We start from the raw sequence: 40,582 nt of genomic DNA, 5'->3' as shown, positions 1-40,582 counted from the left end.
TGCTCGCCGACAGCGTCTGGGGCATCGACGCGGCCCTCCCCTCCTACGCCTACGCCCGCGTCGGCTACCACCGCGGCCTCGACCTCCTCCGCGGAGCCGTGCCTGCGGCACGAGCCGGGTCGGGGGGACTACGGGGGCCGTGCCTGCGGCACGAGCCGGGTCGGGGTGGAGGAGCCGGGCCGTGGTTGCGGCACGAGCGTGGTGCGGGTGCTGGAGGGTCGGGCCGCGCCTTCGGCGCGAGCCGCTTCGGGCCCTGGACGTGGGACGTGGTTCGGCGCGAGGCCGGCCTCGGGTGGCGGGTGGTCGAGGCGGCACGCGGGGCCTGCGGCAGGATGGGGGGATGGACGGCGGGGCGGTGGAGCGGCTTCTCGAAGGGCTTCCGGGAGCGGAGGCGGGGTTCCCGTTCGGGGAGGGGATCCGGGTGTGGAAGGTCGCGGGGAAGGTGTTCGCGCTCGAGTCGGAGCGGTTCGGGCGGCCGGTCGTGAGTGTGAAGGCGCTGCCCGAGAACGTGGTGCACCTGGTCGCGGGGGTCGACGGGATCGAGCCCGGCTACCACCTGAACAAGAAGCACTGGGTGACCGTCGACGCCGGCGGGACCGTCGAGCCCGAGCTGGTGCTCGAGCTCATCGAGGAGTCGCACGCGATCGTGGTCGCGAACCTGCCGAAACGGCTCCGCCTCGCCCTCGACGGCACGGCGTCCGGATCGTTGAACGAGGACGTCTGACAGCGGCCGGGACGCGCAGGGCCCGGACGCGCAGACCCCCGAACCGGCCGAGCCCGGACGCGCTGCGCCCGAGGCCCCGACGGAGCACCGGACGCCTGACGGTGCCCGCCTGCGCAGCGCCTGGACGCGCGGGTGCACAGGACCCGCGAGGGGGCGCCGACGCCTGACGGCAGCTGGACGCGCACCGCCCACGACGTCCAGCGCCCGAGGCGTGCGACGACCCTCGGATGCACGGAATCCCCCGCCGCAGCAAGGGATCCCGGAACGTCTCGCGCGCGGAGCGGCTACAGGCCGTAGGAGCGGAGGTACGCGGCGGTGTCGTGCCAGCCCTCGACGGCGAAGCACTCGACGCCCATCGCCTTGACGGGGTAGTCGTTGCCGTCCGGGTCGAGGCGGTCGCCGACGAAGATCATGTCGTCGAGAGGGATGCCCGTCAGCTCGGTGAGCTTGTTCATCCCGTACGCCTTGTCGATGCCCTTGCGGGTGATGTCGACCGACGTCGAGCCGCCGGAGCGGACCTCGAGGTCGGGGAGCACGGCCTGCACGGCCTCACGGAGGGTGTTCTTCTTCTCGCCGTCCGGGTCCCAGGCCTGCTTGACCTCGACGGGCGCGGACTGGCCGAGGGCCGAGAAGGTGATCTGCGAGTCGCGGTCCTCGAGGATCGGGCCCCAGGTCTCGGACTCCCAGTAGCCGAGCTCCTTCGCCTTCTCCTCGACGGCGGCGAGCGCGCGCGACTTCTCGTCCTCGGTGAGGTTCTCGGCGTAGATCTGCGCCCAGTCGCCGTTCTCGTACCGGTAGTACTGCGTGCCGCAGGTGGGCATGAGGTGCAGCTTCGCGAGGACCTCGGGGTCGGCGCCCTCGAGGCGGTCGAGCACCTGCATCCGGAACTGGCCGATCTGGCCGCCCGAGATGATGCACACCTCGGTGGCCTGGAGCAGCTTCACGAAGAGGTCGGCCATCGCCGGGTCGACGGGGGACTTCGAGGCGGCGAGGGTGTCGTCGAGGTCGAAGGCCATCAGGCGGGGCAGGGTGCTCATGGAACTCGTTTCACGGTCTGCGGACGGGGCGGTAACGAGGATACGGGGCGCCGCCGGAACGCGCGCGCGGTCGGCGCGAGCGGGCTCCGAGCGCAGACTGGGGGCATGACCGCCGCCACAGCGCACGACGGAGGACGCCGCTCCCTCCCGCGCACTCTCGCCCGCATCCTCCTGGGCCTGCTGCTCGTCACGGCCGGCACGGCGCACCTGACGGTCGCGCGTCAGGCCTTCCAGGCGCAGGTCCCGCCGTGGCTGCCGGCCGACCCGGACCTGGTGGTCGTCGCGTCGGGCGTCGTCGAGATCGCGCTCGGGCTCGCGCTCGTCGTGCTCGTGCGGTGGCGGGTGATCGTGGGAGTCATAGTGGCCGCGTTCTTCGTCGCGGTCTTCCCGGGGAACATCTCGCAGCTGGTGACGCGGACGCCGGCGTTCGGCCTCGAGACGGACGCGGCGCGCGCGGTGCGGCTCGTCTTCCAGCCCCTGCTGGTGATCTGGGCGCTCTGGTCCACGGGGGCGTTCTCGGCCTGGCGGGCCCGCCGGTCGCGACGCCGCGGGGACTGAGCCGCCGGTCCGCGGCCCGATCATCCTGCGATCCTCCGGAACGACGAACGGCGGTCGGCGGGAGACCCCGCCGACCGCCGCCCGTGCCCTGCTCGGCTAGGCCGCGAGGCGGCGTCGCGCGACGACCAGCGCGAGACCCGACAGCAGCAGCACGAGGGCTCCGCCGATCAGGCCGGCCGCGTCGGCGCCGGTGTTCGCGAGCGAGCCCGGGCCGGAGCCTCCCGCGACGGGGGCCGCCGTGGTGGTGGGGTGCGGCGACGGAGCGGTGGTGGGCTGCTCCGTCGGGGTGCCGGGCTCGGTCGGCGCCGGGGTGACCGGGACCTCGGCGGCGGGCTCCGTCGTCAGCGACCAGTTGGGGTCGTAGAAGTCGGCCTGGTCGATCACGCCGCGGGCGGTCGACCAGTCGATGAGGAGCTGGCGGATCTCGAGACGCTCGTCGTAGACGAGCGGTGCCTGCGCGACGGCCGGGTAGGCGCCTCCGCCGCTCTGGCGGTAGTTGTTGACCGCCATCACGAAGCGCTCGTCGTCGGCGACGGGGGTGCCGTCGGCGTGGGCGAGACCGCGGATCCGCGAGCCGGCGGGCTGGGAGACGTCGATCACGTAGTCCAGGCCCGAGATCGCGTCGTAGTTGTAGTCCGGGATGCCGTCGGGGCGGTCCTCGGTCGTCGCGTTGGTGCCGGTCTCGGGGTCGAACACGGCGCCCTCGGCGGTCTGCACGAAGTAGCGGGCCGAGAACTCGAGGTAGTCGCGCACCTCGGCTCCGGTCAGCTCCACTCCGCGGAGGGTGTTCTCGTAGATGTACAGGCCCGCGATGTCGCGGATGCTGACCTGTCCCTTCGGGAAGACGGCGGTGCGCGAGAACGGCGACGCCTGCGAGATCACCGGCAGGTCGGCCCACTCGGTGCCCTCGAGAGCCGTCTCGACGGTCTCGGCCTGCACGGTGTTGATGAAGTCGATGATCGGGGTGTCCTCGTAGCGCGAGGTCGCGGCCGAGAGCTCCTCGACCGAGTCGGCGACGGGGGTGTTCACGTACTCGATCGTGGCGGCGTGCTGCTCGGCGAGGGCGTCGACCAGTGCGGGCGACTCCTCGGCGATGTCCTTCGCGTAGACGGGCTGCGTGACGGGCGCGTTCCCGGCCGACCAGTCGACCTCGAGGCCGCCCGCGGCGTCCGGCACCAGGTTCAGGGTGACCTCGGTGAGGCCCTGCGCCCAGAACTCGGGCTGGGTGACGAGCACCTGCTCGCCGGCGACGTTGGTGAACAGCGTCTGCGGCAGGTCCTTGTGGCTGTGGCCGGCGACGACCACGTCGATGCCGGGGACCTGCGTCGCGATGTTGTTGACGACGTCCTCGTTGAGGTCGGCGGCGTCGTACTCGGCGTCCGGCACCGTGCCCTGGCCGGTGTGCGCGAGGACGACGACCACGTCGGCCTGCTCCTGCACGATCGGGACCCACTGCTTCGCGGCGGCGACCATGTCCTGGAACTCGAGGACGCCGTCGACGTACTGCTTGTCCCAGACGCGGACGCCGGGGGTGACGAGGCCGAGGACGCCGACGGTGACCGTCTTCCCGTCGATCTCGCGCTCGATCAGCGTGTAGGGGTCGTGGTACGGCTTGCCGGTGGCGACGTCGACGACGTTCGCGCCCAGCAGCGGGGCGTTCAGATCGCCCTCGTAGGCGCCGAGCATGTCGAGCCCGTAGTTGTACTCGTGGTTGCCGACGACCTGCGCGTCGTAGCCGATGGTGTTGAACGCGGTGGCCATCGGGTGCGTCGTCTCGCCGGAGAGGACGCCCGCGGCGCCGTCGCCGAGGCCGTAGTAGTAGGTGAGCGGCGTGCCCTGGATCGCGTCGCCGTTGTCCATGACGAGCACGGACTCCTCGCCCTTCTCGGCGCGGAGGCGGTCGACCTCGGTCGCGACGCGGGTGAGGCCGAGCGCGCCGTCGGCCGGGTACGGCGCGTTCGCGAAGTAGTCCCAGTCGTAGACGTGTCCGTGCGTGTCGGTCGTCGACACCAGGGTGAGCTCGACGCCGTCGTCGAGAGGGGCGGCCGAGGCGATCGGAGCGGCGGTGGCGGTTCCGAGTGCGACGACGGCGAGGAGGCTTGCGGCGCGGAGTCTGCGCATCGTGGTCCTGTTCGCGTGATGAGTGGAGTGTGAACGTCCTCGAATCTATGCGCCGCGTGTGAACTGCGCATGACGGGATCGAGAGCATTGCTCGGCGATGCGTCCGCGGGACCGACGCGGAGCCGAGGGGAGTCCGCGGGGCCGGCCCGCGGCGAAAGAGTCCGCCGGGTCGACCTCGAGCGCAGGAGCCGTCCTCCGGCGCCTCCGCTAGAATCGAGCGGCTGGTCGCGCGGAGGCGGCACGACTGCCGCGCCGCACCCGCCCACCCCCGCCCCTCCCGTCGAGAAGGACACGCCATGCCAGCAATCGTCATCACCGGCGCCCAGTGGGGCGACGAGGGCAAGGGACGCGCCACCGACCTCCTCGGCAGCCGCGTCGACTACGTCGTGAAGTTCAACGGCGGCAACAACGCCGGGCACACGGTCGTGGTGGGCGACGAGAAGTACGCCCTGCACCTGCTCCCCTCCGGCATCCTCACCCCGGGCGTCGTCCCGGTCATCGCGAACGGCGTCGTCGTCGACATCGAGGTGCTGTTCCACGAGCTCGAGGCGCTGAGCGCGCGCGGGGTCGACGTGTCGAAGCTGCTCGTCAGCGCCAACGCACACGTCATCACCAGCTACCACCGCACCCTCGACAAGGTGACGGAGCGCTTCCTCGGCAAGCGCCAGATCGGCACCACCGGCCGCGGCATCGGCCCGGCGTACGCCGACAAGATCAACCGCGTCGGCATCCGCATCCAGGACCTCTTCGACGAGAACATCCTCCGCCAGAAGGTCGAGGGCGCCCTCGACCAGAAGAACCACCTGCTGGTGAAGGTCTACAACCGCCGCGCGATCCTGGTCGAGCAGGTGCTGGAGGACCTGCTGCAGTACACCGAGCGCCTCCGCCCGATGGTCGCCGACACGTCGCTGATCCTCTCGCAGGCGCTCGACGCCGGCAGGACGGTGCTGTTCGAGGCCGGCCAGGCCACGATGCTCGACGTCGACCACGGCACCTACCCGTTCGTCACCTCCTCCAACGCGACCTCGGGAGGAGCGGCCACCGGCTCCGGAGTCGCACCGAACCGCATCGACCGCGTCATCGCGGTCATCAAGGCGTACACGACCCGCGTCGGGGCCGGCCCGTTCCCGACCGAGCTCTTCGACGAGTGGGGCGAGTACCTCCGCCGGCAGGGCTTCGAGTTCGGCACCACGACCGGCCGCCCGCGCCGCTGCGGCTGGTACGACGCCCCGATCGCCCGCTACTCGGCGCGGATCAACGGGGTCACCGACTTCGTCCTCACCAAGCTCGACGTGCTCTCGGGCCTCGAGACCATCCCCGTCTGCGTCGCCTACGACGTCGACGGCGTGCGCCACGACGAGGTCCCGGTCTCGCAGAGCGACTTCCACCACGCGAAGCCGATCTACGAGGAGTTCCCCGGCTGGCAGGAGGACATCTCCGGCTGCCGCGAGTTCTCGGACCTGCCGCAGACCGCGCAGGACTACGTGCGCGCGCTCGAGGCGATGAGCGGCGCCCGGTTCTCGGCGATCGGCGTCGGGCCGGAGCGCGAGCAGGTCGTCGTGCTGCACGACCTCCTCGACTAGAGGCGGTGCAGCCCGCGGTCGATCGCCACGAGGATCGCCCGCTCGACCTCCGTCCACTGCGTGAGCACCTGGGTCGCCGAGAAGCGGAGGGTGACGCAGCCGTCGACCGTGGCGAACAGATCGCGGCGGCGATCGTTCTCGAAGTCGTGCGTCGATCTGCCGTCGAGCTCGACGATCAGGCTCGAGCCGATCAGCAGATCGACGCGCCCGACCCCGGGGATCCGGACCTGGGTCGAGCACTCGACCCCGATCGAATGCAGGCGCCACCGGGCCAGGGTCTCGACGCCGCTGCCCGAGTCGTCGCGGGCGAACGCGAGGAGCGCCTGGAGCCGCTGCGGGCAGGCCGCCCGCAGCTCGGCGAGGTCGTCGGGCCCGAGGAGGCGCTTCTCGAGCGCCGACTCGAGCGCGACCAGCAGGTCCTCGTCGCCGAGGGTGCGACCCAGCTGCAGCAGTGCGTGCGGGACGGACACCCGCAGCGGCTCGTCGTCGGGCCAGGCCGGGTCCCAGTGCAGGCGGACGCCGCGGGGAACGGTGAGCCGACCGGCGTTCGGCCCGACGTGCACGTGCAGCCGAGGCGAGCGCAGAACCCAGAGCCCGTGGGAGCGAGCCGCATCGGTCGCGGCGAGGCGGCCTCCGAGCCGGAAGGCGGTGAGGGCCTCCGGAGGAAGGTTCGGCGAGGCGTACCGGCCGCTCCGGCCACGGACCAAGCGGCCGTCCGCGACCGCTGCCGTGAGGCCGCGAGCAGTCGCGCCGGCGGCGAGCAGGACCGGCCGCGAGGAGACTCCGCCGTGGAGGGACAGCAGGCGATCGAGATCCACACGGCGAGCCTGGCGCCCGACCGCCGTTCGGGGAGGGCCTCCTGCCCGTGCCGGGACGACCGGGCCATCCGATTCGACTGTGGAGGGACGTCGCAAGCCTCGGCGACCGGCGATCGTGTTCACAACTCAGGACGAACGCCCTCGGGCCGAGGGATTCATGCGGATCGGGGCGGGTCCGAACGAATTCCTCCTGAGTTGTGAACACGACCGCTGCCGAGCGCGCCGGATAATCGGCCCATGCAGATCTACGCCGACCTCCCGGCCGTCCGCGCGCGGCAGATCCTGGCCGACGCCCTCGCTCTCGGCGTAGCCGTCGTGGCGATCGCCGCGGGGATCGCGGTCGGCTCGCTGATCGCCGGCCTGGCCGAGATCGGCCGTCGGCTCGAGAGCGCCGGCAGCGGCTTCGGCTCGACCATGAGCGACGCCGGGACCACCCTCGGCGGCATCCCGCTGCTCGGCGACGCCGTGCGCGCGCCCTTCGACGAGGCGAGCGGGGCCGGCTCCGTGCTGGCCGCCGCCGGACGCGACCAGCAGCAGCTCGCGAGCGCCCTGGCCGTGGTCGCCGGGCTCGCCGTCGGGGGCCTCCCGCTCCTGCTCCTGGCCGTGCTCTGGCTCCGGCCCCGGCTCCGCTTCGCCCGCCGGACCGCCGAGCTGCGCGCCCTCGGCTCGACGGGCGGCGGAACCGAGCTGCTGGCCCTGCGCGCGCTCACCCAGGCGTCCCCCCGCGAGGTCCTCGCCGCGCACCCGGACGCCGCCGCGGGCTGGCGGACCGGCGACCCGGCCGTCACCGCCGCGCTGGCGGCCCTCGCCCTCCGCCGGGCGGGGCTCCGGCCCCGCTGACCCCGCAGGACCACTGCGGGTCCGCCGGAGGGATGACGCCGCGAGCCACTGCGGACGACGCCGGCGACACGGGTGCCTCCGTAGCGTCGAGGACATGCAGAACCAGACCTCCTCCGTCGTGGCGCGCGTCGAGGGCGTGCGCAAGCTCTACGGCAGCACGCCGCCCGTCGTCGCCCTCGACGACGTCACCCTCTCGATCGAGCGGGGCGAGTTCACCGCGGTGATGGGCCCCAGCGGATCCGGTAAGTCGACGCTCATGCACGTCCTCGCAGGCCTCGACACCGCCTCCTCCGGCCGCGTGTTCCTCGGGGACGCCGAGATCACCTCGATGAGCGACGCCGAGCTGACCGTGCTCCGCCGCCGCAGCGTCGGCTTCGTCTTCCAGGCCTTCAACCTCGTCCCCACGCTCGACGTGCGCGGAAACATCCGCCTCCCGTTCGAGCTCGACGGCCGCTCCGTGACCGGCGACGAGGAGCAGTGGATCGCCCGGCTGATCGAGTCCCTCGGGCTCCGCGAGCGCCTCACGCACCGGCCCCACGAGCTCTCGGGCGGGCAGCAGCAGCGTGTGGCGATCGCCCGCGCCCTCGCCACCCGGCCGCAGCTGATCTTCGCCGACGAGCCCACCGGCAACCTGGACTCCCGTACCGGTCGTGAGGTCCTCAGCCTGCTCCGCGCCTCCACCCGCGAGTACGGCCAGTCGATCGCGATGGTCACCCACGACCCGATCGCGGCGGCCTACGCCGACCGCATCGTCTTCCTCCGCGACGGGGCCGTCGTCGACGACCGCCGCGGGATGAGCGCCGAGGAGATCTCGCGCGCGATGCTCACGATGGAGGGCGCGGCGTGAGCGGCGTGCGCACGGGCTCGAGCCAGGGCGGGGGCGCCATCGTCACCGTCGCCGCACTCGCCGCGGCGTTCGGCGCCGTGCTGGTGCAGGTCATCGCCGACATGGTCGCGGCCTTCGCGGCAGCGGGCATCGACGGCATCGGCCAGGTCGCCCTCATGCTCGGGATGGTCGGCGCCGTCTTCTTCGGCATCGCGGTGTTCGTGGGCGGGATCGTCACGGCCAACGCGGTCTCGACCGTCATCGCCGGGCGCACCCGCGAGATCGCCCTGCTGCGCCTGCTCGGCGCCTCCGGCCGGTCGCTGCGCAGCGGGATCGTCCGCACGGGCCTCCTGCAGGGGCTCCTCGGAGCGGCGATCGGCCTGGTCGCCGGCGTCGCTCTCGTGGCGCTCGCCGCGGAGCTCGCCATCCGGAGCGGCACCCTGCCCCGCGTCGACTACCCGCTCGTCTCGCCCGGCCTCGTGCTGCCGCTGATCGCCGTGGTCGCCTCGACGGTCATCGCCTCGTGGTCCGGATCGCGCCGCGTGCTCGCGGTCGCGCCGTCGCAGGCCGCCGGATCGTCCGCCGAGCCCCGCTACGAGGAGCTGCGCGGCCGCACCGCCCGCAACGTCACGGCGATCGTCTTCGTCGTGATCGGCGCGCTGCTGCTCGCCGCCGGCGTGGTCCTCGGGCTCGCCAACCCCGGCGGCGTCCTCCTCGGGCTGGTCGGAGGCATGGCGTCCTTCACCGGCGTGATCCTCGGGGCGCCCGTCCTGCTCCCTCCGCTCACGGCCCTCGTGGGCCGCGCCTTCGGCCGGGGCCCCGTCGCCCGCCTGGCGTCCGCCAACGCCGTCCGCAATCCGGCGCGCAGCGCCCGCGCCGTCATCGGACTGGTCATCGGAGTGTCGCTGGTCACGATGTTCGCGGTCGCCGCCGCCACCTTCGGCACGATCATGGAGCGCTCGGGTGAGACGAACCCCGAGGTGATCGCGGCGTTCGAGCAGTTCATCCAGGTGAGCACCGCGGTGATGAGCGTCCTGCTCGGCTTCTCGGTCGTCCTGGCCGCCGTCGGCATGGTCAACACGCTGTCGCTCAGCGTGCTGCAGCGCCGGCGCGAGCTGGGCCTGCTCCGCGCGCTCGGCTTCACCGGCTCGCAGGTGCGGTCGATGGTGGTGCTCGAGGCGGCGCAGATGATCATCGCTGCCGCTGTCCTCGGCATCGTGCTCGGCGTCGTGTACGGCTGGTGCGGCGCGATCTCGGTGTTCGGCTCGCTGCCGGGCATCGGACTGATCCCGCCGACCGTCCCGGTGCCGATCCTGGTGGCGGTGCTCGTGGTCGGCGTCGTGATCACGGTCGTCTCGGCCGTGCTGCCCGCCCGCCGCGCCACGAAGGTGTCGCCGGTCGCCGCTCTCGCCGTGGCCTGAGAGCCGGCACCACGCCGAACCCGCGGCCTGAGGATCGGCGCCCTCACCACGGAGGACCCGGTGCCCCGAGGGCCGGCGCCGCGCAGAACCCGCGGCCGGGGGCCGGCGCCCTCACACCACCCAGAACCTCGCGGCGAGGGGCTCCCGCCCGCTCAGCGCGAGCAGGAGCTCCTCGCCGCGTCCGGCTCGAGCGGCCAGCCCGCCGGTCAGCGCGCAGCACGCCTCGACGGCCTCGCCGGGCAGCACGTGCGGGATCCCGGTGGCGCGCGAGAGGTCGAGCGTGTGCACGACCAGCTCGAGCAGCCGGGTCCGGAGGTACTCGTCCAGTTCGATCCCGTGGCCGCCCACTGCGACGAGGCGGCCGGGACGCTGAGCGGCGATCAGCTCGACCGCGCGGCCCGCCGCCTCCGCCAGTGCCCGAGCCGGCCTGTCGCCGAGCAGCAGCCCCGCCTCGACCCCGCGCCGCGCCACCGCCGCGGGGTCGGCGACGTTCCCGGCCAGCGCGGCGTAGTAGTCGAGAGCATCCTCGATGGTCGGCTCGGGCGGCTCCGGAGCGAGGAGGTACGCCTCGACCGTCAGCACCGCCCGCGACGCGTGGCCCGCGAGGCCGCGGACGTCCCAGACGCCGAGCCCCGGCTGCTCCCACTGATCGTCCCGCACCTGCGCGAGCAGGCCGACGAGGGCGGCGGCGGCGGACTCGAACAGCGCGGCGGTGCTCATGGAGCCATGCTGGCACGGTGCCCCACACTGATCGCATGAGCAGTCCCCGCCGCCCCGGTCCCGTCACGCTCGTCGGCCGCTCGATCGTCCTCGAGCCGCTCGCCGCCGAGCACGTCGAGCCGCTCGGGCGGGCGATCGGGCGTCCGGAGGTGTTCGCCGGCGGCTACGGAGGAGGACCCTCCGGCCTCCCCGGCACCCCGGAGGAGTTCCGCGCCTTCGTCGACCGCTACTACCCCTGGGGCACGGGCCTGCCGTTCGCTGTGCTGCAGGAGGGGCGCGTCGTCGGCACGACCTCGCTGGCCGACTTCGACGAGACGCGCGAGGCGGCCCACCTCGGCTGGACGGCCTACGCGCCCGAGACGTGGGGCACCGTCGTGAACCCGGAGGCGAAGCGGCTGGTGCTCGGGCTCGCCTTCGACAGCGGCTACGAGCGGGTGAAGCTCCAGGCGGATGCGGTGAACGCGCGCTCGCGGGCCGCGATCCTCCGTCTCGGCGCCGTGTTCGAGGGGGTGCTCCGCCACGACCAGCGGCGGGCCGACGGCTCGTGGCGCGACACGGCCGTCCACTCGATCCTCGCGGCCGAGTGGCCGGCCGTCCGCGATGCGCTCGACCGCCGGATCGACGCGGCGCTAGCGCTCCCCGCCTCGACCGCGCAACCGCTGACCGGGCGGCCGCCCGAGGAGTAGGAATTAGGCATGGAACGCATCCACTACGCCGGCAGCTCCGTGCTGACGGGTACCGCCATCGCGCGGTCACTGCTGGCCTACGCGGAGGCGCTGGCGCTCACCAAGGGGTCGATCACGGTCGACATCCCGATCCGCCAGGAGTCCGGCCGGCCCGGACGGGCGGCGCTGCTGATCGGACCGGCGAGCCAGCTGTTCTCGGAGTCCGAGGACGACGGAGCCGAGGAGCTGCTCGACGAGGAGCTCGTCGAGCGCTTCACCCGCGAGACGGCCCGCCTGGGCGTCTCGCACCCCGTGGCCGAGGAGGACGGCGGCGCCGGGCCCCTCTCCGCCGTCGACACCGAGATCCCGCACTTCCACGGCGAGGACGACTCCTGGTGAGCGTCCGGGGCGCCGGTAGGATCGACACTCACGACTCCGCCCGATCCTTCGCGGACGGGCGACTTCCCGAACGGAGAACCGCCTGATGGGGCGACTGATCTACGACTCGACCCTCGAGGCCGACTTCGACGACCGTCTGCTGGCGCACCTGCAGATCGTGATCGGCTCGAAGCTCGCGCGCAACGAGTCCTTCTACTTCTCGTGGAAGGACTCGCAGGCGGTCGGCGACGGACGCACCTCGATCTGGCTGCACCCCGCCATCCCGTTGCGCTTCAAGTACCACGGCGGCCGTGCCCCGAACATCAACCCGGACTGGATCCGACAGCTGCTCGCCGACTCGCACACGGCGCACGGGCTGCGGATCAGCGAGGAGCCCCACGGGACCGCCCGTCAGAGCGAGGAGAGCATGCTGTGAAGCGCGTCGAGATCATCTACGGCGGAGCGCCGTTCAGCCTGAGCGAGACGTCGGCCGCGGAGGTGCGCGAGAGCATCGACCGCGCCCTGGACGGCTCCGCGTCGCGCTGGATCACGGTGAACCAGGGCGAGGGCGAGCCCCGCGAGACCTCGATCCTGATCACGCCGGGAGTGGCGTTCTCGGTCGCCGACGTCGCGCACTGAGGTCGACGCCGCGGTCACGGTGATCGCCGCCGCTCACGCCGCCGGCTCGGTCCGGGGCGCTCGCACCGCCGGCCCGCCTCGGAACGACTGCCGTCCTCAGCGCACCCGCCCCGCTCAGCCCGCCAGCACGCGCGGGAACTCCCCCGGGGTCTCGCTCGCGAGGTACCCGGCCGGGCCGATCCGCGCGGAGAGGCGCGTGTCCGCCTCCGTGTGCAGGAACGCGCCCCAGGCGGCCGCGCCCATCGGGTCGACGCCGCGCCCGCGCAGGCCCGCCGTCGCTCCGGCGAGCACGTCGCCGCTGCCCGCGGTGGCCAGCCCGGGGTGCTCGCCCTCGATCCGCACCGCGTCGCCGTCCGGCGAGGCGATGGTGGTGAACAGGCTCACCACCGCGCCGTAGCGCTCGGCGACCGCGAGGGCGGCCCGCTCGACGTCGTCGACCTCCTCGCCGAGGAGCCGGGACGCCTCCTCCGAGTTCGGGGTCAGCAGGAGCCGGCCCGCGAGCCTCCGCGCGAGACGGCGCTGCCCGGGCAGGACCCCGAGCGGGAAGGCGTCGAGGTGCACGGCCGGCACATCGTCGAGGAGCGGAGCGAGGGCACGGAGGGTCGCGGCGGTCGCGCGCGGGTCGTCCAGGCCGGGTCCGATCAGGGCGACGTCGGCGGCGGAGAGCTCGCCGGCCAGGACGTCGAGCCCGCGGCCCGAGACGGAGCCGGTGCGCGTCTCCGCGAGCGGGACCACTCCGCACTCCGGCAGCGCGACCGCGGTGGCCGACGCGACCGACTCGGCGACGCAGAGCGTGATGCGCCCCGCACCGGTTCGCAGCGCAGCGATCCCCGCGAGGATCGCGGCGCCGGGCGTCTTGCGGGCGCCGCCGACGACGACGACGTCGCCGCGGGAGTGCTTCGAGCCTCCGGGCTCCGGGAGGGGCCGGCGCTGCTCGAGCAGGGCGCGGGAGACGAGGTCACTCATGAGGGTCTCCTTCTCCGGCCGCGCGGTCGTCGTGCCGGGTGACGGGGGCGCCGGAGCGCTCGAGGTGGGACGTGCGGTTGAAGAGCTCGAGGCGCCAGGCGTCGCCGTCGCGGACGAGACGGGTGACGGAGCCGTTGGCGACGGGCGTCGAGGCGCCGATGTCGAGCAGCTCGTGCTCGGAGAGGCCCTCGAGGACGTAGCGGAGGACGAGGACGACCGCGTCGTGGCAGAAGAGGATCGCCGGCCCGGGAGGCGCGGCGACAGCGAGGTGGTCGACGAAGGCGCGGACGCGGAGCGCGAGGTCCGTCCAGGCCTCGCCTCCCGGCGGCCGATAGTAGAACTTGCCGAGCCACTCGCGCCGCGCCGCCTCCTCGGGCATCCGGGCCCGCACGCCGGCGGAGGTGAGGCGGTCGGTGACGCCGAGGTCGCGGTCGCGCAGGCGCTCGTCGGGGCGCAGCCGCACGTCGATGTGGGCCTCGCCGAGGGCGAGGCGCGCGGTCGCGGAGGCGCGGCGGTAGGGCGACGTCCAGGCGGAGGCGGGCCGCGCCTCCTCGGCCAGCCAGCGGCCGCGCGCGCGCCTGCTCCTCGCCGGCGGGGGAGAGCTCGACGTCGGGGTCGCGGCGGTCGACGGCGATCTCGTGCGCCCCCGAGGCCTCGGCGGCGCTCGCCGCGATGTTGGCGAGGCTCTCGCCGTGACGGACGAGGAGGAGCTCGGTCGGGCCGGTGGAGGAGGCGGGCATGACTCCACGCTCCGCCTCGCGGGCCGGAGGCGACAGGGTGTTCCGCCGCGGCGACGCGGGTTGCTGCGGAGTCGCCAGGGGTTCCGCCGTCGTCAGGGCGCCTCTCCGTCGGCGCGCTCCTCCGCCGAGACCGCCGTGACGACCGCGGTGAGCGTCTCGGGGTCGCTCAGGATGCGGAAGTGCCCGCCGGTCTCGATCCGGACGTTGACCGCGCCCTCGAGCATGCTGCCCTCGGGGATGTGCGGATCGAAGAGGCCGAACACGGACGTGATCCGCGCGTTCGCTCCGGCGCGGCTCGACAGCAGCAGGGTCGTGGCGTCGCGCGGCGAGAAGGCGCGCAGGCTCCGGAGGACCAGGTAGGGCGCGTAGCGGGAGCCGCCGAACGGGGTCGCCACGGCGACCATCCGGTCGACCCGGCCGTCCGGGTCGAGCTCGGTCATCACGTACTTGCCGATCAGTCCGCCCTTGCTGTGGGCGACGATCACCACGTCGCGGAGCCCGTGCTCGGCGAGGTAGGCGGCCACGTCCTCGGCCGTCCGGGCGACCGGGCGGCCGTTGCGGCCGAGGCTCGTCAGCACGTGGAGAGGGTGCCCGCGCTCGTGCAGCGGATCGATGATCGGGCGGAGGAAGGACCAGGTCTCCCAGATCCCCGGGAGGACCACGACGGGCCGCCGGTCGCCGTCGAGGTAGTCGTCCGGGGCGCGGCGCGAGAGGACGCCGCGCACCTGCCAGGCGACGGCGTAGGCGTAGTCGCGGATCCACCAGACGGCGTCGCGCACCAGGCGCCGGAGCCGGCTCATGCGGCCGGCTCCGACCGGAGGGGCAGCGGGGCGGCGGGCCTCTCGCCGAGGGCAGCGGCGAAGCGGAGGATCTCGCGGGCGAGCGCTCCGGGGTCGGTGCGGGGGACGACGTGGCGCGAGCCGGCGAATTCGACGAGCCGCCCCTCGCGCGCGTGGGCCGTGAGCCGCTCGCACCAGTCGCGGGTGGCGATCGGATCGTCGCGGCCGCGGGCGACGAGGACCGGCACCTCCAGCCGGGCGACGCGATCCTGCACCGGATGCCGCAGCATCTCGGGCAGCTGGCGCAGGTACCAGCGCAGGCCGCCGCGCAGGTAGTCGGCCAGCAGGATCGCGTCGACGCCCACCGGCTCGCCGAGGCAGTCCCGCAGCAGCGCGAGCCCCTGGCGGACCGCTCCGGGCCGCTGCGGATCCACCACCGGCCCGATGAGCACCGCGCCGTCGACCAGGCCGGGCGCGCGCAGCCCCAGTTCGACCGCCACCTGCGACCCCATCGAGTGCCCGACGACGACCGCGCACGAGACGCCCAGTCCGCGGAGGACCTGCTCGACCTGCCGCGCGTGGTCCTCGAGGCCGACCCTCCGCCGCGGGCGCGCGTTCGCGCCGAAGCCGGCGAGGTCGACGCCGATCACCCGGCCGTGCCGCTTCAGGCGGGCGGCGAGCGGCGAGAAGGTGTGGTGCGACATCCCGATCCCGTGGATCAGGACGAACACCGCGCCCGCTCCGGCCGGACCGGTGTCGACCGTCCGCAGCGTGACGCCCTCGACCTCGTGTCGCACGGGGAGGACGCGGCGGGGCGGTGTCGGCAGCATCGTCCCAGGCTAGGGATCGGCGGCCGGCCGCGCGGGGGGATGCGCCCGCTCGCGCCGTGGTCTAGGCCGCATCCACCCTGGGGAGGAGCGTTCACCCCGCCGGCCGCCGGCGGTCCCCGCCGAGCGTCCGGTCGTGCCCGCTGTCAAGCGGCTCCTCCGCGGCGGCGCCCCTGCCTAGCCTCGGAGGAGGGGGTCGGCGTGCGCCGCTCCCGGAGGGATGACGCCATGCGGATCGCTATCGTCGGGGCGACCGGCAACCTGGGGACGGCGCTGCTGCGGCGCCTGCACGGCGAGGCCGGGGTGGAGGAGGTCGTGGGCATCGCCCGCCGGGCCCCTCGGCTCCGCTCGGAGGAGTACCGCGACGTGCGCTGGGTCGAGATCGACCTCGCGTCGAGCGTCGCCCCGCGGCGGCTCCGCGAGGCCTTCGCCGGCGTCGACGCCGTCGTGCACCTCGCCTGGGCGCTGCAGCCCAGCCACGACGAGCCGTTCCAGCGGCTGGTCGACGTCGGAGGCACCGCGGCCGTGCTCGAGGCGGTCGCCGCCGCGGGAGTCGGCCAGGTCGCCGTCGCCTCGTCCGTGGGTGCCTACAGCGCCGCGCCGAAGTCGATCCGGGTGACCGAGGACTGGCCCACGGGCGGCCTGCACACCTCGACCTACAGCCGCCACAAGGCCGCGAACGAGCGGCAGCTCGACGCCTTCGAGGAGCGGCACCCCGAGATCGTCGTCACACGCCTGCGCCCGGGGCTCGTCTTCCAGCGCGGAGCGGCGACGGAGATCGCCGGGCTCTTCGCCGGTCCCCACTACCCGACGCGGTGGCTGAAGGCGGTCCGGATCCCGGTCCTGCCGCTGCCGCGGAGCATCGTCTTCCAGGGCGTGCACGCCGACGACGTGGCCGACGCCTTCTGGCGCGCGCTCGACCGGCGCGCCGGCGGGGCCTTCAACATCGCGGCCGAGCCGGTCCTCACTCCGGAGCGGCTGGCGCACGCCTTCGGCGCCCGCCTGGTCACGGTGCCGTTCGGGCTGCTCCGCTCCGTCGTCACCGCGACCTGGCACCTGCGCCTGCAGCGCACCGACGCGGGCTGGCTCGACATCGCGGGCAACGTCCCGGTGATGTCGACCGAGCGCGCCCGCGCCGAGCTCGGCTGGGCGCCGACCCGCACGGCCGAGGAGGCGCTCGCCGAGCTCGTGGCCGGCCTGGCCGACCGCTCGACCGTCCCGGGCTCGCCCCCGCTCCGGGGATGATCCGGCCGGTCGTCGATCGGAGGCGAGCCCTCCCGGTCAGTCGGCGACGCGGATGAGCACCTTGCCCGTCGCGCCCTCCTCGACCGCGTCGTGGGCGGCCGCGGTCTCCTCGAGCGGGAACCAGGTCAGCGGGAGGCCCGCCTCCTCGCCCACCGGGAGCGCGCCGTCGACGAGCGCCGCGGTGATGTCCTCGGCCGCGGCCTGCAGCGCCTCCTCGCCCACGGTGTAGAGCAGCAGGCCCTGCCACCGGGCGTTCTTCGCGAAGCTCGCGACGATCGGCACGGTGAACTCGTCGCCGTTGTTGTTCGCGTAGTACCCGATGCTGCCGTGGTTGGCGAGCACCTCGACGTCGAGCGCGGCGTTCTGAGCCGGGGCGACCTCGACCACGTGCTGGACGCCCTCGGGGGCGAGCTCGCGAATCCGGTCGGCGAGCGCGTCGTCCGGGTACTGCAGCACGTGCTGCGCGCCGGCCGCGCGGGCGAGCCGCTCCTTGGAGTCGCTGCTCACCGTCGCGATGACGGTCGCCCCGGCCCAGACCGCGAGCTGGATCGCGGCGTGCCCGACGGCTCCGGCGCCGCCCTGGACCAGGACGGTGCGGCCGGCGAGGGCACCGGGCGCGAGGCGGGAGGGGCCGTGCTCGTGCACGGTGAGGGCGCGGTGGGCGGTCATCGCGGGGACGCCGAGGCTCGCGGCGACGTCGGTGCCGACACCCTCGGGCAGGCGCACGACGTGCTCGGCGGCGAGCACCGCCGACTCCTGCGCGGTGCCGGTGGGGCGGCGGTGCGCGGAGAGGTACATCCAGACCCGGTCGCCGACGGCCAGGCCCTCGACGCCCTCGCCCAGCGCCTCGACGACACCGGCGCCGTCCTGGTTCGGCACGACCTCGTCGAACGCGAGGTCGCCGTCGGCGCGCGCCTTCCAGTCGGTGGGATTCACGCCCGACGCCAGGACGCGGACGCGGACCTCGCCGGCGCCCGGCGCCCGCTCCTCCCGGTCGACGAGGGAGAGGACGGAGGAGTCACCGGTGCGGGAGTAGACGATCGATCGCATACGGAGGGCAAGGAGCGCGGGCGGCGGTGTATTCCCGGCGGCACGACGCAGGGCGGCGGGCCCGGAGGCCCACCGCCCTGTCAGCGCCGACGGATCAGTGCTGCACGTCCTCCTGGACGGCGTGCTTGGCCTCGCGGGCCGAGTCCTTCACGTCGTCGGTGGCGGAGGTGCCCGCCTCCTTGACGTTCTGCGCGGCGTCGGTCGCGGTCTCCTTGACGGAGGCGAAGGCCTGCTGCGCGGGCTCGCGGAGCTCGCTCGCCGCCTCCTTGGCCGCGTCGGTCACCTTGTCGACGACCGGCTGGGCCTGCTCCTTGACGCGGCTCGCCGCCTCCTTCTCCTTGCTGGAGGCGGGGATGAGCGAGGCGACGAGGAGTCCGGCGCCGAGGGCGATGAGCCCCACGGCGAACGGGTTGCCCTCGGCCTTGGCCTTCGCCGAGCCCGCACCGCTCGAGAGCGAGTCGGAGGCGTCGTGCGCCGAGCCCATCACGCGGTCGCGGACGGAGCCCACGGCCGACTTGACCTTGTCGGTCTGACGCTGCGCGATGGCGGACGGGCTGACCTTCTCGGCCAGCGCGTCGACGTCCCCGCCCAGCTCGAGGCGCGTGCGCTCGATGTCCGCCCGGATCTCCTCGGGTGTCTTGTTCTGTCCTGCGTCGTACGTCATCGTCCTGCCCCGTTCGGCTTGAGGGTGTCGGGAATCTTCTTGAGGGAGTCGATCGTCTCGGGAGCGCCGTCGACCTGCTTCAGGCTCTTGCGGCCCACCGCGTAGAGGATCGCGGCCACGATCGCCCAGACGACGGCCACGACCACTCCGGACCAGCCGTTGCCGATCAGAGTGCCCAGGCCCCACCAGAGGGCGATCGAGAGGAAGAGCACGGCCATCAGCGCGGCGTAGCCCGCCCCGCCGAGGAGGCCCGCTCCCTTGCCCGCCTTCCCGGCGGACTCCTTGAGCTCGGCCTTGGCGAGGGCCATCTCCTGGCGGATCAGGGTGGAGAGGTCGCGGGACACCTCGCCGAGCAGATCGCCCAGCGACGTCGACCCGGCCCGCTGGTCGGGCGTCTCCGTCGAGCGGTGGACGCCCGTCGGGTCGGTCACAGCCGGCCGCCGTTCGGGAAGCCGCCGTCGAGCGGGTCGGCGACGGGCTCGGTCGGCGCGTAGTCGCGCTCGAGGGAGCTCGAGCCGACGGTGCCGTAGGCGGACGCGACGGGCGCGTCGTACGCGGAGGCGTCGGAGTACGCGGTGGTCGAGGCGGGGGCGTCGAACTCGGGCCCGTCGGTGCGGGTGCTCGTCGCCTCCTTCTCGTCCTTCGCCTCGGCGGTGAGGGCGCGGATGAGGCGTCCGCCGACGAGTCCCGTCGCCGCGGCGATGAGGATGAAGGCACCCGGGCGGCGGCGGGCGAACGCGCGGACGTCGTCGAGGAGCTCGGACGGGTCGCGGTTCTCGAGCCACGAGGCCACACCCTGCACGCGGGTGGCCGCCTGGGAGACGAGCTTCGCCGCCGCGTTGTCGCTGCCGCCCTCGCCGTTGGCCAGCGCGGTCAGGTCGTCGCTGAAGGCGCGGGCGCCCTTGGCGGCGTTCTCCTTCTGGGCGTGGGCCTGCTCGGTGAGCTGGGTGCGGCTCTGGTCGTAGAGGTCCTTGACCTGGACCTTGGCCTCCTGGACCACGTTGGCGGCCTCGTCCTTGCCGGTCGAGAGCACCTCGCTCGCGGCCTGCTTGGCGTCGCCGGCGACGGCGCCGGCCTGGTCCTTGGCGGTGCCCGCCGCGGCGCTCGCCTTCTCCTTCGCGGAGTCGGCCGTGCCGCCCGAGGAGGAGCCGGAGGAGGTGTCCGTGGAGGCGACGTGCGCCCCGCTGTCGATGGGGGTCTCGGTCGCGCCGAAGTTCGCGGCGCCGTCTCCGAACGGAGGTGAAGCGGGATCGATGTTCGACATCGTCTGTCCCTTCCAGGATCGAGTGGGGAATGAAAGCGTGCCGGCGTCGCCAGTCTGTTCGGGCCCTCGAGTACCGGGAAGGGCATAGCGGCTGACCCCCTGTTGGGGCTAGCATCCCGCGCCCACGAGGGCGGGTCCCGAGGGCCCGTGGATCGACTGCTCCGCCACCGCGTCAAGCCCCTTCTGACCCGCGAACAGGGCTCCCTACCGTCGAGAGGACAGACATCGGCCGTCCGCACCCGGATCCGCCCGGCTACCCCGGAAAGGCAACCAGTCATGTTCTTCCACCGTCAGGAACTCCAGTTCACGTCCACGCCCTCGAAGCCCGACGCGGTCTTCGCCCGCCGCTTCCAGGAGGTGCTCGGCGGCCAGTACGGCGAGATCACCGTGGCGATGCAGTACGGCTTCCAGGCCTGGAACGCCCACGACCCGGGCAAGTACCGGGACCTGCTCTTCGGCATCGGCGCCGAGGAGTTCGGCCACGTCGAGATGATCGCCGTGATGATCGCCCAGCTGCTCGAGAAGGCCCCGGTCGAGCAGTCCGAGGACGCGATGAAGAAGGACCCCGTGCTCGCGGCGGTCATCGGCGGCTCCGACGTGCAGCACGCCATCGTGGCCGGCGCCGGCGCGCGCCCCGTCGACAGCATGGGCAACCCGTGGCAGGGCTCCTACATCACCGCCAGCGGCAACCTGCTGGCCGACTTCACCGCCAACGCGAACGCGGAGATGCAGGGCCGGCTCCAGGTCGCGCGGCTCTACCACATGACCGACGACCACGGCGTGCGCGACCTCCTGTCGTTCCTCCTGGCCCGCGACACCATGCACCAGAACCAGTGGATCGCGGCGGCCGCCGAGCTGCGCGCGGAGGGCCGGGAGGACCTGCCCGTGCCCTCGAACTTCCCGATCTCGAAGGAGGAGCGCTCCGTGTCGTACGAGTACATCAACTTCTCGGACGGAGCGGCGGCCTCCGAGGGCAGCTGGGCCTCGGGCCCGACCCCGGACGGCAAGGGAGAGTTCAGCTACCGGGTCGCCGAGCCCGGCGGCAACGTCCCGATGCCCCCGCCCACGCAGCCCGACGAGCGCCTCTACGGCACCGACCCGAAGCCGAACATCGTCGAGAAGGCAGTGGGGGCCGTCCAGGACGCGGTGACGGGCAAGTGAGCGCCGCACGGGTCCTCGGGGCGCTCGGCGCCTCCGCCCTGACGATCGGCCTGCTGGCCGGCTGCACCGGCGACGCCCAGACGCCGAACCAGTCGGGGAGCGCGGTGCCCACCAGCGCCGACGACGGATCGTCGCAGACGCCCACGAACGCGCCCTCGCAGTCCGCTCCGTCCGAGTCCGCCACCCCGGCGACCTGATCCCGCGCCCGCGACCGGCCGGCACCGGTCGAGGGCGCGAATCATGGCAGTCCAGCGTGCGCCCGGGCAAGCCCCTTCCCGCTCCCAGGAAGCGGGCAGTTCCCGGCCCTACGGTCGTGCCAACGATCAGCGAAGGAGGCACCACCATGGGGCTCGATGACAAGATCAAGAACGCCGCTCAGGACATCGCCGGCAAGGCGAAGGAAGCCCTGGGCGACCACAAGAACGACGACAGCCTGAAGGCCGAAGGCCAGAAGGACCAGGCCGCGGCCTCGGCCAAGAAGGCCGGCGAGGACGTCAAGGACGTCTTCAAGTAGGTCTCGGCAGTACCGCGAAGGCGGCGCTCCCCTCGGGGGGCGCCGCCTTCGCTGTTCCCCGGCTAGGGGTGCAGGACGACCTTGATGCAGCCGTCCTCCTTCTTCTGGAAGGTCTCGTAGAGGGCCGGAGCGTCCTCGAGCGGCGCCCGGTGGGTCACGAGGTCCATCACGCCGAGCGGATCGGAGGAGTCCTCCACCAGCGGCAGCAGGTCGTCGATCCAGCGCTTCACGTTGCACTGGCCCATCCGCACCGTCACCTGCTTGTCGAACATCGACTTCAGCGGCATCGGGTCGGCCTCTCCGCCGTAGACCCCGCTCAGCGAGACGGTGCCGCCGCGGCGGACCAGGTCGAGGGACGCGTGGACCGCGGCGAGGCGATCGACGCCGACCGTGTCCATCGCCTTGCGGGCGATCGGGTCGGGCAGGAGCCCCGCCATCGACTGAGCGAACGAGCCGACCGGCGAGCCGTGCGCCTCCATGCCGACCGCGTCGACGACGGAGTCGGGACCGCGCCCGTCCGTGAGGTCGCGCAGCTGCGCGGCGATGTCGTCGGACAGGTCGAACGTCTCCACGCCGTACCGCTCGGCCATCGCACGCCGCTCGGCGACGGGCTCCACGGCGAGGACGCGGTAGCCGCGGTGGGCGCCGATCCGCGCCGCGAACTGACCGACCGGGCCGAGTCCGAAGACGACCAGGGTCCCGCCGTCGGGCACCTGCGCGTACTCCACGCCCTGCCAGGCGGTGGGCACGATGTCGCTGAGGAAGAGGTAGCGCTCGTCCGGCAGGTCCGTGCCGACGACGATCGTGTTGTAGTCGGCCAGCGGAACGCGGAGCAGCTCGGCCTGCCCTCCGGGGACCTGGCCGTACATCTTCGTGTAGCCGAAGAGCGCCGCTCCCGAGCCGTACTCGGTGACCTGCGTCGTCTCGCACTGCGACTGCAGCCCTCGGCGGCACATGAAGCACTCGCCGCAGGCGATGGTGAAGGGCACGACGACCCGGTCGCCGGGCTTCAGGGTGGCGACTCCGGAGCCCACCTCCTCGACGACGCCCATCGGCTCGTGGCCGAGCACGTCCCCGCGGTCGATGTAGGGCCCGAGGAGGCGGTAGAGGTGCAGGTCGGAGCCGCAGATCGCGGTCGAGGTGATCCGGACGATCGCGTCGGTCGGCTGCTGGATGCGGGGGTCGGGGACGGTCTCGACCGAGACCTTCTCGATGCCCTGCCAGGTGAGTGCTCGCATGCTCGTGTCCGTTCTCCGGCTCGCGCCGGTCGGGGTCGGTGTCCCTCCACCGCACACCCGGAGGGCGCCGAGGGGGAGGGGCTTGACGCTCCCCGGAGCGTTCCCGAGGGGGATTCCCGGGAGAACGCACGGACGTGCATCCCGCGTTCACCCGACTCACGGCGGCCGAGTGGTGGGATGGGGGGATGGATGCTCTCTACACCGCCATCGCCCACGCCTCCGGTGGAGGACGCGACGGCCACGTCCGCACCGAGGACGACCGTCTCGACCTCGACACCCGCGCCCCGCAGGAGCTCGGCGGCTCCGGCGAGGGGACCAACCCCGAGCAGCTGTTCGCGGCCGGCTACTCCGCCTGCTTCCTCAGCGCCCTGCACGGAGCCGGTCGCCAGCTGAAGATCGACACGGCCGACGCGGCCGTCTCGGCCAGCGTCTCGATCGGGAAGAACGACTCCGACGGCTTCGGCCTCTCGGTCGAGCTCGACGTCTACGTGCCGAAGGCGAGCTCCGAGGACGCGCAGAAGGTCGCCGACGCGGCGCACCAGCTCTGCCCGTACTCCAACGCCACCCGCGGCAACATCCCCGTGCAGATCAACCTGGTCGACTGACCGAGCCCTCTCGACGGCCCCTCCCGGACTCCGGGCAGGGGCCGTCGTCGTGTCCGGGGGCGGTCCGTTAGGGTCGGGGCATGACCGAGGAGCTGTCGCACGAGGAGCCGTCGCACGAGGAGTCCCTGGCGCGGGCCGAGCTCGTGCAGATCCGTCAGAGCATCGACAACATCGACGCGGCGCTGATCCACCTGCTCGCCGAGCGCTTCAAGTTCACGCAGAAGGTCGGCCGGCTGAAGGCCGCGCACGGGCTGCCCGCCGCAGACCTCGAGCGCGAGGCGCGCCAGATCGCGCGGCTGCGGGCGCTCGCCGAGGAGTCGCACCTCGACCCGGCGTTCGCCGAGAAGTTCCTCGGGTTCATCGTCGCCGAGGTCATCCACCACCACCAGCGCATCGCCGACGGCGCCGAGGACTGAGCCTCAGCCCTCGATCCGCAGCAGCCCCGCCGTGCGCTCGCGCAGCACGCCGAGCAGCAGCGGGTAGTCGGGGAAGAGCTGGTCGCGCCGCAGCGTCGGCACCCGCAGCCCGAGGGGGACCTCCGTGATGCGGCCGTTCGTCTCGGTGAGGGTCAGGCGGAGGCTCCGGCTCCCCGTCGGGCTCGAGGCGACCACCGAGCGCAGGGCCTCGAGCGGGAAGATCAGCCCGTCGATCTGGATGGCCGACTCCGACACCACGATCGAGCCCGGCAGCCCGGGCCGCAGCGCCAGCCGCGCGGCGACCAGCCCGAGCGGGAGGGAGAGCGCCACGACGACCGCCCCCAGCGCGATCTGGGCGCGGTCGCCCGACGGGGATCCCGCGAGGGCGACGGCCAGGACGCCGGCGGCGAACGCCTCCGTGGCGACGACGACCAGGGCGACCGCCCGGCGCTGGAGCGGGGCGCGGTGCGGCCGGAAGCGGACGGCCGAGGCGGGCCCGGCCAGAGCGGGCGGCAGGGCGTCGCGGACGCGGGCGGCGGCGCCGAGGTCGGCGAGCAGGGCGGCGAGGTCCTCCGGGCGGAAGTGCGCGCAGCGCACTTCGACTCCGTCGCCGCGGCACCAGGCGACGAAGCCGTCGCCGTCGGCTGACTCGAGGAAGCGGACCGACCGGCGGGGCCACTGCTCGCGGCGGCGGCGGCCGCGCATCAGCACGACCTGCGTCTCGGTCGTCATCACGCGGGTGGGGGAGACGACGAAGAGCGAGACCGCCGAGGCCAGTCCGATGACGACGGTGAGGGCGAGGAGCCCGAGCGCGAGCACCGACTCGTCGAGGACGCCACGGCGGTCCGCGAGGACGGCGAACGGGATGAGCACGGCCGCGAGGCCGGCGCCGAGGAGCCGCAGGAGGAGGGCGCGGAGGCGCCGCAGGACCGATGGGCCGTACACCCGTCGCGTCCGGATCGCCATCGGTTCCGACTCCATCGCGTCAGGCTAGCCCCGGCCGGGGCCGGTCGCCCGGAGAGGCGCGTCGGTGGCGCGATCCTCGCGCCACCCGTCCCCGGTTCGGGGGAGGAGTGGCGCGAGGCGCGGCTTACGCCTCCGCGGTGCGGTGCAGGGCGCGGACCGAGACGACCCGGCGACGGGCGATCGCGGCGACGGTGAGCAGCAGCCCGAACAGCAGCCAGATCACCAGGCCGACGACGGCGCCGGCCGTGCCGTCGGTCCCCTCGACCACTCCGGACAGCGCGTTCTGCGCCGCCGAGAGCGGCAGGAACCCGAGCACGTCGTCGAACAGCCCGGGGACCGTCGAGATGATGCCCGCGCCGAGCGCGATCACCGCCGCGACCATCGCGAGGAAGCGGCCGATCCCTCCGAGCAGGGCGACCAGCCCCTGGTTCACCGCGGCGAACGAGGCGCCGGTGAGCATCGCCAGGAGGGCGAAGCCGACCCAGCGGCCCGGCTCCAGGCCCGCGACCCCACTCATCACGATCGCGACCGCGAGTCCCTGCACCACGCCGATCACGAGCGCCGGCACGTAGGAGGAGAGGGCGAGCGCCGCGGAGGATCGGGTCGAGGAGAGCGCGCGGTGCGAGAACGCCGCGAGCACCAGGAACGTCGCGAGGGCGCCCAGCCAGAGGGCGATCGTCGCGAAGAACGGGACGCTGGAGGCTCCGAACAGGTCGGTCGCGCTGCTCGCGTTCTCGACCGGGTCCGAGACGACGTCGGCGAGGTTCGTCGACTCCGACTCGGTGTAGGTCGGGAGCTGCGCGACCGCGGCGTCGAGGCCGTTCGCGAGCGTGCGGGTGCCGTCTGCGAGCTGCACGGCGCCGTCCGAGACCCCGCTCGCGCCGTCGGCGAGCTGGTCGGCTCCGTCGGCGGCGGAGGAGGCTCCCGTGGCGAGGTCGGCGGCGCCGCCCGCGGCGGTGGTCGCGCCGGTCGCGAGGTCGCGGGCGCCGGCCGCGGCGGTGGTGGCGCCGGTCGCGAGCTGCGCCGACCCGGCCGCCGTGGTGTCGAGGCCGTCGGCGAGCTGGGACGCTCCGCCCGCGGCGTCGTCCGCGCCGTCGGCGAGCTGCGTCAGGCCGCCGGACAGCTGTCCGATGCCCCCCGAGAGAGTGCGCGCGCCGGTGGCGGACTGCCCGACCGCGTCGATCAGCGAGGGCTGCCCGTCGCCGCCGAGGCGGATGCCCGCGTCGATCCCGGCGACGGCTCCCGCGGTCGTCGTGGCGAGGGTGGTCGCACCGGTCGGTCCGTCGGCCGAGGCGATGACGGCGCGCGCGGCGAGGCACTGCGTCGTCTCGCAGCCCTCGAGCGCGGCGCTGAGCGCCTCGAAGGTCCCCGCGGTGGCGGCGGCGGCGCCGGCGCTGAGGGCGGCGACCTGCTGGGTCCCGTCGCCGGTCCTCACCACTCCCTCCCTCAGCTGGTCGAGCCCGTCGGCCAGGTCGGAGGCGCCGCCCTGCAGCGCGGTCGCCCCGGTCGCCGAGTCGCGGGCGCCCGTCGCGAGCTGTCCCACTCCGCCGGAGAGGCCGCGCGCACCGGTGGCCAGCTGCGCGACTCCGCCGGAGAGATCGGAGGCCCCGGTGCCCAGCTGCCCCACGCCGTCGGCGAGGGACGAGGCTCCGGTGCCGATCTGCCCGACGCCGTCCGAGAGCGAGGAGGCGCCGGTGGCCAGCTCGTCGATCCCGTCGGCGAGGCTGCTCGTGCCGTCGGCGAGGGTCGAGGCGCCGGTGCCGAGCTGGTCGGCGCCGTCGGCGAGCGTGCCCGCGCCCTCGGCCGCCTGGCCGATCTGCTCGTTGAGGGTGTTGAAGCCGACGTAGACGTTCTCGAGGTAGGCCGTCGTCAGCTGCGTGTTGAGCAGCGAGGTGGCGGTGCTGGTCACGGTGGCCGAGATGGCGTCGTCGACGAGCTTGGCCTTCTCGCTGGTGGCGATGTCGATGGTCGCCTTCGTCGCCTCCGCGGCGTCGCCGGAGTACGAGGTGGCGGCGGCGGAGAAGGAGGAGGGGATCGTCACGACGGTCGCGTAGCTGCCGTCGGCGAGGCCTTTCGCGGCGTCGTCCTTGTCCGTGAGGACCCAGGTGAAGTTGCCCGTCGAGTCCGAGCCGGAGACGTTGGGCACCGGGGTCGTGCTCGCGGACGGCGTCGCGCTCGCCGAGGGGGTGGAGGAGGGGGCGTCCGAGCTCGCGGAGTCGGTGCCGCCCGTCACCAGGCCGGCCGCGAGCTGGCGCCCGAGCGGCACGGTCTGCCCGTTGATCTCGACCGGGGTGTCCTCGTTGACCACGGCGGCCGTGATCGTGTCGAGGCGCTCGGTCGGGTTCCACAGCGCCCAGACCAGGAGGCCGCCGATGACGAGGGGGACCAGGACGATCCCGAGAAGGGTCAGCCAGGACACCTTCTTGACGCCGCGGGGGCGTTCGAGGGAGAGGAGAGCCATCTGTCAGAGGACCTTTGCGATCGCGCGGCGCTCGGCCGCGGGCGAGACCGCGAGCACGCCGCGGTCGGAGGGGAGGAGGTCGTCGAGCGCCTCGGCGTCGACGGAGGAGGCGACCACGGTGAACGCGTCGTCGGCGGTGCGGGCGGCGTCGAGCTCGGCCCGGATCGCGCCGCGCAGCTGCGGGTCGGTGACCGTGTCGAGGTCGTCGAGCACCAGGATCGGCGGGGCCGACTCCAGGGCCGACCGGACGTCGGCGACGGGGTCGGCGGCTCCGGCGAGGCGCACCAGCCCGACCCGGCCGCGCACGGCGGCGGAGCGGATCGGCACGACAAGGCCCGCGACCTTCAGGCGGCCGGAGTCGGGGGCGAGCCGGCCGGCGATGCTCAGCAGCAGCGCGGTGCGGCCGGAGCGGTGCGGCCCGTGGACCACGAGGGAGGAGCCGGGAGCGACCCGCAGCGAGACGCCGCTGTAGACGGGACCGTCGGGTCCGTCGAGGCGGAGGTCCTCGGCCGCGATCACGTCGGTGGATCCGGGCTCCGGCCAGTCGGCCAGCGCGAGCTCCTTCGTGAGGCCCTCGCCCTCGACGTCGAAGGACGGCAGGACGCGGTCGAGCCAGCGCGGCATGTGCCAGGCGCGGTCGCCGAGCAAGTGGAGCACGGCGGGCACCAGCGTCATCCGCACGATGAACGCGTCGACGAAGACGCCCACGGCGAGCCCGAGCGCGATCGGCTTGATGTTGGTGTCCCCCTCCGGCACGAAGGCGGCGAAGACCGAGAACATGATGACCGCGGCGGCCGTGACCACCTTGGCCGAGCCGACGAAGCCCGACTCGACGGCGGCGCGCGCCGGCCTCCCGTGCACGTAGTCCTCGCGCATCCGCGAGACGAGGAACACCTCGTAGTCCATCGCGAGGCCGAAGAGCACGCCCATCAGGATGATCGGCATGAAGCTGATGATCGGGCCCGTCTTGTCGACGTGCAGAGCGTCCGAGAACCATCCCCACTCGAACACCGCCGCCACGGCGCCGAAGGACGCGCCGACCGACAGCAGGTAGCCCAGCGTCGCCTTGATCGGCACCCAGAGCGAGCGGAACACCATCGTCAGCAGCACCAGCGACAGGCCCACGACGAGCAGGCCGAACGGCAGGAGGGCTTTGGCGAGCGTGTCCGAGATGTCGATCCCGACCGCGGTCTGGCCGGTCACCGCGAGGTCGACGCCGTACTCCTGCTGGAAGTAGCCGTGCTTGTCGCGGATCTCGGCGACCAGCGCCTTGGTGGCCTCGGAGTCGGGGCCGCCCTCGGGGATCACCTGGATGATGCCGGTGTCGGCGGTCTCGTTGGGCGTCGCGAGCGGCACCGAGGCGACTCCGTCGAGCTTCTCGATCTCGCCCTTGAGGTCGTCCATCAGGCCGAGCGGATCGGTCGAGCCGATGATCGTGCCGGTGACGATGAGCGGGCCGTTGTAGCCGGCGCCGAAGTTCTCGGCGAGCAGGTCGTAGGTGGTGCGCGCGGGAGTGCCCTCGGCCTGGTAGCCGGCGTCGGGCAGAGCGAGGCGGAGGCTGAGCGCCGGGATGCTCGCGACGCCGAGCACGCCGATCACCGCGATGATCGTCACGATCGGGAAGCGCGTGACGACCCGGACCCAGCCGCGGAAGAACCCGCGCGGGACCTCGGCGTGCACGTGGCCGCCGGGGGAGGCGGTCGCCGCCTCCTCGTGCGCCTCGGTGTCGACGTGGGTGCCCGCGGTGGCCGCCGCCTTCGCGGCCTTCTTCTTGGCCCGGCGCTCCTTGGGGCGCAGCCGCGCGCCGGCGAAGCCGAGGAGGGCGGGGGTCAGGGTGAGCGCGATGACCACGGCGATCGCGACTCCGCCCGCCGCCGCGACGCCCATCGTGGTGAGGAACGGGATGCCCGCGACCGAGAGGCCGACGAGCGCGATGATCACGGTCAGGCCCGCGAAGACGACGGCGGAGCCCGCGGTCGCGGTCGCCCGCGCGGTCGACTCCTCCGGGTCCATGCCCTGCTTCAGCTGGTCCTGGTGGCGGCTGATGATGAAGAGGGCGTAGTCGATGCCGACCGCCAGGCCCAGCATCAGCGCCAGGAGCGGCGTGGTCGAGGAGATCGAGGCGAAGCGGGTGGCGATGAAGATGGCCGACATCGAGAGGGCGACGCCGAGCAGCGCGGTGACCAGCGGCATGCCGGCGGCCAGGAACGAGCCGAAGGTGAGCACGAGGACGACGAGGGCGACCACGAGGCCGATCGCCTCCGTGATGGTCACGCCGGGGAGGTTCTGGGCGAAGAGGTCGCCGCCGAGCGAGACCACGGAGCCGGCGGGCAGCGCGTCCTGGAGGGTCGTCGCCTCGGCCTTCAGCGCGTCGCGGCTCTCGGGGCTCGTGGTGGTGGCGGAGCCGTCCATCTGGGCGGTGATGACGAGGGCGTTCCCGGCGTCGGAGATCGTGCCGGAGACGCTGTCGGAGTAGGGGTCCGTGACGGCCGCGACCTCGTCGACGTCGCCGAGCGCGGCGACCGCGTCACTGACGGGGCCCTTCACGTCGGCGTCCTGGACGCTGCCTCCGTCGGGCGCGACGACCACGTACCGCGCGGACGTGCCGCTGACCTGGGGGAAGGTGCGCTCGAGCTGGTCGAGGGCGGTCTGCGACTGCGTGCCCGGGATGGAGAACGTGTTGTCGGTGCCCTGGTTGAGCAGCAGCGCCCCTCCTCCGCCCGCCACCACGATCAGCAGCCACAGGACGGCGACGAGGCGGTGGGCGCGGTACACGCGACGACCGAGACGGTAGAGCAGCGACGACACGCGGTCTCCTGACGATGGGTGGGGAGGGTGGCGATACGTCTCTGTACCAGGGCGGAGCCGGGCTCCGATACACGAGCGTATCCGATACAGGACCGTATTCGATACGTGAATGTATCGGATAAGGTGAACGGCGTCGAAGGTGTTGACAGGGCGGGCAGGAGGCTGGTGATGACGGCGATCGACTCCACCCCTCCCGAGACCTCCCGCCGCGGCCGCACCCGCGAGCGCCTGCTCGACGCGGCCTACGACGTCTTCGCCGAGACCGGCGTGCACAGCGCGTCCGTCGAGCAGATCTGCGAGCGCGCCGGGTTCTCGCGCGGCGCCTTCTACTCCAACTTCTCCAGTAAGGAGGAGCTGTTCTTCGCGCTCATGGAGCGGGAGAACGGCGCCCGGGTGACCGCCCTCGTCGAGCAGATGGACCGCACGATCCCGCGCGTCGTCTCGGCCGACGAGCCGCTGACGGCCGAGACGCTGGCCGTGGTCATCCTCGACTTCCTCCAGGGTCCTGCCACCGACAACCGCCGCTGGTGCGTGGTCGAGTCGGAGTTCGAGCTGCTCGCGCTCCGCGACCCCCGGATCGCTCCGCAGTACCGCGACTTCCGCGCCGGCTTCGACGCCTCGCTCGTGCAGATCGTGCACGGGGCGCTGCGCCAGGTGCGCCGCGAGTTCTCCCTCGAGCCGACGACCGCCGTGCGCCTGCTGGTGGCGGGCTACGACGACGCGGTCAAGCAGTCGATCCTCGAGGACGAGTCGGAGCCCGAGTCGCTCGAGCGCCTCCGGGCGACGCTGACGGCGATCGTCCTCGCGATCTCGTCCGCCGACGCCTGAGCCGGGCCGGCTCTCGCGACGGCGGCCGCCGTACCCGCCGGCCGGCTCCGCACCCGGCGGCCGAGCGGCCGCTGGGGAGTGCCGGGTCCGGTCCCCGCTCCTCCGCCCGCGCGACGAGGATGGACCCATGGAACTGCGACAGCTCGAACACTTCCTCGCCGTCGCGAAGGAGCAGCACTTCACCCGCGCCGCGAGCGCTCTGCAGATCTCGCAGTCGGGCCTCTCGGCGTCGATCCGCGCGCTCGAGAGCGAGCTGGGCAGCCCCCTCTTCACCCGCAGCACGCGCCGGGTCGAGCTGACGCCGGCCGGTCGGGCGATGCTCGCGGAGTCGGAGCGCTCGGTCGCCAGCGCGCTCGCCGCCCGTGACGCGGTTCTCGCCGTGCAGGGGGTGCTCCGCGGGAGCCTCGCGGTCGGCACGGAGGAGTGCCTCGGCGGCGTGCACCTGCCGCGCGAGCTCGCGACCTTCCGCGAGCAGCACCCGGGAGTCGCGCTCCGGCTGATCCACGAGGGGTCCGGCACGCTGCTCGACTCCGTCGCCGCCGGCCGCCTCGACCTGGCGCTGGTCGCCGACATCGGAGCCGTGCCGGGCGGCGTGCGGACGATGCCGCTGGCGAGCGAGGGCTTCGCGGTGCTCGTGCGCCCGGGTCACCCGCTCGCGAGCCGCGTCGGCTGCCGCATCCCGGACCTGGCGGGCGAGACGATCGTGGGGCTGCAGGAGCACTGGGCGGCGAGTCACCTCGCGGCGCGGGCGTTCGCGGCGCACAGCCTCGCGTTCGAGGTCGAGCTCGAGGTGAACGACGTGCACACGCTGCTCGACCTGGTCGAGTACGGCATGGGGATCGCGGTCGTGCCGGCGCACTTCGCCGAGAAGCGCCCGGCCGGGCTGCGGGCGGTGGCGCTCGCCGATCCGCTCCTGGTGTGGCGGACGATGGTGGCGGTGCCGGAACGGCCGAGCGCCGCGGCCCGCGCGTTCGTCTCGGCCCTCCCGCAGCCGCTGCAGGACGCGGTCTGAGTCGGAACGCGCTCGCAACGGAGGAGGGACCAGCACCGAGATCCCGCGATCCGCGTCGGACCGGTGCCTCGACCGGATCCCTCCTCCGTCATGAACGGGCTCAGTCGAGCGAGGCCAGCTCTTCGGCCGTGAGCTCCAGGTCGGCCGCCGTGGCGGAGTCGCGGATGCTCTCGGGGCGGGAGGCGCCCGGGATCGGCAGCACGACCCGGGCCTTCGCCAGCTCCCAGGCGAGGCAGACGACCTGCGGCGTCACGCCGCGGGCCTCGGCGATCGCCGCGAACGCGGAGTAGCGCGAGCCGAGCTCGCCCGCCGAGGAGATGCCGCCGAGCGGGCTCCACGGCAGGAACGCCAGTCCCAGCTCGGCGCAGAGCTCGAGCTCCGGCTCGCTGGAGCGGAACGACGGCGAGAACTGGTTCTGCACCGAGACCAGGCGCTCGCCGAGGATGCCGTGCGCCTCGCGGATCTGGTCCGGGTCGGCGTTCGAGATGCCCGCGCGGAGGACGACGCCCTCGTCGAGCAGCTCGGCCAGCGCTCCGATCGAGTCGGCGTAGGGGACCGCCGGGTCGGGCCGGTGGTACTGGTAGAGGCCGATCGCGTCGACGCCGAGGCGCTTCGCGGACGCGCGAGCCGCCTCCTTGAGGTACTCGGGGCGGCCGTCCTGATCCCAGGGGCCGGGCTCGCGGCGCAGGTGGCCGCCCTTGGTGGCGACGAGCACGGCGGAGGTGTCGCCGCCGTAGCTGCGCAGCGCCTCCGCGATCAGCAGCTCGTTGTGGCCGAGGTCGTCCTGGGTGGCGAGGTGGTAGGCGTCGGCCGTGTCGATCAGGGTCACGCCGGCGTCGAGGGCGGCGTGGATCGTGGCGATCGAGCGCTCGCGGTCCGGGCGGCCCTCGATCGACATCGGCATGCCGCCGAGTCCGATCGCGCCGACCTGGAGGTCGCCGAGAGTGCGCTGCTTCATGAATGCTCCTTCGCAGTGGGGTGGGTGGTCACCAGGCGTAGTCCTCGGGGGCTGTCCGGTGACCGGGGAAGATCTCGTCGAGGCGCGCGAGGGCCTCGGCGTCGAGGGTGATGTCGACGGCGGCGACGGCGCTCTCGAGCTGCTCGAGCGTCCGCGGCCCGGTGATCGGACCGGTGACGGCGGGCTGGTGGAGGAGCCACGCCAGCGCCAGCTCGCCGGGCGCCTCGCCGCGCTCGCGGGCGAACGCCTCCCACTGCTCCAGCGCGGGACGGTGCTCCTCGATCGCGGCGAGGGTGCGCTCGGAGGAGCGGCGCCCGCCCTCCGCGGTCTTCTCGAGGACGCCGCCCAGCAGCCCGCCCTGCAGCGGCGACCAGGGGATGACGCCGAGCCCGTAGTGCAGCGCGGCGGGCAGGACCTCGCGCTCGACGTCGCGGACAAGCAGGTTGTAGATCGACTGCTCGGAGGCGAGGCCGGTGAAGTGGCGGGCGCGCGCCGCCTCCTGCGCCTGGGCGAGGTGCCAGCCGGCGAAGTTGCTGGAGCCGACGTAGAGGACCTTGCCCTGCTGGACGGCGACCTCCATCGCCTGCCAGATCTCGTCCCAGGGAGTCGTCCGGTCGACGTGGTGGAACTGGTAGAGGTCGATGTGGTCCGTCTGCAGGCGGCGGAGGCTCTCGTCGAGCGCGCGGCGCAGGGTGAGCGCCGAGAGGCGGCCGCCGTTGGGCCAGGAGTCGCGGCCGCGCTCGGCTCCGGGAGCGGCGAACTCGCCCATGTCGCCGAAGACCTTGGTCGCGAGGACGGTGCGCTCGCGGCGCTCGCCGCCCTGCGCGAACCAGCGGCCCACGATCTCCTCGGTGGCGCCGCGGCCGGCCTCGCCTCCGTAGACGTTGGCGGTGTCGAAGAAGTTGACGCCGAGCTCGTGCGCGCGGTCCATGATCGCGAACGAGTCGGACTCCTCGGTCTGCATGCCGAAGTTCATGGTGCCGAGGACGGTGCGGGAGACGGACAGGCCGGTGCGACCGAGGTGCGTGTACTGCATGGTCCCAGTCGACTCCGGTTCGGGCCGCGTGTCCAACAGGTGCTCGGCATGGGTGCGATCGACGGGGGAGGTCAATCGGGGGCGCGCCGTCCAGGGGCCGCCCGAGCCCCGCCTCGGGCCTGCGCGTCGGCCGGGTCCAGCGGCCTCGACCGGATCGCCCGCAGCCCGCTGGGCGCGGTGGCGCCCGGCCGCCCGGGTGCCGGGTTAGAGTCGCGGAATGGTCCGGACGACGCAGCGCCTCGTGATCGCCCTCTCCGCCGTGGTCCTGCTCGCCGGCTGCACGGCGGAGGCGACGAGCCCCGCCGCCGCACCCGCCGAGCCGACCGCCTCGACCGCACCGCCCGCCGCCGGAGCCGAGTCCACGCCGCGGCCGGTGCCGAGCGTCTCGACCACTCCCGCACCCGTCGAGGACGTCTCGGGCGAGTGCGTCGTCCAGGCGCTCGACGAGGGGACGCTCGACGGCGTCGACCTCGAGCGCGTGCGCGACCGCGGCACCCGCGTCGGCGCGACCGGGACGGCGAGCACCGCCTCCGACGGCGCCCCGGCCTCCTACCTGGTGGCAGCGGGCGACATCAGCGAGCGGATCGCGGACCGGTTCTGCATCAGCTCCGACTACCTCTCCGCGCTGAACTCGGTGCGCCGCGACGGCGTCGACCTCGACAGCCTCTACGGCGGCGACACCCTCAACCTCCGCCCGACGACCGTCCTGAGCGTCGGCGACCAGAACGGCCGCGTCCTCGACAACGCCGAGCCCGACGACCTCCCCGCGCAGACCGGCTGACGCCGCTTCCGCCCGCGCCCGCCGCCACTCCTCCCGCCTCGCAGCAGCACGCGACCACCGCGGAAGGCGCGGATCCGACGGCACGTGCGCGGCGCTCAGCCCAGGACGCCGATCAGGACCGCCGACACGGCGACGGTCGCCGCGAGGCCGGTCGTCCGCGAGCGGCGGCGCGCCGGGTCCTCGAACCACGGCAGCCCGTCCCAGCGCAGCACGGCGCCGGCCGCCCCGGCCGCGGTGAGAGCCACCAGCACGGCCCAGGGGAGCAGCGTCAGCGCCGACCAGTCGACGAGCGCCCGCCCGAGCAGCAGCACGGCGACGGCCTCGACGCCGCGGGCGAGCGTCCGGACGCGGTCGCGGTCGAGGAACCCGGCCGCCCGGCGCCGGGGGATACTCCCCAGGGCGAAGCGGCCGACGGTGAACGCGACGACGAGCAGGACGAGGATCGAGGCGATCATCACGACTCCTCCCCGGCACGCTCCAGCAGGCGCAGGCCGAGCTCGTCGACCGAGCTCGCCGTGTCCCCGTTGACGAACACGGCCACGCCGCGCTGGCGGTCCATCGCGAGCATCGTCGAGTAGCCGGAGGTCCCTCCGTTGTGCCAGGTGACGGATCCGCCGTCCTCCGACTCCGAGGTGAACCAGCCGAGGCCGATCCGCGCCCCGTCGGCGTCGAACCGGGGATCCAGGACGCTCGCCGCGGGCACCCCCAGCGCGGGATCGTCGGTGAGGAGGGCCTGCGCGTAGCGGGCCATGTCCTCCGCCGTGGAGCGGACGCCGCCCGCCGGTGCGTAACCCGCCATCGTCCACGCGTCGACGGACCGCCCGCTCGCCGAGAAGCCGGTCGGCGCGTCGGCGGGGAGGGCGTCCGCGGTCTCCGGGACGGAGGTCGCGGTCATCCCGAGCGGATCGAGGACGCGCTCGCGGAGGAGGTCGGCGTAGTCGCGGCCCTCGGCGCGGGCGAGCGTCTGGCCCAGGACCGCCGCACCGAGGTTCGAGTAGGCGTGCACGTGCTCGCCCTGGTCCGCCTCGGCGGCCTGCCGGAGGACGTCGTCGGCCGACCAGCCCGCGTAGGGGTCCGTGCCGCGCAGCTGGGCGACGAGCGTCGAGGCGAGGTCGCCGACACCGGTGGGGAGGCGCGGCAGGCCGGAGCGGTGGGTCGCCAGCTCCTCGAGCGTCCCGGTGAAGCCGCCGATGTCGGCGTGCTCCGCGGCGGGGTCCTCGAGCCCGACCGTCCCCTCGGCGGCGCTCCGGGCGAGGAGGAGCGCGGTCATCGTCTTCGTGACCGATCCGATCTCGACCTCGGTCCGCTCGTCGGCTCCGAGTCCGCCGTAGCGCACGCCGTCGGGCGTGACCACGGCGGCGACGAGGTGGTTCCGCGCCCCGTCTCCGACGTCGGTCCGGAGCCACCCGGCGATCTCGGCGTCGCCCGTCGCCTCGGTCGAGAGGGTGGGAGCGGAGGGGCGGAGCAGCACTCCGCCGAGCAGGACGACGGCCGCGGCGGAGGCGGCGGCGAGGGCGAGGCGGCGGCGGGTCATCGGGGTCCTCCGGAGGCGAGCAGGATCACGAGCAGGGGGACGAGGCGCTCCGGCGGAACGCCGTAGCGGCCGCGGCCGCGCGCCTCCAGCCAGCCGGCGGCGACCAGCTGGTTGACGTGGTGGTAGATCTGCCCGGTGGTGCCCGCGCCCTCGCTCTCGGCGAGCTGGGCGACGGTCTCGACTCCGCCGGCCACCGCCTGCAGGAACCGCAGGCGCACGGGGCTGCCCAGCGCGGCGAGCGCGGTCGGCCCGGGGCTCGCTCCCCAGTCGCGCTCGAAGAACGCGTCGGTGCTGAGGCCGTACTGCCACTCGACGGGGCCGGCCGGAGTGGCGACCGAGCCGGCGAAGACGACTCCGCCGGGAGAGGGCAGGCGCTCGCGGAGAGCGGTCAGGGCCCAGAGCGGATCGTCGGCGGCGGGCGCGGCGGGGGTGTCGGCGCGCTCGAGGCGGTCCAGCCGCGCTCGGAGCTCGTCGACCTCGCCGGCGAGGTCTCGGGAGGAGGTCATGCCTCCACTATTGCAAACATTCCGTAATCACGGAACTCCGGAGCGGAGCCGGTACCGCAGAAGTCGCGGTGGTCCAGCTCGACCACCGCGACTCCTGCGGACTCGGATCGCCCGGAGGCTCAGCCGAAGTGGCGCGGCAGCACGGCGCCGTTCACCGAGCGCAGCTCGTCCAGCGGCAGCGTGAAGAGGCCCTGCACCTCGACCGCGGGGGTCGCCGCGTCGGTCACGCCGATGCGCAGCACCGGGTAGCCCCGGCCCTCGCAGAGCCCGCGGAACTTCACGTCGTCCTCGCGCGGCACCGACACGAGCACGCGGCCGGTCGACTCCGAGAACAGCGCGGCCGTCGCGTCGACGCCGTCGCGCTCCATCAGCTCGTCGAGCCAGATGCGCGCCCCGACGCCGAAGCGCAGCGCCGACTCGGCCAGCGCCACCACGAGCCCGCCGTCGGCGAGGTCGTGAGCGGAGGCGATGAGCGACTCCTTCGCGCCTGCCGAGATCAGCTCGGCCAGCGCGCGCTCGGCGGCCAGGTCGAGCTGCGGGGGCAGCCCGCCGAGGTGGTCGTGGATCGTGCCGGCCCACGCGGAGCCGTCGAGCTCGTCGCGGGTGGTGCCGAGGAGGTAGAGGTTGTCGCCCTCGTCCTGCCAGCCGGAGGGGATGCGGCGCGCGACGTCATCGATCACGCCGAGGACGCCGACGACCGGGGTCGGGAAGATCGGCACGTCGCCGGTCTGGTTGTAGAACGAGACGTTGCCGCCGGTGACGGGGATCTCGAGCTCGAAGCAGGCGTCGGCGAGCGCGCCCACGGCCTCGCGGAACTGCCACATCACCTCGGGGTTCTCGGGGCTGCCGAAGTTGAGGCAGTCCGAGACGGCGACCGGGGTCGCCCCGGTGACGGCGACATTGCGGAACGCCTCCGCCAGCGCCAGGCGGGCGCCCTGCGCCGGGTCGAGCTGGCACCAGCGCCCGTTCGCGTCGGTCGCGACCGCGAAGCCGAGGCCCGACTCCTCGTCGACGCGGACCATGCCGCCGTCGTCGGGATAGCTGAGCGCGGTGTTGCCGAGCACGTAGCGGTCGTACTGCGAGGTGATCCAGCTCTTGTCGGCGAGGTTCGCCGAGCCCAGGAGCGCCAGGGTCTCGGCGCGCAGCGCGTCGCCGCCGGTCGAGCGGGGCAGTCGGGAGGAGGAGTCGGCCTGCAGCGCGTCGAGCCAGGAGGGGTACTCGATCGGGCGCTCGTAGACCGGGCCGTCGACCGCGACGGTGCGCGGGTCGACGTTGACGATCTCCTCGCCGTGCCAGTTGATGATGAGGCGGCCGGAGTCGGTGACCTCGCCGAGCACGCTGGTCTCGACGTCCCACTTGCCGACGACCTCGAGGAACGCGTCGAGCTTCTCGGGCGTGACGACGGCCATCATCCGCTCCTGCGACTCCGACATGAGGATCTCCTCCGCCGTGAGCGAGGGGTCGCGCAGCAGCACCGAGTCGAGCTCGATGAACATGCCGCCGTCGCCGTTGGAGGCCAGCTCCGAGGTGGCGCACGAGATGCCCGCGGCGCCCAGGTCCTGGATGCCCTCGACGAGGTCCTTGCGGAACAGCTCGAGGCAGCACTCGATGAGCACCTTCTCGGCGAACGGGTCGCCGACCTGCACCGCGGGGCGCTTCGTCGGTCCGCCGTCGGCGAAGGTGTCGGAGGCGAGGATCGACGCGCCGCCGATGCCGTCGCCTCCGGTGCGCGCCCCGAAGAGCACGACCTTGTTGCCGACGCCGCGGGCGTTCGCGAGGTGCAGGTCCTCGTGGCGGAGGACGCCGACGGCCAGCGCGTTGACGAGCGGGTTGCCCTGGTAGACCGAGTCGAAGTAGGTCTCGCCGCCGATGTTCGGTAGGCCGAGGCAGTTGCCGTAGAAGGAGATGCCGGCGACGACGCCGTGCACCACGCGTGCGGTGTCGGGGTCGTCGATCGCCCCGAAGCGCAGCGCGTCCATGACCGCGACCGGCCGGGCGCCCATCGAGATGATGTCGCGGACGATGCCGCCGACCCCCGTCGCCGCACCCTGGAAGGGCTCGATGTAGCTCGGGTGGTTGTGGCTCTCGATCTTGAAGGTCACGGCCCAGCCCTCGCCGACGTCGACCACTCCGGCGTTCTCGCCCATGCCGACCATGAGGTTCTTCTTCATGGCGGGGGAGACCTTCTGCCCGAACTGGCGGAGGTACATCTTCGACGACTTGTAGGAGCAGTGCTCGCTCCACATGACCGAGTACATCGCGAGCTCGCCGCTCGTGGGGCGGCGGCCGAGGATCTCGCGGATGCTCGCGTACTCGTCGGGCTTGAGTCCGAGGGCCGCGTAGGGCTGCTCCCGCTCGGGCGTCGCCTCCGCGTTCGCAGTGGTGTCGGGAACGGCGGTGCGGCTGTCTGCCATGTGCTGGAGGCTCCAGGGGAGGGGGACGGGATGCGCGTCGATCCTACCCGCCGCGGTCGCCGCGGCCCGGGCGCTCCGGTGGAGCGGTGCGGGCACCGGCGCCTAGGATCGGGCGGGTGAAGCGGGCGGCTCTGATCGGGACCGTGCTGTGGGGGCTCTACCAGTGCTTCGGGAACCTCGGAGCGGCGAACATCTCGTCGGACGAGCCCGTGTACCTCGCCGCGGGGTGGGACTACCTGCACGGCGACGTGAGCGCGAACCTCGAGCATCCGCCGACGGCGAAGTACCTGATCGGGCTCGCGCAGGTGCTGCTCGGCGAGGGGCTGCTCGCGGGCAGGATCGCCGCCGGCGCGGCCGCGTTCCTCACCGGGCTGGTGCTCTGGCTCTGGTTCCGGCGCGAGCTCGGCCCGACCCTCGCGCTCGTCCCGGCCGGCCTGTTCCTCCTCCTCCCGCGCACCGCCGTGGGCGCCGGCACCCGGATCGACCGCCTCGCGCTCCTGGAGCCGTTCATGGTGCTCTTCGCCGTCGCGGCGATGGCGGCGGCGTGGACCTGGTCGCGCGCCTCGCCGGGCAGGCGGAGCGGCTGGCTGATCGCACTGGCCGGTGCGCTGCTGGCGCTGTCGGTCACCTCGAAGCTGACCACCGCGGTCCTCGCGCCCGTGCTCCTGCTGCCGCTGCTGTGGTCGGGGAGCAGGGCCCGGGCTCTGCGGGGCGGCCTCGCCCTCTCCGTCGCGTTCGTCGTCACCGGGGTGCTCGCCTACCTGCCGGTGCACCCGGTCGAGGCGATCCGGTACCTGCTCGAGTTCCAGTCCGAGCACAACGCCGACGGCCACCTGATCGAGGTCGCCGGGACCGCGTACGTCTTCCCTCCGTGGTGGGCGAACCTCTGGTTCATGCTCGTCGGCATCGGGCCGGCGGCGCTCGCCGTGCTGCTCCTCGGGACCCTGCTGGCCCTGCTCGCTCCGCGGCGCCGCGCGCTGGTGCTCTACCTGGGCGCCGCGACGCTGCTCCTCCTCGTGTTCCACCTGGCGATCAGCTCGGTCGCGCTGCCGCACTACTACGCGGCGTGGGCGTGGCTCCTCTGCGCGCTGGCGGGCATCGGCATCGCGGAGGCGCTGCGCGGCGGGATCGTGCTGCCCGCACCCCTCGCCCGCGGCGTCGGCGCGGTGCTGCTGGCCGTTTCCCTCGTGATCGCGATCGCCACCTCGGCGGGGATCGCCCAGGAGCGGCCGACCGGGATCGCGCGGGTGGCCGACGTGCTGCGCGAGCGCGGCCTCGACGGCGGTCTGGTCCTCGCGCAGGGCATGTCCTCGGGCGTCTACGTGCCCTACATCGGCGACCGGGTGACGACCGATCCGACGTCCGCCGGGATCGTCGCCATCGCGATCGAGCGGTCGGCGCGCTTCCCCGTCGATCCGCGCGTGTCCGCCTACCTCGAGTCGGCGCGGCCCGAGACGGTGCGGCTCGACGACCTCACCC

The 40,582-nt window shown here is 73.6% G+C and carries 42 protein-coding genes; 20 read left to right on the top strand and 22 right to left on the bottom strand.

Going from position 1 to position 40,582, the window contains the following annotated elements; translation table 11 throughout:
* Positions 1-340 precede the first annotated feature (340 nt).
* Positions 341-724, top strand: coding sequence for an MmcQ/YjbR family DNA-binding protein (locus C5C27_RS18510; protein ID WP_104258040.1), 384 nt, complete (start codon positions 341-343; stop codon positions 722-724).
* Between the two features lie 284 nt (positions 725-1,008).
* Here C5C27_RS18510 and C5C27_RS05255 read toward each other — a convergent pair whose 3' ends face one another.
* A complete protein-coding gene (locus tag C5C27_RS05255; protein ID WP_104222786.1) occupies positions 1,009-1,761 on the bottom strand; it encodes an HAD-IIB family hydrolase in 753 nt (250 codons plus the stop codon).
* Positions 1,762-1,866: 105 nt separating this feature from the next.
* On the opposite strand from C5C27_RS05255, the gene C5C27_RS05250 reads away from it, so the two are divergent.
* Positions 1,867-2,319, top strand: a complete 453-nt coding sequence (locus tag C5C27_RS05250) for a DoxX family membrane protein (RefSeq protein WP_104313814.1) — start codon at positions 1,867-1,869, stop codon at positions 2,317-2,319.
* 96 nt (positions 2,320-2,415) lie between these two features.
* Here C5C27_RS05250 and C5C27_RS05245 read toward each other — a convergent pair whose 3' ends face one another.
* A complete protein-coding gene (locus C5C27_RS05245) occupies positions 2,416-4,440 on the bottom strand; it encodes a bifunctional UDP-sugar hydrolase/5'-nucleotidase (protein WP_104313813.1) in 2,025 nt (674 codons plus the stop codon).
* Positions 4,441-4,736: 296 nt separating this feature from the next.
* Here C5C27_RS05245 and C5C27_RS05240 point away from each other — a divergent pair, with 296 nt between their 5' ends.
* Positions 4,737-6,023: an adenylosuccinate synthase gene (locus C5C27_RS05240; protein ID WP_104234282.1), complete on the top strand. Its 1,287-nt coding sequence runs from the start codon at positions 4,737-4,739 to the stop codon at positions 6,021-6,023.
* Here C5C27_RS05240 and C5C27_RS05235 read toward each other — a convergent pair.
* Positions 6,020-6,841, bottom strand: a complete 822-nt coding sequence (locus C5C27_RS05235; protein WP_104239319.1) for a DUF559 domain-containing protein — start codon at positions 6,839-6,841, stop codon at positions 6,020-6,022. The two genes, C5C27_RS05240 and C5C27_RS05235, sit on opposite strands and share 4 nt — an antisense overlap.
* A gap of 237 nt (positions 6,842-7,078) precedes the next feature.
* Here C5C27_RS05235 and C5C27_RS05230 point away from each other — a divergent pair, with 237 nt between their 5' ends.
* The 3 genes from C5C27_RS05230 (at position 7,079) to C5C27_RS05220 (ending at position 9,928) form a co-directional block, all read left to right on the top strand.
* On the top strand, positions 7,079-7,681 hold the full coding sequence (locus tag C5C27_RS05230; protein ID WP_104277542.1) for a hypothetical protein: 603 nt from the start codon (positions 7,079-7,081) through the stop codon (positions 7,679-7,681).
* Between the two features lie 94 nt (positions 7,682-7,775).
* On the top strand, positions 7,776-8,528 hold the full coding sequence (locus C5C27_RS05225; protein ID WP_104222781.1) for an ABC transporter ATP-binding protein: 753 nt from the start codon (positions 7,776-7,778) through the stop codon (positions 8,526-8,528).
* Entirely contained in the window at positions 8,525-9,928 is a 1,404-nt protein-coding gene (locus tag C5C27_RS05220) for an FtsX-like permease family protein (protein WP_258066509.1), read from the top strand. The genes C5C27_RS05225 and C5C27_RS05220 overlap by 4 nt, the downstream gene beginning before the upstream one ends.
* 111 nt (positions 9,929-10,039) lie before the next feature.
* Here C5C27_RS05220 and C5C27_RS05215 read toward each other — a convergent pair whose 3' ends face one another.
* A complete protein-coding gene (locus C5C27_RS05215) occupies positions 10,040-10,648 on the bottom strand; it encodes a maleylpyruvate isomerase N-terminal domain-containing protein (RefSeq protein WP_104313812.1) in 609 nt (202 codons plus the stop codon).
* Positions 10,649-10,683: 35 nt separating this feature from the next.
* Between C5C27_RS05215 and C5C27_RS05210 the strand changes: the two genes are divergently transcribed.
* The 4 genes from C5C27_RS05210 (at position 10,684) to C5C27_RS05195 (ending at position 12,330) form a co-directional block, all read left to right on the top strand.
* Complete coding sequence (locus C5C27_RS05210) at positions 10,684-11,334, top strand: GNAT family N-acetyltransferase (RefSeq protein ID WP_104313811.1); 651 nt, start codon at positions 10,684-10,686, stop codon at positions 11,332-11,334.
* 9 nt (positions 11,335-11,343) lie between these two features.
* Positions 11,344-11,712, top strand: coding sequence for a hypothetical protein (locus tag C5C27_RS05205; protein WP_104222777.1), 369 nt, complete (start codon positions 11,344-11,346; stop codon positions 11,710-11,712).
* An 85-nt stretch (positions 11,713-11,797) separates the two neighbouring features.
* Entirely contained in the window at positions 11,798-12,127 is a 330-nt protein-coding gene (locus tag C5C27_RS05200; RefSeq protein WP_104222776.1) for an ATP-dependent DNA ligase, read from the top strand.
* On the top strand, positions 12,124-12,330 hold the full coding sequence (locus C5C27_RS05195) for a hypothetical protein (RefSeq protein WP_104222775.1): 207 nt from the start codon (positions 12,124-12,126) through the stop codon (positions 12,328-12,330). The genes C5C27_RS05200 and C5C27_RS05195 overlap by 4 nt, the downstream gene beginning before the upstream one ends.
* A gap of 114 nt (positions 12,331-12,444) precedes the next feature.
* Here the strand turns inward: C5C27_RS05195 and C5C27_RS05190 are convergent, their stop codons facing one another.
* The 4 genes from C5C27_RS05190 to C5C27_RS05175 all read right to left on the bottom strand — a co-directional run bounded on the left by C5C27_RS05190 (position 12,445) and on the right by C5C27_RS05175 (position 15,645).
* Positions 12,445-13,296: an ADP/ATP-dependent (S)-NAD(P)H-hydrate dehydratase gene (locus C5C27_RS05190; protein WP_104313810.1), complete on the bottom strand. Its 852-nt coding sequence runs from the start codon at positions 13,294-13,296 to the stop codon at positions 12,445-12,447.
* Entirely contained in the window at positions 13,289-14,044 is a 756-nt protein-coding gene (locus C5C27_RS05185; RefSeq protein WP_258066508.1) for a histidine phosphatase family protein, read from the bottom strand. The genes C5C27_RS05190 and C5C27_RS05185 overlap by 8 nt, the downstream gene beginning before the upstream one ends.
* A gap of 84 nt (positions 14,045-14,128) precedes the next feature.
* Positions 14,129-14,836, bottom strand: coding sequence for a triacylglycerol lipase (locus C5C27_RS05180; protein WP_104313809.1), 708 nt, complete (start codon positions 14,834-14,836; stop codon positions 14,129-14,131).
* A complete protein-coding gene (locus C5C27_RS05175) occupies positions 14,833-15,645 on the bottom strand; it encodes an alpha/beta fold hydrolase (RefSeq protein WP_104313808.1) in 813 nt (270 codons plus the stop codon). The genes C5C27_RS05180 and C5C27_RS05175 overlap by 4 nt, the downstream gene beginning before the upstream one ends.
* A gap of 225 nt (positions 15,646-15,870) precedes the next feature.
* Between C5C27_RS05175 and C5C27_RS05170 the strand changes: the two genes are divergently transcribed.
* Positions 15,871-16,887, top strand: a complete 1,017-nt coding sequence (locus tag C5C27_RS05170) for an NAD-dependent epimerase/dehydratase family protein (RefSeq protein ID WP_104313807.1) — start codon at positions 15,871-15,873, stop codon at positions 16,885-16,887.
* Positions 16,888-16,923: 36 nt separating this feature from the next.
* On the opposite strand, the gene C5C27_RS05165 is transcribed toward C5C27_RS05170, so the two are convergent.
* The 4 genes from C5C27_RS05165 to C5C27_RS18500 all read right to left on the bottom strand — a co-directional run bounded on the left by C5C27_RS05165 (position 16,924) and on the right by C5C27_RS18500 (position 19,865).
* Positions 16,924-17,937 carry an NADPH:quinone reductase gene (locus C5C27_RS05165; RefSeq protein ID WP_104313806.1) on the bottom strand — a complete coding sequence of 338 codons (1,014 nt, stop codon included), beginning with the start codon at positions 17,935-17,937 and terminating at the stop codon, positions 16,924-16,926.
* Positions 17,938-18,031: 94 nt separating this feature from the next.
* Positions 18,032-18,601, bottom strand: a complete 570-nt coding sequence (locus C5C27_RS05160) for a DUF3618 domain-containing protein (protein WP_104222768.1) — start codon at positions 18,599-18,601, stop codon at positions 18,032-18,034.
* Positions 18,598-19,032 carry a phage holin family protein gene (locus C5C27_RS18505; RefSeq protein ID WP_104239328.1) on the bottom strand — a complete coding sequence of 145 codons (435 nt, stop codon included), beginning with the start codon at positions 19,030-19,032 and terminating at the stop codon, positions 18,598-18,600. Before C5C27_RS18505 ends, C5C27_RS05160 begins: the two co-directional genes overlap by 4 nt.
* Positions 19,029-19,865, bottom strand: a complete 837-nt coding sequence (locus C5C27_RS18500) for a hypothetical protein (protein WP_104225698.1) — start codon at positions 19,863-19,865, stop codon at positions 19,029-19,031. Before C5C27_RS18500 ends, C5C27_RS18505 begins: the two co-directional genes overlap by 4 nt.
* A gap of 276 nt (positions 19,866-20,141) precedes the next feature.
* On the opposite strand from C5C27_RS18500, the gene C5C27_RS05145 reads away from it, so the two are divergent.
* The 3 genes from C5C27_RS05145 to C5C27_RS05135 all read left to right on the top strand — a co-directional run bounded on the left by C5C27_RS05145 (position 20,142) and on the right by C5C27_RS05135 (position 21,540).
* The gene (locus C5C27_RS05145) at positions 20,142-21,026 is read left to right on the top strand and encodes a manganese catalase family protein (RefSeq protein WP_104313805.1); all 885 of its coding nucleotides are present in this window, start codon (positions 20,142-20,144) and stop codon (positions 21,024-21,026) included.
* A complete protein-coding gene (locus C5C27_RS05140; protein ID WP_104239330.1) occupies positions 21,023-21,223 on the top strand; it encodes a hypothetical protein in 201 nt (66 codons plus the stop codon). The genes C5C27_RS05145 and C5C27_RS05140 overlap by 4 nt, the downstream gene beginning before the upstream one ends.
* Before the next feature lie 146 nt (positions 21,224-21,369).
* Entirely contained in the window at positions 21,370-21,540 is a 171-nt protein-coding gene (locus C5C27_RS05135) for a CsbD family protein (RefSeq protein WP_104222763.1), read from the top strand.
* Between the two features lie 62 nt (positions 21,541-21,602).
* Here the strand turns inward: C5C27_RS05135 and C5C27_RS05130 are convergent, their stop codons facing one another.
* A complete protein-coding gene (locus C5C27_RS05130) occupies positions 21,603-22,778 on the bottom strand; it encodes a zinc-dependent alcohol dehydrogenase (protein ID WP_104313804.1) in 1,176 nt (391 codons plus the stop codon).
* Positions 22,779-22,963: 185 nt separating this feature from the next.
* On the opposite strand from C5C27_RS05130, the gene C5C27_RS05125 reads away from it, so the two are divergent.
* Entirely contained in the window at positions 22,964-23,383 is a 420-nt protein-coding gene (locus C5C27_RS05125; RefSeq protein ID WP_104239332.1) for an organic hydroperoxide resistance protein, read from the top strand.
* 80 nt (positions 23,384-23,463) lie between these two features.
* Complete coding sequence (locus C5C27_RS05120; RefSeq protein ID WP_104222760.1) at positions 23,464-23,799, top strand: chorismate mutase; 336 nt, start codon at positions 23,464-23,466, stop codon at positions 23,797-23,799.
* A 3-nt stretch (positions 23,800-23,802) separates the two neighbouring features.
* Here the strand turns inward: C5C27_RS05120 and C5C27_RS05115 are convergent, their stop codons facing one another.
* From C5C27_RS05115 to C5C27_RS05105, 3 genes are all read right to left on the bottom strand, one after another.
* Complete coding sequence (locus tag C5C27_RS05115; protein WP_146079605.1) at positions 23,803-24,780, bottom strand: hypothetical protein; 978 nt, start codon at positions 24,778-24,780, stop codon at positions 23,803-23,805.
* 109 nt (positions 24,781-24,889) lie between these two features.
* Positions 24,890-27,226, bottom strand: a complete 2,337-nt coding sequence (locus C5C27_RS05110) for a YhgE/Pip domain-containing protein (RefSeq protein ID WP_104313803.1) — start codon at positions 27,224-27,226, stop codon at positions 24,890-24,892.
* A gap of 3 nt (positions 27,227-27,229) precedes the next feature.
* Positions 27,230-30,034 (bottom strand): MMPL family transporter, encoded by a 2,805-nt coding sequence (locus C5C27_RS05105; protein ID WP_104313802.1) that lies wholly within the window; start codon positions 30,032-30,034, stop codon positions 27,230-27,232.
* Positions 30,035-30,202: 168 nt separating this feature from the next.
* On the opposite strand from C5C27_RS05105, the gene C5C27_RS05100 reads away from it, so the two are divergent.
* Both C5C27_RS05100 and C5C27_RS05095 read left to right on the top strand, forming a co-directional pair.
* Positions 30,203-30,862: a TetR/AcrR family transcriptional regulator gene (locus C5C27_RS05100; RefSeq protein WP_104288365.1), complete on the top strand. Its 660-nt coding sequence runs from the start codon at positions 30,203-30,205 to the stop codon at positions 30,860-30,862.
* 127 nt (positions 30,863-30,989) lie between these two features.
* The gene (locus tag C5C27_RS05095; protein ID WP_104313801.1) at positions 30,990-31,874 is read left to right on the top strand and encodes a LysR family transcriptional regulator; all 885 of its coding nucleotides are present in this window, start codon (positions 30,990-30,992) and stop codon (positions 31,872-31,874) included.
* Positions 31,875-31,974: 100 nt separating this feature from the next.
* On the opposite strand, the gene C5C27_RS05090 is transcribed toward C5C27_RS05095, so the two are convergent.
* A complete protein-coding gene (locus tag C5C27_RS05090) occupies positions 31,975-32,832 on the bottom strand; it encodes an aldo/keto reductase (RefSeq protein ID WP_104313800.1) in 858 nt (285 codons plus the stop codon).
* 28 nt (positions 32,833-32,860) lie between these two features.
* Entirely contained in the window at positions 32,861-33,868 is a 1,008-nt protein-coding gene (locus C5C27_RS05085) for an aldo/keto reductase (RefSeq protein ID WP_104222753.1), read from the bottom strand.
* Between the two features lie 217 nt (positions 33,869-34,085).
* On the opposite strand from C5C27_RS05085, the gene C5C27_RS05075 reads away from it, so the two are divergent.
* On the top strand, positions 34,086-34,649 hold the full coding sequence (locus C5C27_RS05075) for a hypothetical protein (RefSeq protein WP_104239447.1): 564 nt from the start codon (positions 34,086-34,088) through the stop codon (positions 34,647-34,649).
* 95 nt (positions 34,650-34,744) lie between these two features.
* On the opposite strand, the gene C5C27_RS05070 is transcribed toward C5C27_RS05075, so the two are convergent.
* From C5C27_RS05070 to purL, 4 genes are all read right to left on the bottom strand, one after another.
* Positions 34,745-35,104, bottom strand: coding sequence for a hypothetical protein (locus C5C27_RS05070; RefSeq protein WP_104234265.1), 360 nt, complete (start codon positions 35,102-35,104; stop codon positions 34,745-34,747).
* Positions 35,104-36,183 carry a serine hydrolase gene (locus tag C5C27_RS05065; protein ID WP_104313797.1) on the bottom strand — a complete coding sequence of 360 codons (1,080 nt, stop codon included), beginning with the start codon at positions 36,181-36,183 and terminating at the stop codon, positions 35,104-35,106. The genes C5C27_RS05070 and C5C27_RS05065 overlap by 1 nt, the downstream gene beginning before the upstream one ends.
* Positions 36,180-36,689: a helix-turn-helix transcriptional regulator gene (locus C5C27_RS05060; RefSeq protein WP_104222749.1), complete on the bottom strand. Its 510-nt coding sequence runs from the start codon at positions 36,687-36,689 to the stop codon at positions 36,180-36,182. The genes C5C27_RS05065 and C5C27_RS05060 overlap by 4 nt, the downstream gene beginning before the upstream one ends.
* A gap of 119 nt (positions 36,690-36,808) precedes the next feature.
* Positions 36,809-39,103 (bottom strand): phosphoribosylformylglycinamidine synthase subunit PurL, encoded by a 2,295-nt coding sequence (purL, locus tag C5C27_RS05055; protein ID WP_104239451.1) that lies wholly within the window; start codon positions 39,101-39,103, stop codon positions 36,809-36,811.
* A 116-nt stretch (positions 39,104-39,219) separates the two neighbouring features.
* Between purL and C5C27_RS05050 the strand changes: the two genes are divergently transcribed.
* Positions 39,220-40,582, top strand: a 1,363-nt coding sequence (locus C5C27_RS05050; protein ID WP_146079604.1) for a glycosyltransferase family 39 protein, incomplete at its 3' end; no start/stop codon positions are given.

It is taken from the genome of Rathayibacter sp. AY2B7, assembly GCF_002931635.1.
Classification (GTDB): Bacteria; Actinomycetota; Actinomycetes; order Actinomycetales; family Microbacteriaceae; genus Rathayibacter.
The sequence above is the reverse complement of the archived record's forward strand: the minus strand, read 5'-3'. Positions and strand labels throughout refer to the sequence as shown.

What these genes read in the sequence shown, in the direction of transcription:
- C5C27_RS05125 (WP_104239332.1), top strand. Translation starts at nt 22,964, where the DNA reads ATGGATGCTCTCTACACCGCCATCGCCCACGCCTCCGGTGGAGGACGC.
- C5C27_RS18500 (WP_104225698.1), bottom strand. Translation starts at nt 19,865, where the DNA reads ATGTCGAACATCGATCCCGCTTCACCTCCGTTCGGAGACGGCGCCGCG.
- C5C27_RS05255 (WP_104222786.1), bottom strand. Translation starts at nt 1,761, where the DNA reads ATGAGCACCCTGCCCCGCCTGATGGCCTTCGACCTCGACGACACCCTC.
- C5C27_RS05190 (WP_104313810.1), bottom strand. Translation starts at nt 13,296, where the DNA reads ATGAGTGACCTCGTCTCCCGCGCCCTGCTCGAGCAGCGCCGGCCCCTC.
- C5C27_RS05060 (WP_104222749.1), bottom strand. Translation starts at nt 36,689, where the DNA reads ATGACCTCCTCCCGAGACCTCGCCGGCGAGGTCGACGAGCTCCGAGCG.
- C5C27_RS05205 (WP_104222777.1), top strand. Translation starts at nt 11,344, where the DNA reads ATGGAACGCATCCACTACGCCGGCAGCTCCGTGCTGACGGGTACCGCC.
- C5C27_RS05110 (WP_104313803.1), bottom strand. Translation starts at nt 27,226, where the DNA reads ATGGCTCTCCTCTCCCTCGAACGCCCCCGCGGCGTCAAGAAGGTGTCC.
- C5C27_RS05200 (WP_104222776.1), top strand. Translation starts at nt 11,798, where the DNA reads ATGGGGCGACTGATCTACGACTCGACCCTCGAGGCCGACTTCGACGAC.
- C5C27_RS05085 (WP_104222753.1), bottom strand. Translation starts at nt 33,868, where the DNA reads ATGCAGTACACGCACCTCGGTCGCACCGGCCTGTCCGTCTCCCGCACC.
- C5C27_RS05115 (WP_146079605.1), bottom strand. Translation starts at nt 24,780, where the DNA reads ATGGAGTCGGAACCGATGGCGATCCGGACGCGACGGGTGTACGGCCCA.
- C5C27_RS05180 (WP_104313809.1), bottom strand. Translation starts at nt 14,836, where the DNA reads ATGAGCCGGCTCCGGCGCCTGGTGCGCGACGCCGTCTGGTGGATCCGC.
- C5C27_RS05070 (WP_104234265.1), bottom strand. Translation starts at nt 35,104, where the DNA reads ATGATCGCCTCGATCCTCGTCCTGCTCGTCGTCGCGTTCACCGTCGGC.
- C5C27_RS05100 (WP_104288365.1), top strand. Translation starts at nt 30,203, where the DNA reads ATGACGGCGATCGACTCCACCCCTCCCGAGACCTCCCGCCGCGGCCGC.
- C5C27_RS05245 (WP_104313813.1), bottom strand. Translation starts at nt 4,440, where the DNA reads ATGCGCAGACTCCGCGCCGCAAGCCTCCTCGCCGTCGTCGCACTCGGA.
- C5C27_RS05250 (WP_104313814.1), top strand. Translation starts at nt 1,867, where the DNA reads ATGACCGCCGCCACAGCGCACGACGGAGGACGCCGCTCCCTCCCGCGC.
- C5C27_RS05170 (WP_104313807.1), top strand. Translation starts at nt 15,871, where the DNA reads ATGCGGATCGCTATCGTCGGGGCGACCGGCAACCTGGGGACGGCGCTG.
- C5C27_RS05225 (WP_104222781.1), top strand. Translation starts at nt 7,776, where the DNA reads ATGCAGAACCAGACCTCCTCCGTCGTGGCGCGCGTCGAGGGCGTGCGC.
- C5C27_RS05130 (WP_104313804.1), bottom strand. Translation starts at nt 22,778, where the DNA reads ATGCGAGCACTCACCTGGCAGGGCATCGAGAAGGTCTCGGTCGAGACC.
- C5C27_RS05175 (WP_104313808.1), bottom strand. Translation starts at nt 15,645, where the DNA reads ATGCTGCCGACACCGCCCCGCCGCGTCCTCCCCGTGCGACACGAGGTC.
- purL (WP_104239451.1), bottom strand. Translation starts at nt 39,103, where the DNA reads ATGGCAGACAGCCGCACCGCCGTTCCCGACACCACTGCGAACGCGGAG.
- C5C27_RS05215 (WP_104313812.1), bottom strand. Translation starts at nt 10,648, where the DNA reads ATGAGCACCGCCGCGCTGTTCGAGTCCGCCGCCGCCGCCCTCGTCGGC.
- C5C27_RS05145 (WP_104313805.1), top strand. Translation starts at nt 20,142, where the DNA reads ATGTTCTTCCACCGTCAGGAACTCCAGTTCACGTCCACGCCCTCGAAG.
- C5C27_RS05090 (WP_104313800.1), bottom strand. Translation starts at nt 32,832, where the DNA reads ATGAAGCAGCGCACTCTCGGCGACCTCCAGGTCGGCGCGATCGGACTC.
- C5C27_RS18510 (WP_104258040.1), top strand. Translation starts at nt 341, where the DNA reads ATGGACGGCGGGGCGGTGGAGCGGCTTCTCGAAGGGCTTCCGGGAGCG.
- C5C27_RS05210 (WP_104313811.1), top strand. Translation starts at nt 10,684, where the DNA reads ATGAGCAGTCCCCGCCGCCCCGGTCCCGTCACGCTCGTCGGCCGCTCG.
- C5C27_RS05120 (WP_104222760.1), top strand. Translation starts at nt 23,464, where the DNA reads ATGACCGAGGAGCTGTCGCACGAGGAGCCGTCGCACGAGGAGTCCCTG.
- C5C27_RS05095 (WP_104313801.1), top strand. Translation starts at nt 30,990, where the DNA reads ATGGAACTGCGACAGCTCGAACACTTCCTCGCCGTCGCGAAGGAGCAG.
- C5C27_RS05240 (WP_104234282.1), top strand. Translation starts at nt 4,737, where the DNA reads ATGCCAGCAATCGTCATCACCGGCGCCCAGTGGGGCGACGAGGGCAAG.
- C5C27_RS05160 (WP_104222768.1), bottom strand. Translation starts at nt 18,601, where the DNA reads ATGACGTACGACGCAGGACAGAACAAGACACCCGAGGAGATCCGGGCG.
- C5C27_RS05135 (WP_104222763.1), top strand. Translation starts at nt 21,370, where the DNA reads ATGGGGCTCGATGACAAGATCAAGAACGCCGCTCAGGACATCGCCGGC.
- C5C27_RS05065 (WP_104313797.1), bottom strand. Translation starts at nt 36,183, where the DNA reads ATGACCCGCCGCCGCCTCGCCCTCGCCGCCGCCTCCGCCGCGGCCGTC.
- C5C27_RS05165 (WP_104313806.1), bottom strand. Translation starts at nt 17,937, where the DNA reads ATGCGATCGATCGTCTACTCCCGCACCGGTGACTCCTCCGTCCTCTCC.
- C5C27_RS05075 (WP_104239447.1), top strand. Translation starts at nt 34,086, where the DNA reads ATGGTCCGGACGACGCAGCGCCTCGTGATCGCCCTCTCCGCCGTGGTC.
- C5C27_RS05230 (WP_104277542.1), top strand. Translation starts at nt 7,079, where the DNA reads ATGCAGATCTACGCCGACCTCCCGGCCGTCCGCGCGCGGCAGATCCTG.